This is a genomic window from Streptomyces sp. NPDC060002, assembly GCF_042737245.1.
Taxonomy (GTDB): domain Bacteria; phylum Actinomycetota; class Actinomycetes; order Streptomycetales; family Streptomycetaceae; genus Streptomyces.
Genome location: NZ_JBHWUW010000046.1, coordinates 1 through 54,603 on the forward strand (window position 1 = coordinate 1; position 54,603 = coordinate 54,603).

57 protein-coding genes, 1 tRNA gene and 1 pseudogene (1 of these 59 only partly in view) are annotated in these 54,603 nt (G+C 68.8%); 31 read left to right on the forward strand and 28 right to left on the reverse strand.

All coding sequences use genetic code 11. From position 1 onward, the window contains the following. Positions 1-38: 38 nt before the first annotated feature. Positions 39-401 carry a hypothetical protein gene (locus tag ACFWBD_RS31035; RefSeq protein WP_385673991.1) on the reverse strand — a complete coding sequence of 121 codons (363 nt, stop codon included), beginning with the start codon at positions 399-401 and terminating at the stop codon, positions 39-41. 368 nt (positions 402-769) lie between these two features. On the opposite strand from ACFWBD_RS31035, the gene ACFWBD_RS31040 reads away from it, so the two are divergent. Together ACFWBD_RS31040 and ACFWBD_RS31045 are read left to right on the forward strand one after the other, a co-directional pair. Continuing rightward, on the forward strand, positions 770-3,118 hold the full coding sequence (locus ACFWBD_RS31040) for an immune inhibitor A domain-containing protein (RefSeq protein WP_385673994.1): 2,349 nt from the start codon (positions 770-772) through the stop codon (positions 3,116-3,118). Between the two features lie 168 nt (positions 3,119-3,286). Further along, on the forward strand, positions 3,287-3,640 hold the full coding sequence (locus tag ACFWBD_RS31045; RefSeq protein ID WP_385673997.1) for a hypothetical protein: 354 nt from the start codon (positions 3,287-3,289) through the stop codon (positions 3,638-3,640). Between the two features lie 102 nt (positions 3,641-3,742). On the opposite strand, the gene ACFWBD_RS31050 is transcribed toward ACFWBD_RS31045, so the two are convergent. From ACFWBD_RS31050 to clpS, 4 genes are all read right to left on the reverse strand, one after another. Then, positions 3,743-4,165, reverse strand: coding sequence for a M67 family metallopeptidase (locus ACFWBD_RS31050; protein ID WP_351764361.1), 423 nt, complete (start codon positions 4,163-4,165; stop codon positions 3,743-3,745). A gap of 144 nt (positions 4,166-4,309) precedes the next feature. Continuing rightward, positions 4,310-5,743, reverse strand: a complete 1,434-nt coding sequence (locus ACFWBD_RS31055) for an amino acid permease (protein ID WP_385674000.1) — start codon at positions 5,741-5,743, stop codon at positions 4,310-4,312. 360 nt (positions 5,744-6,103) lie between these two features. Next, positions 6,104-6,712, reverse strand: a complete 609-nt coding sequence (locus tag ACFWBD_RS31060) for a DUF2017 domain-containing protein (RefSeq protein WP_351764363.1) — start codon at positions 6,710-6,712, stop codon at positions 6,104-6,106. A gap of 11 nt (positions 6,713-6,723) precedes the next feature. Further along, on the reverse strand, positions 6,724-7,041 hold the full coding sequence (clpS, locus tag ACFWBD_RS31065) for an ATP-dependent Clp protease adapter ClpS (RefSeq protein WP_351764433.1): 318 nt from the start codon (positions 7,039-7,041) through the stop codon (positions 6,724-6,726). Between the two features lie 57 nt (positions 7,042-7,098). On the opposite strand from clpS, the gene ACFWBD_RS31070 reads away from it, so the two are divergent. The 6 genes from ACFWBD_RS31070 (at position 7,099) to ACFWBD_RS31095 (ending at position 11,906) form a co-directional block, all read left to right on the forward strand. After that, positions 7,099-8,496: a nicotinate phosphoribosyltransferase gene (locus tag ACFWBD_RS31070; protein WP_385674004.1), complete on the forward strand. Its 1,398-nt coding sequence runs from the start codon at positions 7,099-7,101 to the stop codon at positions 8,494-8,496. 97 nt (positions 8,497-8,593) lie between these two features. Continuing rightward, the gene (locus ACFWBD_RS31075; RefSeq protein ID WP_385674007.1) at positions 8,594-9,178 is read left to right on the forward strand and encodes a nicotinamidase; all 585 of its coding nucleotides are present in this window, start codon (positions 8,594-8,596) and stop codon (positions 9,176-9,178) included. Positions 9,179-9,259: 81 nt separating this feature from the next. Further along, positions 9,260-10,348 (forward strand): LacI family DNA-binding transcriptional regulator, encoded by a 1,089-nt coding sequence (locus tag ACFWBD_RS31080; protein ID WP_385674010.1) that lies wholly within the window; start codon positions 9,260-9,262, stop codon positions 10,346-10,348. 92 nt (positions 10,349-10,440) lie between these two features. Further along, positions 10,441-10,536: a putative leader peptide gene (locus ACFWBD_RS31085; RefSeq protein ID WP_385674013.1), complete on the forward strand. Its 96-nt coding sequence runs from the start codon at positions 10,441-10,443 to the stop codon at positions 10,534-10,536. 124 nt (positions 10,537-10,660) lie between these two features. Next, positions 10,661-10,939, forward strand: a complete 279-nt coding sequence (locus tag ACFWBD_RS31090; protein WP_351764367.1) for a MoaD/ThiS family protein — start codon at positions 10,661-10,663, stop codon at positions 10,937-10,939. Between the two features lie 16 nt (positions 10,940-10,955). After that, on the forward strand, positions 10,956-11,906 hold the full coding sequence (locus ACFWBD_RS31095; RefSeq protein WP_385674016.1) for a PLP-dependent cysteine synthase family protein: 951 nt from the start codon (positions 10,956-10,958) through the stop codon (positions 11,904-11,906). A gap of 4 nt (positions 11,907-11,910) precedes the next feature. Here ACFWBD_RS31095 and ACFWBD_RS31100 read toward each other — a convergent pair whose 3' ends face one another. Further along, positions 11,911-12,417, reverse strand: coding sequence for a type II toxin-antitoxin system PemK/MazF family toxin (locus tag ACFWBD_RS31100; RefSeq protein ID WP_385674019.1), 507 nt, complete (start codon positions 12,415-12,417; stop codon positions 11,911-11,913). Between the two features lie 260 nt (positions 12,418-12,677). Between ACFWBD_RS31100 and ACFWBD_RS31105 the strand changes: the two genes are divergently transcribed. Further along, positions 12,678-13,430, forward strand: a complete 753-nt coding sequence (locus ACFWBD_RS31105) for an MBL fold metallo-hydrolase (RefSeq protein WP_385674022.1) — start codon at positions 12,678-12,680, stop codon at positions 13,428-13,430. Positions 13,431-13,530: 100 nt separating this feature from the next. Here the strand turns inward: ACFWBD_RS31105 and ACFWBD_RS31110 are convergent, their stop codons facing one another. Both ACFWBD_RS31110 and ACFWBD_RS31115 read right to left on the reverse strand, forming a co-directional pair. After that, entirely contained in the window at positions 13,531-14,784 is a 1,254-nt protein-coding gene (locus ACFWBD_RS31110) for a PTS transporter subunit EIIC (protein ID WP_385674025.1), read from the reverse strand. A gap of 169 nt (positions 14,785-14,953) precedes the next feature. Beyond that, positions 14,954-16,252: a PTS transporter subunit EIIC gene (locus tag ACFWBD_RS31115; protein ID WP_385674028.1), complete on the reverse strand. Its 1,299-nt coding sequence runs from the start codon at positions 16,250-16,252 to the stop codon at positions 14,954-14,956. 185 nt (positions 16,253-16,437) lie between these two features. On the opposite strand from ACFWBD_RS31115, the gene ACFWBD_RS31120 reads away from it, so the two are divergent. From ACFWBD_RS31120 to rdgB, 4 genes are all read left to right on the forward strand, one after another. Further along, complete coding sequence (locus tag ACFWBD_RS31120) at positions 16,438-16,671, forward strand: glucose PTS transporter subunit EIIB (RefSeq protein ID WP_020132213.1); 234 nt, start codon at positions 16,438-16,440, stop codon at positions 16,669-16,671. Between the two features lie 120 nt (positions 16,672-16,791). After that, a complete protein-coding gene (gene rph / locus ACFWBD_RS31125) occupies positions 16,792-17,529 on the forward strand; it encodes a ribonuclease PH (protein ID WP_385674031.1) in 738 nt (245 codons plus the stop codon). A gap of 111 nt (positions 17,530-17,640) precedes the next feature. After that, entirely contained in the window at positions 17,641-18,057 is a 417-nt protein-coding gene (locus tag ACFWBD_RS31130) for a hypothetical protein (protein WP_385674034.1), read from the forward strand. Between the two features lie 43 nt (positions 18,058-18,100). Next, positions 18,101-18,703, forward strand: coding sequence for an RdgB/HAM1 family non-canonical purine NTP pyrophosphatase (gene rdgB / locus ACFWBD_RS31135; protein ID WP_385674037.1), 603 nt, complete (start codon positions 18,101-18,103; stop codon positions 18,701-18,703). A 65-nt stretch (positions 18,704-18,768) separates the two neighbouring features. Here rdgB and ACFWBD_RS31140 read toward each other — a convergent pair. Together ACFWBD_RS31140 and bcp are read right to left on the reverse strand one after the other, a co-directional pair. Continuing rightward, positions 18,769-18,851, reverse strand: a tRNA-Leu gene (locus ACFWBD_RS31140). A 445-nt stretch (positions 18,852-19,296) separates the two neighbouring features. Then, positions 19,297-19,764, reverse strand: a complete 468-nt coding sequence (gene bcp / locus ACFWBD_RS31145; RefSeq protein ID WP_385674040.1) for a thioredoxin-dependent thiol peroxidase — start codon at positions 19,762-19,764, stop codon at positions 19,297-19,299. A 94-nt stretch (positions 19,765-19,858) separates the two neighbouring features. Between bcp and ACFWBD_RS31150 the strand changes: the two genes are divergently transcribed. From ACFWBD_RS31150 to ACFWBD_RS31160, 3 genes are all read left to right on the forward strand, one after another. Beyond that, positions 19,859-20,188, forward strand: coding sequence for a DUF3618 domain-containing protein (locus ACFWBD_RS31150; RefSeq protein WP_385674043.1), 330 nt, complete (start codon positions 19,859-19,861; stop codon positions 20,186-20,188). Between the two features lie 129 nt (positions 20,189-20,317). Further along, positions 20,318-20,620 carry a GroES family chaperonin gene (locus ACFWBD_RS31155; protein ID WP_384123671.1) on the forward strand — a complete coding sequence of 101 codons (303 nt, stop codon included), beginning with the start codon at positions 20,318-20,320 and terminating at the stop codon, positions 20,618-20,620. A 239-nt stretch (positions 20,621-20,859) separates the two neighbouring features. Beyond that, the gene (locus ACFWBD_RS31160) at positions 20,860-21,180 is read left to right on the forward strand and encodes a multidrug efflux SMR transporter (protein ID WP_020132220.1); all 321 of its coding nucleotides are present in this window, start codon (positions 20,860-20,862) and stop codon (positions 21,178-21,180) included. 16 nt (positions 21,181-21,196) lie between these two features. Here the strand turns inward: ACFWBD_RS31160 and ACFWBD_RS31165 are convergent, their stop codons facing one another. Then, positions 21,197-23,623 (reverse strand): transglycosylase domain-containing protein, encoded by a 2,427-nt coding sequence (locus ACFWBD_RS31165; protein ID WP_385674046.1) that lies wholly within the window; start codon positions 23,621-23,623, stop codon positions 21,197-21,199. A gap of 243 nt (positions 23,624-23,866) precedes the next feature. Here ACFWBD_RS31165 and ACFWBD_RS31170 point away from each other — a divergent pair, with 243 nt between their 5' ends. From ACFWBD_RS31170 to ACFWBD_RS31185, 4 genes are read left to right on the forward strand one after another with little or no spacing between them, the layout of a single operon-like run. Further along, positions 23,867-24,667 carry an ABC transporter permease gene (locus tag ACFWBD_RS31170; protein WP_385674049.1) on the forward strand — a complete coding sequence of 267 codons (801 nt, stop codon included), beginning with the start codon at positions 23,867-23,869 and terminating at the stop codon, positions 24,665-24,667. A gap of 49 nt (positions 24,668-24,716) precedes the next feature. Further along, on the forward strand, positions 24,717-25,481 hold the full coding sequence (locus ACFWBD_RS31175) for an ABC transporter permease (RefSeq protein ID WP_385674165.1): 765 nt from the start codon (positions 24,717-24,719) through the stop codon (positions 25,479-25,481). 20 nt (positions 25,482-25,501) lie between these two features. Further along, on the forward strand, positions 25,502-26,542 hold the full coding sequence (locus ACFWBD_RS31180) for an ATP-binding cassette domain-containing protein (protein WP_385674168.1): 1,041 nt from the start codon (positions 25,502-25,504) through the stop codon (positions 26,540-26,542). A 9-nt stretch (positions 26,543-26,551) separates the two neighbouring features. Next, a complete protein-coding gene (locus tag ACFWBD_RS31185) occupies positions 26,552-27,409 on the forward strand; it encodes a DUF1707 domain-containing protein (protein ID WP_385674052.1) in 858 nt (285 codons plus the stop codon). Between the two features lie 457 nt (positions 27,410-27,866). On the opposite strand, the gene ACFWBD_RS31190 is transcribed toward ACFWBD_RS31185, so the two are convergent. Further along, on the reverse strand, positions 27,867-28,802 hold the full coding sequence (locus tag ACFWBD_RS31190) for an alpha/beta fold hydrolase (RefSeq protein WP_385674055.1): 936 nt from the start codon (positions 28,800-28,802) through the stop codon (positions 27,867-27,869). A gap of 515 nt (positions 28,803-29,317) precedes the next feature. Here ACFWBD_RS31190 and ACFWBD_RS31195 point away from each other — a divergent pair. Then, the gene (locus tag ACFWBD_RS31195; RefSeq protein WP_385674058.1) at positions 29,318-29,875 is read left to right on the forward strand and encodes a recombinase family protein; all 558 of its coding nucleotides are present in this window, start codon (positions 29,318-29,320) and stop codon (positions 29,873-29,875) included. A gap of 217 nt (positions 29,876-30,092) precedes the next feature. Here ACFWBD_RS31195 and ACFWBD_RS31200 read toward each other — a convergent pair whose 3' ends face one another. Beyond that, positions 30,093-31,454, reverse strand: coding sequence for an SGNH/GDSL hydrolase family protein (locus ACFWBD_RS31200; protein ID WP_385674061.1), 1,362 nt, complete (start codon positions 31,452-31,454; stop codon positions 30,093-30,095). A gap of 214 nt (positions 31,455-31,668) precedes the next feature. On the opposite strand from ACFWBD_RS31200, the gene ACFWBD_RS31205 reads away from it, so the two are divergent. Both ACFWBD_RS31205 and ACFWBD_RS31210 read left to right on the forward strand, forming a co-directional pair. Continuing rightward, positions 31,669-32,991 carry a DUF445 domain-containing protein gene (locus ACFWBD_RS31205; RefSeq protein ID WP_385674171.1) on the forward strand — a complete coding sequence of 441 codons (1,323 nt, stop codon included), beginning with the start codon at positions 31,669-31,671 and terminating at the stop codon, positions 32,989-32,991. Positions 32,992-33,056: 65 nt separating this feature from the next. Continuing rightward, positions 33,057-34,574, forward strand: a complete 1,518-nt coding sequence (locus tag ACFWBD_RS31210; protein ID WP_385674064.1) for an MFS transporter — start codon at positions 33,057-33,059, stop codon at positions 34,572-34,574. 40 nt (positions 34,575-34,614) lie between these two features. Here ACFWBD_RS31210 and ACFWBD_RS31215 read toward each other — a convergent pair whose 3' ends face one another. After that, complete coding sequence (locus ACFWBD_RS31215; RefSeq protein WP_385674174.1) at positions 34,615-36,102, reverse strand: alginate lyase family protein; 1,488 nt, start codon at positions 36,100-36,102, stop codon at positions 34,615-34,617. 200 nt (positions 36,103-36,302) lie between these two features. Beyond that, complete coding sequence (locus tag ACFWBD_RS31220; RefSeq protein WP_385674067.1) at positions 36,303-36,782, reverse strand: hypothetical protein; 480 nt, start codon at positions 36,780-36,782, stop codon at positions 36,303-36,305. Positions 36,783-37,037: 255 nt separating this feature from the next. Here ACFWBD_RS31220 and ACFWBD_RS31225 point away from each other — a divergent pair, with 255 nt between their 5' ends. Together ACFWBD_RS31225 and ACFWBD_RS31230 are read left to right on the forward strand one after the other, a co-directional pair. After that, positions 37,038-38,081, forward strand: a complete 1,044-nt coding sequence (locus ACFWBD_RS31225; RefSeq protein ID WP_385674070.1) for a GlxA family transcriptional regulator — start codon at positions 37,038-37,040, stop codon at positions 38,079-38,081. A gap of 62 nt (positions 38,082-38,143) precedes the next feature. Continuing rightward, on the forward strand, positions 38,144-39,052 hold the full coding sequence (locus tag ACFWBD_RS31230) for a hypothetical protein (protein ID WP_385674073.1): 909 nt from the start codon (positions 38,144-38,146) through the stop codon (positions 39,050-39,052). A 13-nt stretch (positions 39,053-39,065) separates the two neighbouring features. On the opposite strand, the gene ACFWBD_RS31235 is transcribed toward ACFWBD_RS31230, so the two are convergent. Further along, positions 39,066-39,368: a hypothetical protein gene (locus tag ACFWBD_RS31235; protein WP_385674075.1), complete on the reverse strand. Its 303-nt coding sequence runs from the start codon at positions 39,366-39,368 to the stop codon at positions 39,066-39,068. A 151-nt stretch (positions 39,369-39,519) separates the two neighbouring features. On the opposite strand from ACFWBD_RS31235, the gene ACFWBD_RS31240 reads away from it, so the two are divergent. Continuing rightward, positions 39,520-39,966, forward strand: coding sequence for an Hsp20/alpha crystallin family protein (locus ACFWBD_RS31240; protein ID WP_385674177.1), 447 nt, complete (start codon positions 39,520-39,522; stop codon positions 39,964-39,966). A gap of 182 nt (positions 39,967-40,148) precedes the next feature. Here ACFWBD_RS31240 and ACFWBD_RS31245 read toward each other — a convergent pair whose 3' ends face one another. The 7 genes and pseudogenes from ACFWBD_RS31245 to ACFWBD_RS31275 form a co-directional block, all read right to left on the reverse strand. Next, complete coding sequence (locus tag ACFWBD_RS31245; RefSeq protein WP_385674078.1) at positions 40,149-41,300, reverse strand: CU044_5270 family protein; 1,152 nt, start codon at positions 41,298-41,300, stop codon at positions 40,149-40,151. Continuing rightward, positions 41,297-42,001 carry an RNA polymerase sigma factor gene (locus ACFWBD_RS31250; protein WP_385674180.1) on the reverse strand — a complete coding sequence of 235 codons (705 nt, stop codon included), beginning with the start codon at positions 41,999-42,001 and terminating at the stop codon, positions 41,297-41,299. The genes ACFWBD_RS31245 and ACFWBD_RS31250 overlap by 4 nt, the downstream gene beginning before the upstream one ends. A gap of 144 nt (positions 42,002-42,145) precedes the next feature. Continuing rightward, positions 42,146-42,322, reverse strand: a pseudogene (locus tag ACFWBD_RS31255) (short-chain dehydrogenase); the annotation flags it as partial. Positions 42,323-42,347: 25 nt separating this feature from the next. Continuing rightward, positions 42,348-42,944 carry a hypothetical protein gene (locus ACFWBD_RS31260; protein ID WP_385674081.1) on the reverse strand — a complete coding sequence of 199 codons (597 nt, stop codon included), beginning with the start codon at positions 42,942-42,944 and terminating at the stop codon, positions 42,348-42,350. A gap of 31 nt (positions 42,945-42,975) precedes the next feature. Then, entirely contained in the window at positions 42,976-43,380 is a 405-nt protein-coding gene (locus ACFWBD_RS31265; RefSeq protein ID WP_385674084.1) for a hypothetical protein, read from the reverse strand. A 79-nt stretch (positions 43,381-43,459) separates the two neighbouring features. After that, complete coding sequence (locus ACFWBD_RS31270; RefSeq protein WP_385674087.1) at positions 43,460-43,900, reverse strand: hypothetical protein; 441 nt, start codon at positions 43,898-43,900, stop codon at positions 43,460-43,462. 31 nt (positions 43,901-43,931) lie between these two features. Beyond that, a complete protein-coding gene (locus tag ACFWBD_RS31275; RefSeq protein ID WP_385674090.1) occupies positions 43,932-44,426 on the reverse strand; it encodes a hypothetical protein in 495 nt (164 codons plus the stop codon). 246 nt (positions 44,427-44,672) lie between these two features. Here ACFWBD_RS31275 and ACFWBD_RS31280 point away from each other — a divergent pair, with 246 nt between their 5' ends. The 3 genes from ACFWBD_RS31280 to ACFWBD_RS31290 are packed head-to-tail and all read left to right on the forward strand — an operon-like array spanning position 44,673 to position 46,313. Then, positions 44,673-44,930, forward strand: coding sequence for a hypothetical protein (locus ACFWBD_RS31280; RefSeq protein ID WP_385674093.1), 258 nt, complete (start codon positions 44,673-44,675; stop codon positions 44,928-44,930). Continuing rightward, positions 44,905-45,438: a DUF6879 family protein gene (locus ACFWBD_RS31285; protein WP_385674096.1), complete on the forward strand. Its 534-nt coding sequence runs from the start codon at positions 44,905-44,907 to the stop codon at positions 45,436-45,438. The genes ACFWBD_RS31280 and ACFWBD_RS31285 overlap by 26 nt, the downstream gene beginning before the upstream one ends. Before the next feature lie 23 nt (positions 45,439-45,461). Further along, the gene (locus ACFWBD_RS31290) at positions 45,462-46,313 is read left to right on the forward strand and encodes a helix-turn-helix domain-containing protein (RefSeq protein ID WP_385674098.1); all 852 of its coding nucleotides are present in this window, start codon (positions 45,462-45,464) and stop codon (positions 46,311-46,313) included. A gap of 29 nt (positions 46,314-46,342) precedes the next feature. On the opposite strand, the gene ACFWBD_RS31295 is transcribed toward ACFWBD_RS31290, so the two are convergent. After that, the gene (locus ACFWBD_RS31295) at positions 46,343-46,555 is read right to left on the reverse strand and encodes a DUF397 domain-containing protein (RefSeq protein ID WP_385674101.1); all 213 of its coding nucleotides are present in this window, start codon (positions 46,553-46,555) and stop codon (positions 46,343-46,345) included. Next, a complete protein-coding gene (locus ACFWBD_RS31300) occupies positions 46,552-47,400 on the reverse strand; it encodes a helix-turn-helix domain-containing protein (RefSeq protein ID WP_385674104.1) in 849 nt (282 codons plus the stop codon). The genes ACFWBD_RS31295 and ACFWBD_RS31300 overlap by 4 nt, the downstream gene beginning before the upstream one ends. 215 nt (positions 47,401-47,615) lie before the next feature. Here ACFWBD_RS31300 and ACFWBD_RS31305 point away from each other — a divergent pair, with 215 nt between their 5' ends. Further along, complete coding sequence (locus tag ACFWBD_RS31305; RefSeq protein WP_385674107.1) at positions 47,616-48,260, forward strand: ATP-binding protein; 645 nt, start codon at positions 47,616-47,618, stop codon at positions 48,258-48,260. A 4-nt stretch (positions 48,261-48,264) separates the two neighbouring features. Here ACFWBD_RS31305 and ACFWBD_RS31310 read toward each other — a convergent pair whose 3' ends face one another. Then, positions 48,265-51,291 (reverse strand): DUF3427 domain-containing protein, encoded by a 3,027-nt coding sequence (locus ACFWBD_RS31310; RefSeq protein ID WP_385674183.1) that lies wholly within the window; start codon positions 51,289-51,291, stop codon positions 48,265-48,267. A 297-nt stretch (positions 51,292-51,588) separates the two neighbouring features. Between ACFWBD_RS31310 and ACFWBD_RS31315 the strand changes: the two genes are divergently transcribed. Beyond that, the gene (locus ACFWBD_RS31315) at positions 51,589-52,704 is read left to right on the forward strand and encodes a YDG/SRA domain-containing protein (RefSeq protein WP_385674110.1); all 1,116 of its coding nucleotides are present in this window, start codon (positions 51,589-51,591) and stop codon (positions 52,702-52,704) included. Positions 52,705-52,809: 105 nt separating this feature from the next. On the opposite strand, the gene ACFWBD_RS31320 is transcribed toward ACFWBD_RS31315, so the two are convergent. Then, positions 52,810-53,838 carry an SEC-C domain-containing protein gene (locus ACFWBD_RS31320; RefSeq protein ID WP_385674113.1) on the reverse strand — a complete coding sequence of 343 codons (1,029 nt, stop codon included), beginning with the start codon at positions 53,836-53,838 and terminating at the stop codon, positions 52,810-52,812. 133 nt (positions 53,839-53,971) lie between these two features. Next, positions 53,972-54,603, reverse strand: the final stretch of a protein-coding gene (locus tag ACFWBD_RS31325) for a beta-1,6-galactanase (protein WP_385674116.1). 844 nt of this gene lie beyond the right edge of the window; only the last 632 of its 1,476 coding nucleotides appear in the window; its start codon lies off the right edge, out of view; it ends in the stop codon at positions 53,972-53,974.

A 54,603-nucleotide genomic window follows, 5' to 3' on the forward strand; every position in this document is an offset into this window, starting at 1 on the left:
GGCCACGAGGCGTGGGCCCTCCGTCCTGCGCGTGTGTGTCAGGGGGCCGTGGGCTCCCGGACGGGTTCGGGTGCCGAGGCGACCGAAGCCGGGACCGTCGCGTGCAGGGGGGCGCGTGCGGCGGGCACGGTGACGGGCATGGGCCGGCTCGCGGGCACGCTCACCGTGGAGCGGGCCGCGGGGCGGATCACGGAACGGGGCGTGGAGCGGGCCACGGGGGCACGCGACGGCTTCGGTACCGGCACCGTCATGGCGACGAGCACGCCGAGCGCGACCGCGGCGACGACGACGACCGCGATGCCGGGGCCCGAACTCGTCTGTGACAGCAGCAGCATGGCGAGCGTCGAGCAGATGACGGTGCAGGAACCGTACGTGAGCTGTGCGACAGTCGGACGAGGCATGGCAATCGGTGTCCTCGGAAGCGGGGGCGGTCTCGACTCTATTCGCCTGCATGCCCGAGCGGGACCAGCGGTAAGCGTGACCTAACCCACGGTGCCGGTGCACAGGGGGCGCACGGAGTCATGACGTCCATCAAGTGGACTGTCCCGCGCGCCTGTCACGGCCTCCGCCACGTTACAGTCACATGTCCGCAATGCGAACACGCGCTCCCAATAATGCAGTTGACTTGTCCAAGTCAAGGTCTGTCTTTTCTCGTAAACCAGTAGTCAAATAGCGTCACTTGACTACACGCGTATAACAGCGCGCGGACCTTCCTTGACAGGGATCCCCCCTTTCCGCGCGTCCGGACGCGTGCGTGGGAGGACTTCAAGTGACCAGTAGATCCTGGACGTTCAGGACGGCCGCCACGGTCGTCGCCCTTGCGGCGGCCTCGGCGACCTTCTCGACGTTCGCCGTGGCACAGGCCGCCGACAACACCTCGGCGAAGGCCCCGGCGGTGGACCGGCAGGACCCGCAGCCGGCCAAGGCCAAGGAGCACGACTTCGACGGCCCGCTCAGCAAGACCCAGGAGGCGCAGCGCGAGGAGGCTCTCAAGCAGGTCATATCCGGCGAGGCGTCGGTCAAGGACCGGGACGGCTCGAAGGTCGTCCAGCTCAAGAGCCGTAAGGGCGACAGCAAGTACGTCGAGCTCGGCCGCGAGAAGACCGACAAGATCTTCACGATCCTCGTCGAGTTCGGTGACCAGGTCGACAGCCGCTACGGCGGCACGGCCGGCCCGCTGCACAACCAGATAGCCGCGCCGGACCGCAGCAAGGACAACTCCACCGCCTGGCAGGCGGACTACAACCAGAAGCACTTCCAGGAGCTGTACTTCGGCACCGGCAAGAACACCGAGTCGCTGAAGAAGTACTACGAGAAGCAGTCCTCGGGCCGCTACTCGGTCGAGGGCGAGGTGACCGACTGGGTCAAGGTCCCCTACAACGAGGCCCGGTACGGCTCCAACAACGCCTCCACCGGCGCCTGGTACGCGGTCCAGGACGGCGTGAACGCGTGGGTCGCCGAGCGTGCGGCGGCCGGCGCCACCGCCGCCGAGATCAAGGCGGAGCTGGCCGGGTTCGACCAGTGGGACCGCTACGACTACGACGGCGACGGCGACTTCAACGAGTCCGACGGCTACATCGACCACTTCCAGATCGTGCACGCCGGCGAGGACGAGTCCGCGGGCGGCGGCGCCCAGGGCGCGGACGCCATCTGGGCCCACCGCTGGTACGCCTTCGGCACCGACGCAGGCTCCACCGGCCCGGACACCAACAAGCTCGGCGGCACCCAGGTCGGCGACACCGGCATCTGGATCGGCGACTACACCATCCAGCCGGAGAACGGCGGACTCGGCGTCTACGCGCACGAGTACGGCCACGACCTCGGTCTGCCGGACGAGTACGACACCTCCGGCGGGGGCGAGAACTCCACCGGCTTCTGGACCCTGATGTCCTCCGGTTCCTGGCTCGGCACCGGCAAGGAGGCCATCGGCAACCTTCCCGGCGACATGAACGCCTGGGACAAGCTCCAGCTGGGCTGGCTGGACTACGACGTCGCCAAGGCGGGCGTGAAGTCCACCCACACACTCGGCGTCGCGGAGTACAACACCAAGAACGCCCAGGCCCTCGTGGTCCAGTTGCCGGAGAAGGAGGTCACCACAGAGGTGGTCGCCCCGGCCGAGGGCGCCACGCAGTGGTGGAGCGGCAGCGGTGACGACCTGCGCAACACCCTGACCCGCGCGGTCGACCTGACCGGCAGGACGTCGGCCTCGCTGTCCCTGGACGGCTGGTGGGACATCGAGCAGGACTACGACTACCTGTACACCGAGGTCTCCACCGACGGCGCCAACTGGACGCCGGTCGACGGCACTCTGGCCGACGGCAGCGCCGTCCCGCGCGACGGCAGCGGCAAGCCCGCCCTCACCGGCACGGTCGACGCCTACCAGAAGCTGACCTTCCCGCTGAACGCCTACGCGGGCCAGAAGATCAGCGTCCGCTTCCGCTACGCCACCGACGGCGGCGTGGCCCAGAAGGGCTTCGCGGCCGACGAGATCACGGTCACGGCGGACGGCGCCACGCTCTTCGCCGACAACGCGGAGACCGCGGACGCGGCTTGGACGGCGACCGGCTTCTCCCGCATCGGCGCGTCCATCACGGACGACTACGCCCAGTACTACATCGCCGAGAACCGCCAGTACGTGTCGTACGACAAGACCCTCAAGGTCGGCCCGTACAACTTCGGCTTCTCGACGACCCGTCCGGACTGGGTGGAGCACTACGCGTACCAGAACGGTCTGCTGATCTGGAAGTGGGACACCTCGCAGGCGGACGACAACACCAGCCAGCACCCGGGTGAGGGCCTGATCCTCCCGGTCGACTCGCACCCGACCGCGCTGAAGTGGGCCGACGGCTCCGTGATGAACGCCCGTCTGCAGAGCTTCGACTCGCCCTTCAGCCAGTACCGCACCGACGCGATCACGCTGCACAGGGCGGACGTCGCGGTCAAGATCAAGTCGCGTCCGGGTGTCCCGGTCTTCGACGACGGCAAGTCGACGTACTACGACGCGGCGACCCCGCTCGCGGGCGTCAAGGTCACTGACACCAACACCTCGATCAAGATCGTCAACGAGCCCCTCAGCGGCTCGACGATCAAGGTGAAGATCGGCCCGTCGACCAAGTAGTCGACGTTTCGGCAGGTCAGACGCGTATCGGCGGCAACCCCTGGCGGGTTGTCGCCGATCGTGTTTAGGTGCCTCCTGTGCCCTTCTTATTGACACCGACAGTGACGCCGACCTCGAGAGCGACCTCGGCGACGACCTCTATACCGACTCGCACGGGGGTGTGACCGCATGGCCGCAGGAGGCTTCTGCAAGCTGCCCGACGGCATGGTGGTGGTGGCGCTGAACCTGCCCAGCCCCACCGCCCGGGAGGGCCTGCCGGGCCCCTCCGCGGACGTCCGCGTGCTGGTCCACGCCCACAACCGGGCACGGGCCCTGACCAGGCTCCGCAATCTCGGCCTGCGCGCGGTCTACCTGCGCGGCAACGCGGCACCGCCCACCCCGGACGAGGTCACGGCGGTGCTCCACCACCCGGAAGGCCTGATCTGGCGCACGGCCCCTGACAACGGTGTCCCGATCGGCGTCGTGGTCGTACCGGAGCTGTGGCGCCCCATCCGGTCGCTGCTGCGGGGCGCGGCGGCGTAGGCGGAGCGCGGCGCGCGGCGGGGCGGCGGCGGCCCGACGGCGGCTGGGCGTGGGCGTGGGCGTAGGCGTGCGCGCGCCGGTCGTGTGGGCGCGGACGGCGCCTCAGTACGCCTCGACCACCCGCACGTCCTCCTCCGTGACCACCGCGTCCACGATGCGGAACGAGCGGAACTGGAACTCGCCCCCGCCGTCCGTGTCCGCCGTCGACACCAGCACGTAGTGCGCGCCGGGCTCGTTCGCGTACGAGATGTCCGTGCGGGACGGGTACGCCTCCGTGGCCGTGTGGGAGTGGTAGATGATCACCGGATCCTCGTCGCGGTCGTCCAGCTCGCGGTAGAGCTTGAACAGGTCGCCCGAGTCGAACTCGTAGAACGTGGGTGACATGGCCGCGTTCAGCATCGGGATGAAGCGCTCCGGGCGGTCCGAGCCCGCCGGGCCCGCGACCACGCCGCACGCCTCGTCGGGGTGGTCCTTGCGCGCGTGGGCGACGATCTGGTCGTGCAGGGCCTGGGTGATGGTCAGCATGGTCGCCAGGATAAGCAAAGGGGCCGCCCCGTACCGGTGGGTGGTACGGAACGGCCCACATCGCGGACGTCCTGAGCGGCTGCCGCAGGGGGCGCCACGAGTGCTCCCTGCGGCCGGACGTCCCGGGGATGGTCGACGGGTCGGTCAGCCGACCTTCTCGAACTCCGGCTCGCGCCGGGCGGTGATCTCCGGGTTGCGGCCCTTCAGGACCGCCCAGCCGATGCCGAGCGCGACCGCCCAGCCCGCCATCACGTACAGGCAGACCCGGGAGTCGGCGTCGTACGCGATCAGGCCGGTGACGAAGAGCAGGAAGACGATGGCCACCCAGCTGAACGCCGAGCCGCCCGGGGCCGGGAAGGACGAGGCGGGCAGCCGGCCCGCGACGACCGCGCGGCGGTAGAGGACGTGACTGATCAGGATCATCAGCCAGGTCCAGATGCCGGCCGCGGTGGCCACCGAGGTGACGTAGCCGAAGGCCTTCTCCGGGACGACGTAGTTCAGGATCACGCCGATGCCCATGAAGAGGACCGAGACCGTGATGCCGAAGGCGGGGGTCTTGGTCGACGACAGCTTCCGGAAGACCGCGGGGGCCTCGCCGCTGTCGGCCAGGTTCCGCAGCATGCGGCCCGTGGAGTACATGCCCGAGTTGCAGGAGGACAGGGCCGCCGTCAGCACGACGAAGTTCACGATGCCGGCGCCCGCCGGGATGCCGATCTTCGCGAACGCCTCGACGAACGGGCTCACGCCCGGCGCGAACTCCGTCCACTTCACGACGCAGAGGATGACCGTGAGCGCGCCGACGTAGAACAGCGCGATGCGCCACGGCAGGGTGTTGATCGCCTTCGGGAGCGTCTTCTCCGGGTCCTGCGACTCGCCCGCCGTGACGCCGACCAGCTCGACCGCGAGGTAGGCGAACATGACGCCCTGGAGGGTCATCAGGGACGAGCCGACGCCCTTGGGGAAGAAGCCGTCGAAGGCCCACAGGTTGGAGACCGCGGCTGTGTCGCCGGCGCTGCTGAAGCCGAACGTGAGGACGCCGAGGCCGATGACGATCATGCCGATGAGCGCGGTGACCTTCACCATCGAGAACCAGAACTCCAGCTCACCGAAGAGCTTCACGGAGATCAGGTTGACCCCGAAGAGGATCACCAGGAAGACCAGTGCGGTCACCCACTGGGGGACGGCCGGGAACCAGTAGTTGACGTAGATCGCGGCGGCCGTGAGCTCGGCCATACCGGTGACGACCCACATCAGCCAGTACGTCCAGCCGGTGAAGTAGCCGAAGAACGGGCCGAGGAACTCGCGCGAGTACTCCGCGAAGGAGCCCGAGACCGGGCGGTAGAGCAGCAGCTCGCCCAGCGCCCGCATGATGAAGAAGATGATCCCGCCCGCGACGGCGTACATCAGGATGAGACTGGGACCGGCCTTGGCGATGTTCGCCCCGGCGCCCAGGAAGAGCCCGACGCCGATGGCGCCGCCGATCGCGATCATCTGGACCTGGCGGCTGCCGAGTCCGCGCTCGTACCCCTCTTCGGGAGTGTCAGTGACAGTGGTGTCAGTGACCTTCTCAGAGGTCATGTGTGGTGCGCCTTTCTCCATGCCGAACCGGGCCTCTCGTCGGCCTCGGATCGGGTTTCGATCCCCCCGGATTGATGGAGCGATGCCTGGCCGGCGATCAACCGGCTCGGTGGCGCACCCGGCCGAACATTCGGGTGGTGTTCGCCGGGCGGTCGTGAAGATTTATCACGCCCGCAATATTGATCAGCCGAGCGGTCTGTGGCGCACGACACAAGAAGAAGCGGATGAACGAGACACAAAGAGGACACTCCCGGCCGTCGCGTTGATGCGATCGTTATCCGGATTTGAGCGTCCTCTGAGCGAACAAGAATGCGCACGAACCACCGCATAAGAGCTATGCGGAAGGGCTGCGTGGAAGGGCTACGGCAGAAGAGTCGTCACGAGCGTCTCCTGGAGGCCGCCCAGCCACAGGTACGCCATCACCATCGGCTTGCGCGGGTCCTCGTCCGGCAGCCGGTAGAGGAGGTCGGTGTCGTCCTCGTCGGTGATCTCCAGGCGGGAGCCGATCGCGAGCCGCAGGTCGTTCAGCGCGCGGAGCCACTGCTGGGACTCCTGCGGCGTCAGCTTCAGCACCGCCCCGCCCGCACCGGCCGCCTCGGAGGCCAGCGCGTCCAGCGAGCGGACCACCGCGAGGGCGTTCTCGCGCTTGCCGGCCCGCAGGTCGTTCTCGGTGTAGCGGCGGAACTCGGCGGAGTGCGCCTTCTGCTCGTCCGCCCGCGCGGGCCCCGGGGTGCCCTCCGGGTCGGTGTAGGCGTCCGGGAAGAGGCGGCGCAGCACCGGGTCGGCGGGGGGCTCGCTCGGTCCCTCGGCGAAGAGTTCGGCGAGCGGGTCGTCGGGGGCGTCCTCGGCGGGGCCGGGGCCGATGAGCTCCAGGAGCTGCACGGCCAGCGACCGGATGATGGAGATCTCGACGTCGTCGAGTGCGACGGCCGCGCCGCCGCCGGGGAGCGGTTCGAAGTGTCCAGGCATAGGAGGGCAGGCTACTTCCGGTCCTGCTGGAGGGTGGCCCACAGGCCGTAACCGTGCATGGCCTGCACGTCGCGTTCCATCTCCTCGCGCGAGCCGCTGGAGACGACCGCCCGGCCCTTGTGGTGGACGTCCATCATGAGCTTGGTGGCCTTGTCCTTGGTGTACCCGAAGTACGACTGGAAGACGTACGTCACGTAGCTCATGAGGTTGACCGGGTCGTTGTGGACGATCGTGACCCACGGGACGTCCGGCTCGGGTACGGCGAAGACCTCCTCCGCCGACTCGGTGCGTTCGATCTCAAGGGGAGCGGGTGACGTCACAAGCCCAATGCTGCCACGCATCCGGGAAATCGTCACACCGACGAAAAGGGAGTACGATCCATTGCCATGAACACAGCGGACCTTGGGCTGCCGGAAGAAGAAGGGCGCGAAGCGCATCGTCAGGAGGGTGGTGGTGGGCGCCGGGTGGGCGTCCCGTCGACGGCGCTCTTCACGGACCAGTACGAACTGACGATGCTCCAGGCCGCCCTGAAAGCGGGCACGGCCGAACGGCGCAGCGTGTTCGAGGTCTTCACCCGGCGGTTGCCGGACGGCCGGCGCTACGGCGTCGTCGCGGGCACCGGGCGGGTCCTGGACGCCGTCGAGAACCTCCGCTTCGACGCCGACGTCCTCGGCTTCCTCCGGGAGCGGAACATCGTCGACGAGGAGACCCTCGACCGGCTCGCCGGATACCGCTTCTCGGGTGACATCTGGGGCTACCCGGAGGGCGAGGTCTACTTCCCGGGCTCGCCGATCATGCGGGTCGAGGGCTCCTTCGCCGAGTGCGTGCTCCTCGAGACCGTGATCCTCTCCATCCTCAACCACGACTCCGCGATCGCGGCCGCCGCCTCCCGGATGTCCTCCGCCGCGGGTGAGCGCCCCCTGATCGAGATGGGCGCCCGCCGCACCCACGAACTGGCCGCGGTCGCCGCCGCCCGCGCCGCCTACGTCGGCGGCTTCGCCACCACCTCCGACCTGGCCGCCGGCTTCCGCTACGGCATCCCCACGGTGGGCACCAGCGCCCACGCCTTCACCCTCCTCCACGACAGCGAGCGCGACGCCTTCCAGGCCCAGGTCGACTCGCTCGGCCGGGGCACCACCCTGCTCGTGGACACGTACGACGTCGCCGAGGCCGTCCGGACGGCCGTCGAGGTCGCCGGCCCCGAGCTCGGCGCGGTCCGCATCGACTCAGGCGACCTGCTCCTCGTGGCCCACCGGGTGCGCCAGCAGCTCGACGAGCTCGGCGCGACGAACACCCGGATCGTCGTCACCTCCGACCTCGACGAGTACGCCATCGCCTCGCTGGCCGCGGCCCCCGTCGACGCGTACGGCGTCGGCACCCAGCTGGTGACCGGTTCCGGGCACCCGACCTGCTCGATGGTCTACAAACTGGTCGCCCGCGCGGGATCCGCCGACCCGCAGGATCCCTTGGTGCCGGTGGCGAAGAAGTCCTCCGGCGGCAAGACCTCCATCGGCGGCCGCAAATGGGCGGCGCGCCGGCCCGACGCGTACGGGGTGGCCGAGGCCGAGGTCGTCGGCACCGGGGCCGTCCCCGCCGGACTGGCCGACCACCAGCTGCTCGTCCAGCTGGTCAAGGGCGGCGAGGTCCTCGGCCGCGAGCCCCTGGACACCGCCCGCGACCGCCACGCCGCGGCCCGCGCCGGCCTGCCCCTCTCCGCGAACCAGCTGTCGCGCGGGGAACCCGTCATTCCCACGGAGTATGTACAGGGCCTGTCGGGTAACTAGGGCGTGTGCCCGGCGCATACCGGGCGACGCCCCCTCCCGCGGGGCCGACAAAGTCTCTAGGCTCAATTACTTCACCCTCAGTCGAAGGACACCGACCATGCGCCGCGCCTTGATCGTCGTAGACGTGCAGAACGACTTCTGCGAGGGAGGCAGCCTCGCGGTGACCGGTGGCGCCGATGTGGCCGCCGCCATCACCGAGCTGATCGGGCAGGCGCCCGCCGGATACCGGCATGTGGTGGCCACCCGCGACCACCACATCGCGCCCGGCGGTCACTTCGCCGACAACCCCGACTACGTGCACTCCTGGCCCGCGCACTGCGTGGCGGGCACGGAGGGCGTCGGCTTCCACCCCAACTTCGCGCCCGCCGTCGCCTCCGGCGCCATCGACGCCGTCTTCGACAAGGGCGCCTACGCGGCCGCGTACAGCGGCTTCGAGGGCGCCGACGAGAACGGCGCCGGCCTGGGCGACTGGCTGCGGGACCGCCAGATCGACGAGGTGGACGTCGTCGGCATCGCGACCGACCACTGCGTACGCGCCACCGCCCTGGACGCCGCCCGCGAGGGCTTCCGCACCCAGGTCCTGCTGGACCTCACCGCCGGCGTGGCCAAGGAGAGCACCGACCGGGCTCTGGAGGAACTGCGCGCGGCTGGCGTGGAACTGACAGGGAAGCCGGTCGTGTAGGACAGGCCCCGGTCCCGGCGCCACCCGCCGCCCGCCGGTTACCGTTTCCGTAAGGTGTACGCACAACTCGCCCCAACGGAGATGGTGTTGACGCAACGCTCGCACGTACGGCGGCCCACGCTCGAAGACGTCGCCCGGCAGTCGGGAGTCTCGAAGTCGACCGTGTCCCGGGTGATCAACGGGGAGGCCCGGGTACGGGCTGAGGTCGTCGACCGGGTCCGTCAGGTGATCTCCGAGCTGGGGTACGTCCCCAACCAGGGGGCCCGGCAACTCGTCACCCACCGCACCGACGCCGTCGCCGTGGTCGCCGCCCAGCCCGAGAACCGGCTCTTCATCGACCCCTTCTTCGACCTCCTCCTGCGCGGCATCCGCCGCGAACTCGCGCTCCACGGCGCCCAGGCCGTCCTGCTGTTCCTGGAGGAGCCCGACGACTACACGCGCGTGGCCGACTACCTCGGCGGCGGCCACGTCGACGGCGCGATCCTGTTCTCCCTGCGCCCCGGCGACCGGCTGGCCGAGATCATCGACCGGCTCGGCCTCCCGGCCGTGTTCGGCGGCCGCCCGCTGCTGCGCGACGGCGACCCCGTACGGCCCGGCCAGGCCCATGTCGACGGCGACAACCGGGGCGGCGCCCGGCTGGCCGTCCAGCACCTGGTCTCCCTCGGGCGCCGGCGGATCGCGACCGTCGCCGGGCCCTACGACCAGGAGAACTCCGCCGCGGACCGGCTCGCCGGGTACCGGGACGTCCTGCGTGACCCCGTGACGCCGCACCTCGTCGAGCGGGCCGACTACACCCGGCAGGGCGGCGCCGACGGCATGGCCGCGCTGCTGGACCGCCACCCCGACCTCGACGCCGTGTTCGTCGCCTCCGACCTCATGGCGTCCGGCGCCCTCCAGACCCTGCGGGAGCGCGGCCGCAGGGTCCCCGAGGACGTGGCCGTCGTCGGCTTCGACGACCTCACCTCCATCGCCGAGACGACCGACCCGCCGCTCACCACCGTCCACCAGGACATCGAGGAGATGGGCCGGCTGATGGCTCGGCTGCTGCTCGCCCGGGAAGACGCGCCGGACATGTCACCGGACGGCAGACCGGACGACTCATCGGACGGCTCACCGGACGGACCCTCCGTGATCGTCCCCACCCGCCTGGTACGCCGCGCGTCGGCCTGACGGAGCGGCGAGATCTCACTCCCCGGCCCCATACCGTCCGCGATGTGGGATCACATTCCAGAAGCCGGACCGGGAATCGATACGATGAGCCCATGGTTCTGAACGACGTGAGCGAGAGGACGCCGGGCGCACTGCTCGTGGCGCGGCTGCACGTCGACCTGTGCAGGCTCGCCAGCGCCATCTGTTGACGCACACCCGCCGCCGTACGGCCGTGAGCCGATGGGGGTACCACCCGCGCGAGCGCAGCCGAGCGTGGGGGAGCCACACGCACGAACCCGCGCTGCCCACACCTTCCGACAGGAGCCCTGAGCCATGGCCATCGAGGTCCGCATCCCCACCATCCTCCGCCAGTACACCGACGGTCAGAAGGCGGTGGAGGGCACCGGTGACACCCTCGCCGGCCTGTTCACCGACCTCGAGACCCGGCACGCGGGCATCCACGCCCGCATCGTGGACGACGGAAAGCTGCGCCGCTTCGTCAACGTGTACCTGAACGACGAGGACGTCCGCTTCGTCGATGGCATCGACACCAAGCTGACCGACGGCGACACCGTGACCATCCTGCCGGCCGTGGCCGGCGGCATGGCCTGATCGGCCGCCGACCCCCATGCGTTACGACTCCCCGCTGGCCGCGGTGGGCAACACCCCTCTGGTGCGCCTGCCGCGGCTCTCGCCGTCCGCCGACGTCCGCATCTGGGCGAAGCTCGAGGACCGCAACCCCACCGGCTCGGTCAAGGACCGCCCCGCCCTGCACATGGTCGAGCAGGCGGAGAAGGACGGCCGCCTCACCCCCGGCTGCACCATCCTGGAACCGACGAGCGGCAACACCGGCATCTCCCTCGCCATGGCGGCCAGGCTCAAGGGCTACCGCATGGTCTGCGTGATGCCCGAGAACACCTCGCAGGAGCGCCGGGAACTGCTCGCCATGTGGGGCGCCGAGATCGTCCCCTCCCCGGCCGCGGGCGGCTCCAACACCGCGGTCCGCGTCGCCAAGGAGCTCGCCGCCGAGCACCCCGACTGGGTGATGCTCTACCAGTACGGCAACCCCGACAACGCCGGCGCCCACTACGCCACCACCGGCCCCGAGATCCTCGCGGACCTCCCGTCCATCACCCACTTCGTCGCCGGTCTCGGCACGACGGGCACGCTGATGGGCGTCGGCCGGTTCCTCCGCGAGAACAAGCCGGACGTGAAGATCGTCGCCGCCGAGCCGCGCTACGACGACCTGGTCTACGGCCTGCGCAACCTGGACGAGGGCTTCGTACCCGAGCTGTACGACGCCTCCGTCCTCACCACCCGCTTCTCGGTCGGCTCGGCGGACGCCGTGACCCGCACCCGGGAACTCCTCCAGCAGGAGGGCATCTTCGCGGGCGTCTCCACCGGAGCCGCCCTGCACGCGGCGATCGGCGTCGGCAACAAGGCGCTGAAGGCGGGGGAGAGCGCCGACATCGCGTTCGTCGTGGCGGACGGCGGCTGGAAGTACCTGTCGACGGGCGTCTACACCGCGGCCACCACGGAGGAAGCGATCGAGACCCTCCAGGGCCAGCTCTGGGCGTAGGGTTTCAGGTAGCCAGGTGACGGACCTGGTCCCACAGGACCGGGTCCACCACACCCACCCTGCGCCGGAAGTCGCTCATCCGGATCTGGCGCAACTCGTCCGTCTCCAGGAAACTCGGCCGCCCCTGCGCGTCCCCCACGGCACCCGGCGGCAGCGGGATCACGCCGGCCCGCTCGTCGTGGTACTTGCTGGTGATCTTCGCGACGGTGGCGCGGTCACCGCGCACCATGAGCACCAGACACGGCCGGTCCTTCGCTCCAGGGCCGTCCTCGAAGGGCACGTCCGCCCACCAGATCTCCGCGGGCTGGGGACGGTCGGCGATGCCGCGGCCCCGGGTCGACCGGCCCGAAGGCCGGCCCGTCTGCCGACCGGTCTTCCGGCCCGTCGCCCGGCCCGGCGGCCGGGTTCCGCGCCGCTGGGGCCGTCGCCCCCGCCCCCAGCCGTCCACGAGCGTCGCGACCAGCGCGAGCAGTATCACCGCCGCGAGCGCGAGCCACCAGGACGTGTCCATACGACGACGTTACCGGCGCGTGCACGCCCCCGCGCGCCCCATCCCCACTTCACTTGCCCCCGGTCCAGCCGAACCGGTGACACCACAGGTGAGTTCGCCCACAACGGCCCCTGGCGGAGGAGCGACCCGGGGTTTTGCGCCTTACGCTCGACGCACCGCACGACCCCCGTCGCCCCATTTAACGATCATTCGTTCCACGATCCGTCCCCCGGACCTCACCCGGTACTTCTCGGTTTCCCGCCAGCGGAGGTTTCGCCTTCATGAAGCTCACCGTCGTCGGCTGCTCGGGGTCGTTCCCGTCCGCGGAATCGGCCTGCTCGAGCTACCTCCTCGAGGCCGACGGCTTCCGGCTGCTTCTCGACATGGGCAACGGCGCCCTGGGCGAGCTGCAGCGCCACTGCGGTCTCTACGACCTCGACGCGATCTTCCTGAGTCATCTGCACGCCGACCACTGCATCGACATGTGCGCCTACTTCGTCGCGCGCTACTACCGGCACGACGGCGGCCGCTGCGACCCCATCCCGGTCTACGGCCCGGAGGGCACGGAGCACCGCCTGACCACGGCCTACGCCGACACCCCGTCGGCCTCCTCGATGAGCGAGGTCTTCGACTTCCACACGGTCAAGCCGTCCACCTTCGACATCGGCCCGTTCACCGTGCACACCGAACGAGTGGCGCACCCGGTGGAGGCGTACGGCATCCGCGTCGAACACGGCGGCAGGTCGCTGACCTACTCCGGCGACACCGGCATCAGCCCCGCGCTGGACGAACTCGCCCGCGACACCGACCTCTTCCTGTGCGAGGCCGCTTTCACGCACGGCAAGGAGAGCATCCCCGACCTGCACCTCAACGGCCGCGAAGCCGGCGAGACGGCGAGCAGGGCGGGCGCGAGGAAGCTCGTGCTGACCCACATCCCGCCGTGGACGGACCCCCGGGTCAACCTGGCGGACGCCCGCGCGGTGTTCGACGGCCCGGTGGAACTGGCCGCGCCGAGGCTGACGTACGAGATCTAGACCCCGTGCGACGCAGAAGGCGCAGAAGGCCCCCGGAGCGGTTCAGGGCGGTTCAGGGCTCCGGGGGCCTTCGCATGTCCTGCACGGGCGTGCTGCGTGCCTACGCCTTGGTGAGGTCCTCGACCTCCTCCTCGGGCTCACGGCCCGGGGTGGGGAGGTTCCACCTGATGATGGCGAAGCGGAACGTGGCGTAGTAGATCGCGGCGAAGACCAGGCCGATGGGGATGATCAGCCAGGGCTTGGTGGCGAGGTTCCAGTTGAGGGCGTAGTCGATGAAGCCCGCGGAGAAGTTGAAGCCGTCGTGGACTCCCAGCCCCCATGTGACCGCCATGGAGACGGCGGTCAGCACCGCGTGGATCACGTAGAGCAGCGGGGCGATGAACATGAACGAGAACTCGATCGGCTCGGTCACGCCGGTCACGAACGAGGTCAGGGCGAGCGAGACCATCATGCCCATCACGGCCTTGCGGCGCTCGGGGCGAGCGGTGTGTGCGATGGCCAGGGCGGCGGCCGGGAGGCCGAACATCATGATCGGGAAGAAGCCGGACATGAACATTCCGGCGGTCGGGTCCCCGTGCAGGAAGCGGTTGTAGTCACCGGTGAAGACCTGACCCGCCGCGTCCTTGAACTCACCGAGCTGGAACCAGGCCACCGTGTTCACGAACTGGTGCATGCCGACGGGGATCAGCGCACGGTTGATGAGACCGAAGAGGGCGGCACCGAAGGAACCCAGGCCGGTCATCCACTCGCCGAAGTTTCCGATGCCCTCGCCGATGGGCTCCCAGACCAGCCCGAAGAAGACACCGACGACGATGCCGACGAAGGCCATGATGATCGGAACGAGCCGGCGGCCGTTGAAGAAGCCCAGCCAGTCGACCAGCTTCGTACGGTGGAACTTCTGCCAGAAGACCGCGGCGAGCAGACCCATGATGATGCCGCCGAGCACCCCGGGGTTGTTGTAACTCGCGGCTATGTCCGCGCCTTCGGTCACCTTGGCCTCGGTCACCGGGAAGGACTCAAGGACCTTGCTGTAGACCAGGAAGCCCACCAGCGCGGCGAGGGCGGTCGATCCGTCGGACTTCTTGGCAAAGCCGATGGCCACACCGATGCAGAAGAGCATCGGCAGGTTGCCGGTGATGGCGCCGCCCGCGTTGCTGAAGACAGAGGCGACCTTGTCCCAGCCCAGGCCGTCTGCCCCGAAGACGTCGGGTTGACCGAGTCGGACTATGAGGCCCGCCGCCGGCAGCACGGCGATCGGGAGCTGAAGGCTGCGGCCGACCTTCTGGAGACCCTGCAACAGGCCGGACCCCCGCTTCTTCGCGGGGGCCGCCGGGGGCGCGGTGGCGGTGCTCATGGACTTCCTCCATCGGTGGTGGTCTACACCACTCAGTGGTGTAGACCATGTTGTAGCACGATGAAGGTGGCGTAAGGAACCCACGATTCCCGTAATCGTGGTATTACGCTCAGCTACGTCCGGCTGTCGCCCGACAACCGCCCCGGCAACCGCCTCGGCAACCGCCCCACTACGCCTTCGTGACGTCCTCCCGCTCCTCCTCCGGCTCGCGCCCGGGGGTCTTCAGATCGAACTTCGTGATCGCGAAACGGAAGATCGCGTAGTAGAGGACGGCGAAGCACAGGCCGATCGGGACGATCGCCCACGGCCGCGTCGCCAGGTTCCAGTTGATGACGTAGTCGATGAGCCCGGCCGAGAAACTGAAACCGTCGTGCACGCCCAGCCCCCACGTCACCGCCATCGACGCCCCCGTCAGCACCGCGTGCACCGCGTACAGCAGGGGTGCGACGAACAGGAACGAGTACTCGATCGGCTCGGTGATACCCGTGACGAACGAGGTCAGCGCCACGGAGAGCATCAGACCGCCGACCTCCTTGCGGCGGGACGGCCTCGCGCAGTGCGTGATGGCGAGCGCCGCCGCGGGCAGCGCGAACATCATGATCGGGAAGAAACCCGAGGTGAACTGACCCGCGTCCGGGTCGCCCGCCAGGAACATGTTGATGTCACCGTGCACCACCGTGCCGTCCGGCTTCGTGAAACTGCCGAACTGGAACCAGATGGGCACGTTCAGGAACTGATGCAGACCGATCACCAGCAACGCCCGGTTCGCGACACCGAAGATGCCCGCACCCCACGCGTCCAGCCCGTCGAGCCAGTCGCTGAAGCTCTCCAGGGCGTCGCCGATCGGCGGCCAGACCCACAGACACAACGCTGCGAACGCGATCGCGACGAACGCCATGATGATCGGCACCAGCCGCCGCCCGTTGAAGAAGCCCAGCCAGTCCACCAGCTTCGTGCGGTGGTACCGCTGCCAGAAGAACGCCGTCAGCAACCCGATGACGATCCCGCCGAACACCCCCGGATTCTGGTATGCGAACGCCCCCACCGTGTTGTCCGTCGCCTGGCACCCGATGTTCGGGATCACCTTCGAACCCGGCCCGCAGTCCTCCGGGAACTGCCGCAACACGTTGTAGTAGACGAGGAATCCCGCCACCGCCGCCAGCGCCGTGGAACCGTCCGACTTCTTCGCCATGCCGATGGCCACACCGATGCAGAACAGCAGCGGCAGTCCGAGGGAACCGTCGAGCAGCGCCGCGCCCGCGCCCGCCATCACCTTCGCCACGTTCGTCCAGCCGAGCCCGTCGTCCCCGAACACATCAGGCTGGCCGAGCCTGTTGAGGATGCCCGCGGCCGGCAGCACCGCGATCGGCAGCTGAAGACTGCGCCCCATCTTCTGGAGGCCCTGGAACGCGGTGTGCCAGCGCCGGCGTGCGGGGCTGATCTTTGTCTCGGCGCTCTCGGCACTCATCGTTTGGCGACCGCCTGTCAGGTGGTGTAGACCAGCTACGGACGATTGGGTTGCTGCGACGTCATCACTGACGTCATCCTTCGGTACACCCGGCACAATCGCTCGCGAAGTTGGGCCAACTGTGGGTTACTGCGACAAAGCGGTTCACATCGCGGTTCGCATCAGGGAATTCAGGGAGACGGAACATGGCCACCAAGGCTGAGAAGATCGTCGCCGGACTCGGCGGCCTCGACAACATCGAAGAGATCGAAGGCTGCATCACCCGGCTGCGCACCGAGGTCAACGACGCCTCGCTCGTCGACGAAGCCGCCCTGAAGGCCGCCGGCGCCCACGGCGTCGTCAAGATGGGCACCGCCATCCAGGTCGTCATCGGCACCGACGCCGACCCCATCGCCGCGGAGATCGAAGACATGATGTGAGTTGACGCGCTCACTCCCGAGGGCTCACTGCCGAGCGGTTATCCGTGAGCGCTCACTCTTGAGGGCTCCTCCCAGCGCCGTGGGAGGAGCCCTTCCGCAGGTACGGCTAGGCTCAGCGCCATGTCTCGAATCGACGGCCGCACCCCCGAACAGCTCCGCCCCGTCACCATCGAACGCGGCTGGAGCAAGCACGCCGAGGGCTCCGTCCTCGTCTCCTTCGGCGACACGAAGGTCTTCTGCACCGCCTCCGTCACCGAAGGCGTCCCCCGCTGGCGCAAGGGCAGCGGCGAGGGCTGGGTCACCGCGGAGTACTCCATGCTCCCCCGCGCCACCAACACCCGCGGCGACCGCGAGTCCGTCCGCGGCAAGATCGGCGGCCGCACGCACGAGATCTCCCGCCTCATCGGCCGCTCCCTGCGCGCGGTCATCGACTACAAGGCACTGGGCGAGAACACCATCGTCCTCGACTGCGACGTCCTCCAGGCCGACGGCGGCACGCGCACCGCGGCCATCACCGGCGCCTACGTCGCGTTGGCGGACGCCATCACATGGGCCCAGGGCCGCAAGCTCATCAAGGCCGGCCGCCAGCCCCTCACCGGCACGGTGAGCGCGGTCTCGGTCGGCATCGTGGGAGGGGTGCCCCTGCTGGACCTCCGCTACGAGGAAGACGTCCGCGCCGAGACCGACATGAACGTCGTCTGCACCGGCGACGGCCGCTTCGTCGAGGTCCAAGGCACCGCCGAGGCCGAGCCGTTCGCCCGCGAGGAACTCAACTCCCTTCTGGACCTCGCCGTTCTGGGCTGCACGGAACTGACTGTCCTCCAGCGCACGGCACTTGATACGGTCCTCGAAAAGTAAAGGGAACACCAAGAGGAGCGGCGGGCGAGAGCAACCGGTCCGCCCGCCGAGGCGTCTTGGTCAGTACACCAACGGGGGCCTCCTGGGCCTGGCAAGGGGAGGAACACACTTATGTCCACGGCCGCGAGCCGACGCCCACAGAAGCGTCGTCGTACCGTCATAGTCACCGCCGCGGCGGCCGTCGCCCTCACCGTGGGACTGACGGCGACCGGCTGCGACGCAGTCAACAAGGCCCTGGACTGCGTCCAGACCGCCGACTCCATCGCCGACAGCGTCACCGACCTCCAGCAGGCCGTGGAGAACGCCACGAACGACCCCACGCAGACGGAGGAGTCGCTGACCTCCATCGAGAACAACCTCGACAAGATAGGCGACAAGACGGACAACACCGACGTCAACAAGGCGGTCGACGACCTCCAGGCTGCCGTCGCCAACGTCCGCACAGCCGTCGAGAACGGCGACAACACGCCCGACCTCAGCCCGGTCACGGACGCGGCGGGCGAACTGACGAAGGTCTGCACCCCGTAGGACCCGACAGAACCGGGGCGGCGGAACTGGGGATACTGGGCGCATGACCCGCCTGATCCTCGCCACCCGCAACGCCGGAAAGATCACCGAACTGAGGTCGATCCTCGCCGACGCAGGCCTGCCCCACGACCTCGTCGGCGCGGACGCCTACCCCGACATCCCCGACGTCAGGGAAACCGGCGTCACCTTCGCCGAGAACGCCCTGCTGAAGGCCCACGCCCTCGCGCAGGCGACGGGCCTCCCGGCCGTCGCCGACGACTCGGGCCTCTGCGTCGACGTGCTCAACGGCGCCCCGGGCATCTTCTCGGCCCGCTGGTCGGGCAGACACGGCGACGACCGGGCCAACCTGGACCTGCTCCTGGCCCAGCTCTCGGACATCGCCGACGAACACCGGGGCGCCCACTTCGCCTGCGCGGCGGCTCTGGCCCTCCCGGACGGCACGGAACGCGTCGTCGAAGGCCGCCTCACCGGCACCCTGCGCCGCACCCCGGCCGGCACGAACGGGTTCGGCTACGACCCGATCCTCCAGCCGGACGACGAGTCCCGCACCTGCGCGGAACTGACGGCAGCGGAGAAGAACGCAATCAGCCACCGCGGCAAGGCATTCCGGGGGCTGGTGCCGGTGGTACGGGAGTTGCTGGGCTGAGGACTGCCCACCAGCAAGGTCCGGATTGCGGAAGTCGCACGCCGGACCTTGCAAGTGAAGGCAAGTGCGGCCTGAGGGATTCGAACCCTCACGGGATTGCTCCCATCGCGCCCTAAACGCGAGGCGTCTGCCGTTCCGCCAAGGCCGCTGGCCGCCCGTCGTCGAGCGACGGGTGCCTGCAAGTGTACGGGGATCCGCGGCTGTCCGGCGAGCGGCGTCCTGTCTTCCTGTCGACACCACGTCTGCGCCGGCGCATGGCAGTTGGGGCACGGGCCGCGCAGGTTCTCTTCGCGATTGTCCCGCCAGTTGCCGGTGACATGGTCGACCCGCAGGGAGACATGCGGCTCAGCGTCGCCCGGGATCGGCTGTCGTCGGGAACACCCAGGGCTCGTGCCACGCCACTGAGCCGTTCCTTGCCGTATGCGTCCGAGCGTTCGGCTGCGCCCCGCACGTCCAGACCCCATCCGTCACCGACCACCCGTTCGTGGTCTCGTACGGAGTGACGAACCGCTTATCGGACAGTCACGCCCGGAACGTGGAGCGGCCCGTGTCGGGAGGTTCCGACGCGGGCCGCTCGCCGGCAGAAAAGGGGCTCAGATGCCCAGGTCCTTGATGATCTTGGCTACGTGGCCGGTGGCCCGGACGTTGTACAGGGCTTGTTCGACCTTGCCGGACTCGTCGACCACGATCGTGGAGCGGATGACGCCCATGTAGGTCTTGCCGTAGTTCTTCTTCTCGCCGTACGCGGCATAGGCCTCGGTGACGGCCTTCTCGGGGTCGGCCAGGAGGGTGACCTTCAGGGACTCCTTGTCGCGGAACCTGCCCAGCTTCTCGGGGCTGTCGGGGGAGATGCCGATGACGTCGTACCCGGCGCCGGCCAGGAGTTCCAGGTTGTCCGTGAAGTCGCAGGCCTGCTTCGTGCAGCCGGGGGTAAGCGCGGCGGGGTAGAAGTAGACGATGACCTTGCGGCCCTTGTGGTCCGACAAGGACACCTGGTTGCCGTCGGCGTCGGGGAGGGTGAAGGCGGGGGCCACGTCCCCGGGCTGGAGTCGCTCGCTCATCGGGCCAGCGTAACCGGGGGTCCTGACAGTGCGGCGGCGGGCAGAGCTGACAGACTGTCCAGAACAGGAAACAGCTGACTTCGGAGGCCTTACCGTGGCGGAGACGTCGGACACCAGAACCCCGGCGCAGATCGAGGCGGACATCAGGGCCCGCCGCGAGGTGCTGGCGGAGACGCTGGACGAGATCGGGGTGCGGGTGCACCCGAAGACCATCGTCGGGGACGCCAAGGCCAAGGTCGTCGCCAACGTCGATCACACGCTCGGGAGGGCCTACGTCCAGGTCAACCGCGCCGTGAGCGAGGTGCGGGCACAGTTCGTGGACGAGGAGGGCGCGCCCCGGCTGGAGCGGGTCGTGCCGGTGGCGCTCGTGGTCGTCGGCGTCGTGGGGCTGCTCGCGTTCAGCGGGCTGCGCCGCAAGCGCTGACCGCCGTGCCTGCCCGGGTGCTCCCCGGGGCCCCACTCGCGTACGGATCTGCTTCGGGCAGGTAGGTTCAGTGGTGTGAGCGCCAAGAGAGACGACCTGAGTACCACGCACGACAAGCTGCCCATCCGGATGCTGCACGACCGTGTGCTCGTGAAGCAGGAGACCGGCGAGGGTGAGCGGCGTTCGGGTGGTGGCATTCTGATTCCCGCCACCGCGGCCGTCGGTCGTCGGCTGGCCTGGGCGGCGGTCGTCGCCGTGGGGCAGAACGTGCGGACCGTGGAGCCGGGGGACCGGGTGCTGTACGACCCCGAGGACCGTGCGGAGGTCGAGGTGCGGGGTGTCGCGTATGTGCTGATGCGGGAGCGCGATCTGCACGCCGTGGCGGCCGACCGGTTCGAGGGCTCGGAGGACTCGACCGGTCTGTATCTCTGATCGGCCGGTATCTCCGACCGGTCCGTGTCTCCGACCGGTCGGTACCTCTGATGTAGTCGGCACAAAGGGCTGGTGACCATGGTCACCAGCCTTTTTGTCGCTTCTTTGCTACGTTTGGAAGGAGCCCGACGAGACGCGCCGTACCGGGATGCCGCAGGCAGGGATGCCCGTGGAACGCAGGAAAAGACGACGCATCGCTGTGTCAGTGCGTTCGCGTTCGCGTCTCGGAGGTGTCCCTCATGGCCTGGGTTCTGCTCGTCGTCGCCGGTCTGCTGGAAGTCGGCTGGTCGATCGGGATGAAGTACACGGACGGGTTCACCCGCCTCGTCCCGAGTCTGTTCACGGGCGCCGGCATCGTCGCCAGCATGCTGCTGCTGTCGTACGCCGCCCGTTCCCTCCCCATCGGTACCGCCTACGGCGTGTGGGTCGGGATCGGGGCGGCCGGGGCCGCGGTGGTCGGCATGGTGGTGCTGGGGGAGCCGGCGACCGCCGCCCGGATCTTCTTCGTGTGTCTGCTGCTGGTCGCCGTGGTGGGGCTCAAGGCGACCAGCGGTCACTGAGGGACGTCAGGACACGTCAGTCCCAGCCGGTGGTTGTCAGCTGGGGGCCGGTCGTCGTGCCGGCCGTGTTGCCGGTGTCTCCGGTGGCGCCGTCGGTCGTGCCGGTGGACGTGTTGCCGCCGGTGGTGCCCGAGCTGGTGCCCGAGGTCGTTCCGTTGGTCGTCGTCCCGCCGTCGGTGGTGCCGGTGGACGTGCTGCCGTCGGTGGTGCCGCCGTCGGTGGTACTGCCGGAGGTGGTGCCGGTCGACGTGTTGCCGGTGGTCGTGCCGCCGTTCGTCTGCCCCTGGGTCTGGCCCTGCGTCTGGCCCTTGGTGGCGTCGGAGCTGGGCGAGCTGCCGTCGGTCTCGTCGTCGGTGGGCTCGTCCTCGGAGGGCGGGGCCGAGGGGTAGGCGGACTGCTCGCCGCCCTCCTGGATCTGGAGGTTGAAGTCCGTGGCCGGTTCGCCCTTCAGGGCGTTCTTGGTGAACTGGGCCCAGATCTCGGTGGGTGCGCCGCCGCCGTTGATGCGGGGCAGGCCCATCGCGCCCTTGAGGGACTTGTGGGCGGCGGTCTGCGGGTCCTGGCCCATGACCGCGACCACGGTGGCGAGGTCGGGGGTGTAGCCGGCGAACCAGGCCGCGGTGTCCTCCTCGGCGGTGCCGGTCTTGCCCGCGGCGGGCCGGTCGGCGGCGAGGGCCGCGGTGGCGGTGCCGTTCTGGACGACGCTGCGCAGGACCGAGGTGGTGGTGTCGGCGGCCTCGCGGCTGACGACCTGGGAGGACTTCTGCTCGGGCAGGTCCACGACGTCGGAGCCGTCCTTGGTGACCTTCTCGATCAGGCTGTACGTGCCGTGCTTGCCGTGGTTGGCGAGGGTGGCGTAGGCCTCCGCCATGTCCAGGACGCTGGCGTTGGCCGTGCCGAGGGCGATGGAGGGGTAGGGCTGGAGGTCGGGGGTGTCGGTGGGCAGGCCGAGTTCGACGGCGGTCTGCTTGACCTTCGCGGGGCCGACGTCGACGGCCATCTGCGCGTACACGGAGTTCACCGACTTGTCGGTGGCGGTGCGCACGTCGATGTTGCCGTAGTTGACGTAGTCCTCGTTCTCGGGGGCGTAGGTGCCGCCGCTCCAGCCCTGGATGGGCCGCTTGTTGGTGCCGTCGTAGATCGTGTTGGGGGTGATCTGGCGGCCGTCCTGGGTCTCGGAGCCGTTCTCGACGGCCGAGGTGAAGACGAACGGCTTGAAGGTGGAGCCGACCTGGAAGTCCTGGCGGGTGGCGTTGTTGGTGTACTGCTTGACGTAGTCGATGCCGCCGTACAGGGCGAGGACCTTGCCGGTCTTGGGTTCGACGGCGGCGCCGCCCGCGCGGACGTAGGTGTCGATCTTGCGGTTCTTCGTGTCGAGCTTCTTCATCAGCTTGTCGTTGACGGCGTCGACGAAGGCGTTCTGCTTCTTCTTGTCGATGGTCGTGGTGATGCGGTAGCCGCCGGCGTCGAGTTCGTCCTGGGTGACGATCTTGTTCTCGCGCAGGTAGTCCTTGATCGCGTTGACGAGGTAGCCGCGCTGTCCGGACATGCCGGTGTCGGCGCCCGAAGTCTCCTTGGGCGTGGGGAACTTCATGCCCGTGCGCTTGGACTCGCTGAGCCAGCCCTTGGTGACCATGCCGTCGAGGACGTAGTTCCAGCGGGCCTCGGCGGCGGCCTTGTTCTCGGGGCGGGCGATGATGTCGTACTCGCTGGGCGCGTTGACGAGGGCGGCGAGGTAGGCGCCCTGGGCGGGGGTGAGCTCGGCGGCGTCGATGCCGTAGTAGGCCTTGGCGGCGGCCTGCATGCCGTAGGCGTTGCGGCCGAAGTAGCTGGTGTTGAGGTAGCCCTCGAGGATCTCGTCCTTGGAGGTCTCGCGGTCCAGCTTGATCGAGATGAAGAACTCCTTCACCTTGCGGGTCACGGTCTGGGTCTGCGCGAGGTAGTAGTTCTTCACGTACTGCTGGGTGATCGTGGAGCCGGACTGCTTGCCCTTGCCGGTGGCGGTGTTCCAGCCCGCCCGGAGCATCGCCTTGGGGTCGATGGCGGACTCGGTGTAGAAGTCGCGGTCCTCGGCGGCGAGGACGGCGTGCTGGGCGTCCTTGGAGATCTGGGAGAGGTCGACGTTCTCGCGGTTGACGGTGCCGTCGCGGGCGATCTCGGTGCCGTCGGCGTAGAGGTAGACGTTGGACTGCTTGGTGGCGAGCGCGTTGGCCGGCGGGATCTCGACCATGGAGTAGCCGAGGAAGAAGAGTCCGGCGAGCACCAGGACGCCGAGGACGAACGTGCCGAGCACCATCCGCCAGGTGGGCAGGAGCCGGCGCAGGCCGGTGCGCTTGGGTCGCTTCATCTTCTTGCCTTCCTTGCCACTTCCTCCGTCACCCGCCTCGGGCGCTCCGGGTGCCGAGCCCTCGGTGGGCTGCTGCGGCTGTGGCTCGTCACTCATGTGTTGCTGGACTCCTGTTTCGCGTTGTACGTTCCCGTACGCCTCGTAAGCCTCGTACGCCATGTGCGTCCCCTGTTGAAGACTCTCGCACCAAGCGTTCCGTTCCCGACAATCGGCGCGCGTTCGGTCACACGTCGTGCCCGGAAAACGCGTGGCACGCGACGGGAGCGGCGCACTAGGCTCCTGCGCTTCGGTGTCGAAGCGGGCACCAAGGGTGACTAGCGGGCGAGGAGGACGGTTGCCTTGGGATCGGCACGTTTGTACGCGGCCGTCGCGGCGGGGGGTTTCAGAAGGTACGCGACCTATCGGGTGGCCACGGCCGCGGGGGTGTTCACCAATACCGTTTTCGGCCTGATCCTCGTCTACACATATCTGGCGTTGTGGGACGAGCGGCCGCACCTCGGGGGCTATGACCAGGCGCAGGCGGTCACCTATGTGTGGCTGGGGCAGGCGCTGTTCGCGACGCTCGCGATCCAGGGCGGCGGTTTCGAGACCGAGTTGATGGAGCGGATCCGCACGGGTGAGGTCGCCATCGATCTGTACCGGCCGGCCGATCTCCAGGCGTGGTGGCTGGCGGGTGACCTGGGGCGGGCGTTGTTCCAGCTGCTGGGCCGTGGGGTGCTGCCCTTCGTCTTCGGGGCGTTGTTCTTTCCCACCGCGTTGCCGCACGATCCGGTGATCTGGCTGGCCTTCGCGGTGACGATCGCGCTGGCGATGGTGGTCAGTTACGGGATCCGGTTCCTGGTGGCGCTGAGCGGGTTCTGGCTGATGGACGGCACGGGAGCGGTGCAGGTGCTGATGGTCACCGGGATGTTCTTCTCGGGGATGGCGCTGCCGCTCAACGCGTTTCCCGACCCGCTCGGTGACATCGTGACGCTGCTGCCGTGGTCGGCGTTGTTGCAGATGCCCGCCGACGTGCTGATGGGGCGGACCGATCCGCTGCCCGCGTTCGCCTTCCAGGCGGGTTGGGCGGTGGTGCTGCTGGCGGTGGGCCGACTGGTGCAGCGGGCGGCGACGCGGCGGGTGGTGGTGCAGGGTGGGTGAGGGCGGCCGGCTGACGGAGGGGCTGCGGGCCTATCGGCTGATCGCCGGCATGTGGATCCGTTCGACGCTGGCCTACCGGGTGTCGTTCGTGCTGACGGTGGTCGGCGGCCTGCTGGTGACCGGGCTGGACTTTGTCGCGATCTTGCTGATGTTCTCGCGGGTGGACGTGCTCGGCGGTTACACGCTGCCGGAGGTCGCCTTTCTGTACGGGCTGTCGGCGACGTCGTTCGGGCTCGCGGATCTGTCGATCGGCTCGGCGGGCCGGCTGGGCTCGCGGGTGCGGGACGGCACGCTCGACACGCTGCTGGTGCGGCCGGCGCCGGTGCTGGCCCAGGTCGCCGCGGACCGGTTCGCGCTGCGCCGGGTCGCCCGGCTGATCCAGGGCACGCTGGTGCTGGGCTACGCGTGTGCCGCGCTGGATGTCGCCTGGACGCCGGTGAAGGTGGCTCTGGTGCCGGTGATGCTGGTGTGCGGCGGGGTGATCTTCTCGGCGGTGTTCGTGGCGGGCGCGGCGTTCCAGTTCGTGGCGCAGGACGCGTCCGAGGTGCAGGCCGCGTTCACGTACGGCGGTCAGACGCTGTTGCAGTATCCGCCGACGGTGTTCGGCAAGGAACTGGTGCGCGGGGTGACGTTCGTGCTGCCGCTGGCGTTCGTCAACTGGGTTCCGGCGTCCTATGTGTTGGGGCGGCCGTATCCGTTGGGGCTGCCGGACTGGGCGGCGTTCGCTCCGCCGCTGGTGGCGGTGGGGTGCTGTGCGGCGGCGGGGCTGGCGTGGCGGGCGGGGCTGCGGACGTATCGGAGTACGGGGAGTTGAGGGTGACCGTGTCGGAGGGCATGCCGGTGTCGGAGAGTGCGTTCATCGAGGTGGACCGGGTCGAGAAGGTCTTCGACGTGCGGCGCAGGACCGGGTTCCTGAAGCGGGAGCTGCGGCGGGTGCGGGCGGTGGACGCGATCTCCTTCACCGTGGCGCGCGGTGAGATGGTCGGCTACATCGGGCCGAACGGCGCGGGGAAGTCGACGACGATCAAGATGCTGACCGGGATCCTGACGCCGAGCGGGGGCCGGCTGCGGGTCGCCGGGATCGACCCGTCCCGTGAGCGGATGCGGCTGGCGCATCGCATAGGGGTGGTGTTCGGGCAGCGTACGACGCTGTGGTGGGACCTTCCGCTGATCGACTCCTACCGGCTGATGCACCGCATGTACCGGATCCCGGACGTCCGTTACCGGCAGAACCTCGACCGGCTGGTCGAACTCCTCGACCTCTCCCCCCTGTTGGAGGTGCCGGTGCGTCAGCTGTCGCTCGGTCAGCGGATGCGCGGGGACATCGTGGCGGCCCTGCTGCACGACCCCGAGGTGCTCTACCTGGACGAGCCGACGATCGGGCTGGACGTGGTCTCCAAGGCGCGGGTGCGGGAGTTCCTGCGCGAGCTGAACGCCGAGCGCGGCACGACGGTCCTGCTCACCACGCACGACCTCCAGGACATCGAACAGCTCTGCTCCCGGGTGATGGTCATCGATCACGGTCGTCTGGTCTACGACGGCGCGCTCGCCGGGCTGCACGAGGCGGGGGAGAGCGAGCGGACGCTGGTGGTGGACCTGGAGCGGGAGCTGCCGCCGGTCGAGGTGGGGGAGGCGGCGCGGGTGGTGAAGGTGGACGGGCCGAGGCAGTGGCTGGCGTTCCCGGCGTCGGAGTCGGCGGCTCCGCTCGTCGCCCGGATCGCGGCGGAGTACCCGCTGGTGGACCTGTCGGTGCGCGAGCCGGACATCGAGGCCGTGATCGCGAAGATGCTGTATTCGATGGCGGACGCCCCCGCACCCCCGCCGGACCGGGAGCCGGCGCGGGAGACCGTAGTGCCGGGGCCCGGGAACTCGTAGGCTGCTGATATGACCGACGACGCAGCCCCGGGCCTGCCGGATCTCCGTGCCTCCGACGCCGATCGTGAGAGGGTCGTGGAGGTCCTGCGGGACGCCCTCGCGGAGGGCCGGCTCGACATGACGGAGTTCGAGGAGCGGCTGGAGGAGACGTACAAGGCGCGCACGTACGGGGAGTTGGCCCCGATCACCCGTGATCTGCCGGTCGCCGGCGTCCCGCTCCCGCCTGTCGTGTCGCTGCACAAGGAGCCGCTGGAGGACGGGAGTTGGGCCGGGCGGATCGTGGGCGGCGAGGGTTCGTCGACCTGGGCGGTGGCCGTGCTGTCCGGCTTCCAGCGCAGGGGCCGCTGGACGGCCCCCCGGCGGTTCAACTGCTTCGCCTTCTGGGGCGGCGGCGAGATCGACCTGCGGGAGGCGAACTTCGCCGCCGGTGAGATCGAGATCAACTGTGTCGCGATCATGGGCGGGTTGCAGATCACGGTGCCGCCGGGGGTCGAGGTCGTGGTCCGCGGGATCGGTGTCATGGGCGGCTTCGACCAGCGGGAGACCGGTGTTCCCGGTGAGCCGGGCGCGCCGCGGGTGATCGTCGGCGGGTTCGCCTTCTGGGGCGGGGTCGGCATCGAGCGCAAGAAGACGCGGGCCGCCCGGCGGCAGGAGAAGCTGGACCGCAAGGCGGCGAAGCGCGAGCTGCGTTCGTCGTCCCGGGACGACGAGGGGGAGGCCCACCGGCGGGTGCTGGAGGGCCACCAGGACATCGGGCACGGGCACGGGCTCGGCCAGGGCCACGGCGCGGGGAGCGGGTCCCGGGAGGAACAACGGGAGCGCCGCTACGACGGCCCTGGGGACCAGTGGAGCAGTCGGTATCGGTGAGAACGATCATGGTCATTTCGCGGTGATCTACTAGCACAAGCGATCTGTTCTGCATGGGTGTTCGCTGAAAGATCCCTGGTCGTTTGGGGGTCGGTGGTTACGTCCGTTGCATGCCAGTGGAGTTCTTGACCGATGAGCAGGCCGAGGCGTAGGGCCACGAGATCCGCGACGAGGACATTGCCCGCCTCTCCCCGCTCAAGCACAAGAATCTGAACGTCCTGGGCCGCTACGGCTTCACCGCCTCCACCCCGGCCGCCGGCGCTCTGCGCCCGCTGCGCGATCCGGAGGCACCGGAACTCGACGACGACGAGGACGGCACCGTCTGAAACGCTGTCCGGCCTTCCGGTCCGTCAGGGCAGGGCTGTTCGACCGTGGGAAGAAGCAGGGGCCTGGGCCGGGAAGCCCGGCCCAGGCGAGGGCACCGAGCAGGACCCCAAGACCGCCGGCGCCCTTGGGGTCAGTGCTGTGCGGCAAACCTGTCTTCGATCGCCTTGAGTACGAGGTCGGGGCGTTCCGTCGGCACCTCGTGGGAGGTGCCCTTGGCGGTGACGAGCGTCCGGTTGGGCGCTTCCTTGACGAATGAGGCGGCCGCATCACGCCAGTGCTGGGCGTCCGGGGGAGAGCCTGCGAACGGGGTCTTCTCCGAGACCATGACCGTTGCGGGTACCGAGGCGGGCCACACCACCTTGTGGAAGACCTGGTGCGCTTCGGCGAAGCCCTCCGCGGTGGAGATGAGCTGGCGGTTGGCCGGCTTCTCGGGGTCCTTCTTCGCCGCGTCGACGTCCGGCCGGGTCGCGGCGACGAGGCGGGGAATTTCCTCGTCGGTGAAGAACTGAGGGAGATTGGCGTCGACCAGGACCGCGCCGGAGAGCATCTCCGGATCGTCCTGGGCAAGGTTGTTCGCGATCTCGCCGGCCTGGGAGTGGGCCACCAGGGTGACGTCCTTGGTGATGCCCAACTGCTTGAGGCCCGCCTTGAGGTCACTGACGGCGCTCTGGACCTTCCACGCGCCGGGCACCACGTCGCTCTTGCCGAGGCCGGCCCGGTCGTAGGTGATGACGGTGGCGCCCGTGGCCGCATGAACCTTGGGGGCGATGTCCTTCCACTGCGAGGAGTCCTCGCCGCCGCCCGAGTCCAGGACGATGGTGGAACCGCTGCCTTGTATGGCGTAGAAGGCCAGGCGGTGACCGTCGTTGTTGACCATGTGCAGCTTCGCCTTGGCCGCCTTGCCGGTCCCCGCAGAGGCGGACGCGATGGCGGACGTAGAGGCCGAGGAACTGGACGAGGAGTCGTTGCTGCTGCACGCCGTGGCGGCGCCCGCAGCCAGGGTCAGCACGGCGAGAGACGACAGCACGCGGTACGTGGACCGGTGCCTGCGGGGGGTGCGGGACATGAGTGATCCTTCGAGAGCAGAGGGTGCGCCGTGTCTGCCCAATCCTTCGAGATCCCGGCTGCACGCACGATCCGGCTGGCATGTCTATTGGTGGTGGCGCTGGGACCAGCGAGCGCGGTGGGGTTATCCCCCGCGAGCGGCCGCTGAGGCTGTGGATCATGTGGGCCTGCTGGTCACGGGGCTCACGCGCGCGCTTTCACGAGGATGGGCAGGTGGACGGCTCTCCTGGCAGCGACCGAGGGCGGCGGCACCGTTATACGCGACCCACCGCAACCTCAAGTTCGGCTGCGGCGCGGCCTCCTCGGCACCGGAAGCGGGCGTCGTACTGATGAAACGCTCACGGCGATGCCCGCCCCGGTGAGCAGGAGGCGTTCATCAATCGACCGTTTACCGAACGTGCGCCGCTGGGTCGCTCTGCGCCCCGACTCCCCGCGAGAACCGTTCATTTTCCCGTTCATCAACTGCTGGCGTTCAGATCGCCACCTGAAGACGTTTGATGAACAGGAAGGGCCCCTGTGGCGCTCATCGGACTGGTCCGCGTCAGCACGGACAAGCAGAAGACCCGGCGCCAGCACGACGCCCTCGGCCCGATCTGCCTCAAAGTCTTCGAGGAGAAGATCAGCGGCAAGCTCGCCGTCGACGAACGGCCCGGCCTGACCGCCGCCCTCGACTACCTCCGCGACGGCGACATGCTCACCGTCCAGGAAGTCGACCGTCTCGGCCGCAACCTCCTCGAAGGGCTGATCGTCCTCGACGACCTCTTCCAGCGCGGCATCGCCGTCAAGGTGCTGGACGGCATCGCCGCCGGCGAGCACACCGAACGCTCACTCATCCTCGACCTGGCCCTCGCCCTCGCCGAAGACCGGCGCCGCGACATCGTGAAGAAGACGAAGAACGGCCTCGACTCCGCCCGCGCACGCGGTCGCGTCGGCGGCCGACGCCCCGTCGTGGACGACGACAAGCGGCGCGTGATCCTCGCCCGCCGCGCCGAGGGCCAGTCAATCCGCGAGATCGCCGCAGCCGTCAAGGTGTCCGTCGGCGTCGTGCACAAGACCCTCAACCCCACCCCGTAGAGCCCACTCCTTACCGGCGGGTTACTTGTTCCCCGGTGTCTGGGCGGTGTCCTCGGGGCCTTCACGACGCGCCCGAGGGCACCGCCAGGCCGCCATCACCGATCATGATCGTTCTCACCGATACTGACTGCTCCACTGGTCCCCATGGCCGTACGAGGACTGAGGGCGTGACGACGGCTGGGGCTGAGGCTGGGGCCGTCACGCGGCTCGGCGGCTGTCACAGGCGGGCGGGTGCCGGGCCTTCCAGGTCCGCCAGGTCGATCGTCTCCGCCATCTTGCGGTAGCCCCGGTCGCTGGGGTGCAGACGGTCGCCGGAGTCGTACTCCGAGCGCAGGCTGCGGGGGTCGTACGGGTCGCGCAGCGCCCGGTCGAAGTCGACGACGGCGTCGAACACCCCGTCCGCCCGGATCGCCTGGTTGATTTGCTGCCGTACGTCCTCGCGGCCGTCGCTGTAGCCGCGGTGGCCGCGGAACGGCGTGAGGGTGGTGCCGACGACCCTGATGCCGTGGGCGTGGGCGCGTTCGACGAGGGTGCGCAGGCCGTTCACGACCGCCTGCGGGTCGGCGAGCCCCGGGTCGCGCAGGATGTCGTTGACGCCGAGGTCGATGACGACGACCTTGACGTTCGTACGGCCGAGGACGTCCCGTTCGAAGCGGTTGAGGCCGGCGGCGCCGCGCCGGGAGTCGTCGGCGAGGACCTGGTTGCCGCTGATGCCCTCGTTGACGACGCCGTAGCGGGGCGCGTCGCCGTCGGCGGCGACGCTCGCCCGCAGCCGGTCGGCGAGGACGTCGGGCCAGCGGCGGTTCGCGCCCGCCGTGGAGGTGATGCCGTCGGTGATGGAGTCGCCGAGGGCGACGACGGTGCCGTCGGCCTCGTTGCTGAGCACGTCGAGGGCGGTCAGGTAGCGCCAGAACTCGCCGGCCCCGGTGAACGCGGTGCCGGTGACGTCCTCGGTGGACTCGCCCTCGGCGACGTAGTTGGTCTGCCGGGCGTGCGGGTGGTAGGTGACCGGCCCGGCGGAGGTGGGCGAGTAGGTGCTGACCAGGACGTCGGAGTCGTGCGGGACGGCGACGGTCACGGCGTCGCTGACCGTCTGCCCCCCGGCCGCGACGACGACGGTGGTGGCGCCGCCGAAGGTGAGCCGGCGCAGCGTGTCGGGGACGGCGGCCGCGCTCCCGCCGTCGGACGCGACGGCGAGGGTGGCGTGCGTCACGGTGAGCGGGCCGGTGCCGTAGAGGTTGGACAGCGTGACGCGGGCACTCGTCCCGCCGACGCTGGTGTGCACGACGTTGCGGACCGTGCGGCCCGCCATGCCGTCGGTCGCGGTGCCCGGTTCGCCGGTGACCGGGGCGGCCGCCCAGGTGCCGACCCAGACGCCCGTCGAGATGGGGGCGGCGCTGCCGGGGCCGGGGGCCGCGGCGCGGGTGACCGCGCGGGGGTCGGGCCCGGGGCCGTGATCGGAGGCGACGGAGACGTATATGGCGGCGGACAGGCCCACCACCAGGGCGATGATCGCCGACAGGAGGGCGCCGTGTCTTGTGGGGGACACCCCCACACCCCGAACGTGAGGCCTGGTCATGCGGGGGTTCTCCTCGGTGAGGGGAGCGGCGCGGCTCCGGGGCCCGCAGTCCTGCGGTCCTGTGTTTACGCGTTCATGCGTTCGTGCAGGAGTTCACCGTTGAGCTCCGCCACCTGACAGACGCCGGGAACTCTTGTTCCGTTCCAGGAGTCGGTCAAGTAGGGACAATATCTGCGTGCGGGACACGGGTGGCACGGTGCGTCGACCGGAACGGATGGAGCGGATGGATCGTACGGAAGCGGAGCGGCCGGCCGGCACGAGGGCGGCACGCACGATGACCGTCTTCAGCGAGGCCGACGAGGAGAAGCGGCGCGGGGTGCGCCGGATGAAGCTGACCGCGGCCGGGCTGCTGCTGTTCGTGGCCGTGGTGTACGTGCTCGCCGAGTGGGCCTCCCATCGGGGCGCCGGCCCCTGGGCGGGCTATGTGGCGGCCGCCGCGGAGGCGGGCATGGTCGGTGCGCTCGCCGACTGGTTCGCGGTCACGGCGCTCTTCCGCCACCCGCTCGGCCTGCCCATCCCGCACACCGCGATCATCCCGAGCAAGAAGGACCAACTGGGTGTTTCGCTGGGTGAGTTCGTCGGGGAGAACTTCCTCTCCGAGGACGTCGTACGGCAGCGGCTGCGCGCGGTCGGCATCGGCACCCGGCTGGGCGCCTGGCTGGCCGATCCGGAGCACGCCGACCGGGTGACGGCCGAGCTGGCGACGGCGCTGCGGGGCGCGCTCACGGTGCTGCGCGACTCGGACGTGCAGGCGGTGGTGGGGGAGGCGATCACGCGTCGCGCGGACGCTCAGGAGATCGCGCCGGGCATCGGGAAGATGCTGGAGAAGGTCGTCGCGGACGGCGGCCACCGGCGGGCCGTGGACCTGGTGGTGACCCGGGCGTACGACTGGCTGGTGCTGCACGGCGACTCGGTGATGGGCGCGGTGGAGGGCGGTGCGCCCGGCTGGACGCCCCGGTTCGTCGACAAGCGGATCGGTGAGCGCGTCTACAAGGAGCTGCTGCGGTTCTGCGCGGAGATGCGGGACATGCCGTCCCACCCGGCCCGGGGCGCCCTCGACCGTTTCCTCACCGACTTCGCCTGCGACCTCCAGTCCGACACGGACACCCGGGCGCGGGTGGAGCGGCTCAAGGGCGAGGTGCTGGGCCGGGGCGAGGTACAGGATCTGATCGCGTCCGCCTGGACGGCCGTCCGCTCCATGATCGTCGCGGCGGCGGAGGACGAGCGCAGTGAGCTGCGGCTGCGGGTGCGGGCCTCCCTCCTGTCCCTGGGGGCCCGGATGGCCACCGAGCGCAAGGTCCAGGAGAAGGTGGACAACTGGGTCGAGGGCGCGGCGGTGCACGTGGTGACGACGTACCGGAAGGAGATCACCTCCCTGATCACCGACACGGTCGCGGGCTGGGACGCGGAGCACACGACCCGCAAGATCGAGGCCAACATCGGCCGCGACCTCCAGTTCATCCGGATCAACGGCACGGTGGTGGGTTCGCTGGCCGGGTTGCTGATCTACACGGTGGCGCGGGGGCTGGGGGCTTAGAGGCGCTGGTCGCGGGAACACGATCCGCGCTCCGCTCGATGAGGAGCGTGCCGAGGAGGGAGCCCATGACCAGCGCCGAAGCTGCTGTGCCGGCCGAGAAGGACCGCACGATCACCACTGACATCCCTGCCCGCCTCGACCGGCTGCCCTGGTCGCGCTGGCACTGGACCATCGTCTTCGGACTCGGCACCGTGTGGATCCTGGACGGCCTCGAGGTCACGGTCGTCGGGAACATCGCGAGCCGGCTTTCGGAGCCGGGCAGCGGCCTGCCGATCACCTCCGGGCAGGTCACCGGCCTAGCGGCCGCGCTGTATGTGGCGGGCGCCTGTGTCGGCGCCCTGTTCTGGGGCCGGCTGACCGACAAGTGGGGCCGCAAGAAGCTGTTCATGATCACCCTCGCGGTGTATCTGGCGGCCACCGCCCTGACCGCGGTCTCCTTCGACACCTGGTGGTTCCTGCTTCTCCGGTTCCTCACCGGCTTCGGCATCGGTGGCGAGTACGCGGCCATCAACTCCGCGATCGACGAGCTGATCCCCGCGCAGTACCGGGGCCGGGTCGACCTGATCATCAACGGCAGCTTCTGGCTGGGCGCGGTCGCCGGTTCGCTGCTGTCGATCGTCGCGCTGAACACGGACATCTTCGCGGCGGACGTGGGCTGGCGGCTGACGTTCGCGCTGGGCGCCGTCCTCGCCCTGGTGATCCTGCTCGTACGACGGCACGTCCCGGAGAGCCCGCGCTGGCTGCTGATCCACGGCCGGGACCGGGAGGCCGAGGAGATCGTCACCTCGATCGAACGGCAGATCGAGGAGGAGAAGGGGGAGCGGCTGCCCCGGGCCGACAGCGAGCTCACCATCCACCAGCGCCGCAGTGTCTCCTTCGCCGAGATCGCCCGCACGGTGTTCTCCGACTACCGGCGCCGCTCGATCCTCGGCTTCTCCCTCTTCATCGGGCAGGCGTTCCTCTACAACGCGATCACCTTCGGCTTCGGCGCGATCCTCACCAAGTTCTTCGACGTGCCGAGCGGCAACACCGGCTACTACTTCGCCGTCATCGCCATCGGCAACTTCTGCGGTCCGCTGCTGCTGGGCAAGCTGTTCGACACGGTCGGCCGACGGGTGATGATCTCCTCGACGTATCTGCTCTCCGGTGTGCTGCTGTTCGGCACGGCCTGGCTGTTCGACCAGGGCTCACTGACCGCGACGACGATGACGGCCTGCTGGTGCGCGGTGCTGTTCTTCGCGTCGGCGGGCGCGTCGAGCGCCTATCTGACGGTGTCCGAGGTCTTCCCGATGGAGACCCGCGCGATGTCCATCGCCTTCTTCTACGCCCTCGGCACCGCCGCCGGCGGTATCAGCGGCCCCCTGCTGTTCGCCGAGCTCACCGACACGGGCAAGGTCGGCGACACGGTCCTCGCCTTCTGCATCGGCGCGGCCCTGATGTGCGCGGCGGGTCTGGTGGCGGTGTTCCTGGCGGTCAACGCCGAGCGACGCTCCCTGGAGGACATCGCCCAACCGCTGACGGCGGCGGCGCCGAAGGCACACGAGGCGGCGACGCCGGGCGGGCCGAGCGAGGCCACCGCCTGAGGGCACGCGGTCGCCTCACCCGGGTGCCCCTCGGCGCCTCCTACTCGGCCTCGCCCCCGGCCCGTCCCCGCCGGCGCAGCAACAGCAGGCCGCCGGCCAGGGCGGTGAGGCCGGTGGCCGTGGTCCACGCGACGAGGTCGGTGGAGCCGGTGGACGCGAGGCCGCCGCTGTTCGCGGCGGCGGCCTCCGCCCCGGCCGTCCCCGCCGAGACGGAGGCCGCCGCCGACCCGCCCGACGCCACGGCACCGGAAGCGGACGAGGACGGCGACGGGGCCCGGGAAGCGGGCACGGACGGGGACGGCGACACAGCGGTCGAGGAGCCGCCCGCGGTCGACGCCGACCTGTCCCGGGTGAACGCCAGTGTCCCGAAGCCGAGTTGGTCGTAGCCGCCGCTGTTGGGCCCGTAGTCCCCGCCGCCGCCCTCGGGTGCCGCCTTGGCGGCGATGCGGGTGAGGTACGGCGCCGACAGCCCCCGGCGCTTGGTGTAGTGGCTGGCGATCATCGCCCAGATCGGCCGGGTCATCGCCGGGTCGACGCCGGCCGCGCCGGAGGCGGTCTCGCTGCCCGACCAGCCGCCCACGGCACCCTTCGCCCGGGTGTTGGCCGTGTAGGCGACCTCCCCGCCGAGGCTCCACTTGGCCACGTACTGGGCGCCCTTGAGGAAACGGCTGTCGTCGTGGCCGTACAGGTCGATGCCCTGGTTCCAGGCCATCTCGCAGAAGGTGCCCATGAGGCCGACGCCGAGCAGCGCGTGCCCCTGGTCCCGGCCCGCCTCCAGCCACTCGGCGAGACCGTCGTCGTGCACCACGGGGATGGCCTTCTTGACGGCGCCGAGCCCGGAGCCGTTCTTGAAGTACTCGACGGCCTGTTCCACCCTGGCGCCGTCGTCGCAGAAGATGCCGGTGGCGAGGACGCAGGCCATGGCGGTGAGATCCCAGTTGGGCCAGTAGTTGGTGACCACGGCGTTGTTGTGGTCGGTCAGGAAGCTCTCGCTGAGCGGCGAGAAGACCGTGCTCAGCATCCTCTGGAAGCGTTCCAGCTCGAAGTCGGGCCGGTCGCGCACGAGTTCGGCGGCGTTGGCGGCCTGGTAGCCGTAGAGCCCGGCCGCGAGAAACCGGTCGGCCGAGCCCGCGAGCGAGGTGAGCTTCGCCGACCAGGCGTTGAGGATCGCGACGGCGGTGTCGGCGTGGGCGCTCTCGCCGCTGACGTGGAACCGCAGGCCGTTCTGGTAGGCGGCGTGGAGGTCGTTGTAGAGGATCGCGTAGTTCTGCGGCGAGCCCGAACCCCGGTACACGGTCGCCTGCGGGTTGGCCGTCCAGCCGCTCTGCGCATGCCGGTTGGCGGTGAGCCTGGCGTATCCGGCCGTGTAGGGCGCGGCGCCGGCCTTCACCTTGGCGGCCATGCGGGCCAGATCGGCGCCGGTGTGCAGCAGGCCCGGGTGCGCGTATCCGACGGCGGCGGCGGGGGCCGCGGGGAGGGCGGCGGCCACACCGACGGCTCCGGCCGCCGCGCCCGCTGCCTTCAGCAGGCCCCGGCGGCTGATCTGTCGCGGGCCGGTCTGGCGGGGGCTGGTCTGGCGGGGGCTGGTCTCGCGGGGACTGGCCTCACGGGGACTGGCCTCACGGCGGCTGAGCTGTCCGGGCCGGGTCGGGTGCGGTTGCAGATGCATGCCGGGGAGACGGACGAGAGGCCGGGCCGATAACGAAAACCTGGCCGGCCGGTCGGTGGTCAGGCCCCCGTCGTCGACCCCGGGCGGACGATCATCAGGATCGTCACGGTCGCCCACAGCAGATTGAACACACCCGTGAACATGGCGAGTTGAACCGTCGTCTGCCGCGTGGCCACGCCCGTGCCCGTGCCTTCGCCCTCGCCACCACCCTCGACGAGCACCTCCTGTCGGGGCAGCACGAGGACCAGCAGCACACCCGCGGCCAGCACGGTCAGCACGATCGACGTGATCAGCCAGGGGTCACCCATCACACCCATCGCGCCCGCCGTGGCGAACCTGAAGACGGGGACGGCGAGGCCGACGGCCGCGTACACCCGGCAGATGCGGTGCAGCAGCCGTACGGTCTCGCTCGCGCGGGCGTCGTCGGGCGCGGCCAGGGCGCGGCGCGCGGCGGGCGGGAACATGCTGGCGGCGACGGTGACGGGCCCGATCGCGACGATCGCGGCGAGGACGTGCACGGCGAGGAGAAACTTGGTCACGCACCGACGCTAGGCGGCACGGGCCAACCGCAGAAGCGGCGGAAATGCCAGAGGCCGACGGATTCTCGCCAGAGGGATGGGCGTGGGCGTGGGCGTGGGCGGGGGCTTGGGTGGGGGTGCGGGCGTGAGTGGGGGTGCGGAGTGGGTGCCGGGCGGGGTCAGGGCGAGGGCGGGCGGGGGCGGGGCAGGGCCGGTGGTCGTCGGTGACCAGGAGGCCAGGGTGGCCGTGATCCGTCGTATGCCTACCCTCTTGCCATGCACACCGTCGCCGTACTGGCCCTGGACGGGGTCGTCCCGTTCGACCTGTCCGCCCCGATCGACGCCTTCGGCTGGCCGCGGCTGCCCGACGGGCGCCCGGCGTACCGGGTCAGGGTCTGCTCGCCGTCCCCCTCCGGGGAGGTGAGCGCGGGGGCGTTCACCTTGCGCGCGCCGTACGGGCTCGAGGCGCTGGCCGAGGCGGACACGATCATCCTGCCCGGGGTCGCGAACCCGCCGGACGAGCTGCCGGTCGGCGTCGCGGAGGCCCTGCGGGACGCGGCGGCGGGCGGCACCCGGATCGCCTCGGTCTGCGTGGGCGCGTTCCTGTTCGCCGCGACGGGCCTGCTGGACGGACTGCGCGCGACGACGCACTGGATCGCGGCGCGCGAACTGGCCGAGCGCTACCCGAAGGTGACGGTCGACCCGAACGTCCTCTACGTCGACAACGGCCAGTTCCTCACCTCGGCGGGCGCCGCCGCGGCCCTCGACATGTGCCTGCACATGATCCGCGGCGACTACGGCTCGGCGGTCGCCGCGCAGGCGGCCCGGATGTCGGTCATGCCGCTCGAACGGGAGGGCGGACAGGCCCAGTTCATCGTCCATGACCTGCCGCCCGCGCCCGCCGGGGCGACCCTCGAACCCGTGCTGGCCTGGCTGGAGGACAACTGCGGCCGGGAGGTGACGCTGGAGCAGATCGCCGGGCGGGCCGGCATGAGCGCCCGCACCCTCAACCGCCGCTTCCGCGAACAGACCGGTACGACACCGCTGCGCTGGCTGCACCGGGCGCGGGTGCGACGCGCGCAGTACCTGCTGGAGTCGACGGCGTACCCGGTGGACCGCATCGCCACCCAGGCGGGCTTCGGCTCCCCGACAGCCTTCCGCGAACGCTTCCGCAAGGTGGTCGGCACAAGCCCCCAGGGGTATCGGCGGGCGTTCCGGTCGGGGGAGGGACCAGGGGGACAGGCCAGGGGACGGAACCAGGGGACAGGACCAGGGGACAGGACCAGCGACAGGGGGCGGGAACCGATCCCGGGGGAGTAAAGATCGTATAAGGTGATCCGCCGAACGTCTTGGTCAACAGCGACGGCAGGGATCTCAACGGCATGTTCCGTACTGTTCGCGAGTTCCTCGAGATCGGCGCCGGGGCCGCCGACCCGCGCCCGGGTCAGATCCAGGACCCCGTCATCAAGCGGCTCCAGTCCGGCCGTACGGTGGCAGGGCTCGCTGCGACGGGATGGATGCTGGTGTCCTACCCGCTCGCCGAAGGGCGCGCGGAGTTCGTCCTGGGCAAGCTGGTGGACCTGGTGGCCGGCTTCGGAATCCTCTGCGTGGCCGGTCTGGTCGCCGTGGCGGTCTTCATCACCGCGACCCGTCCCCCGCTGCGTCGTGTCTACGTCAGCCGTCTCAAGGCGCCGGGAGAGACGCTTCGCGCTCTGCTGATCGGCGCGATCTTGGCCGGTGGCGGGGGCACGCTGCTGGCCAAGTTGCTGCGGGGAGAGATCATCCCGTGGAGCGAGATCCACTCCCACGGCATTCTCGCAACGGTTGCGGCGTTCGTGCCGTTCCTCGTCCTCGTCCTGCCCCTCTGCCTCGTCGTCGTGGTCATGGGGGGATTCTCGGTGCTGAGCTGCGTCTGGTACTCCTTCAACTCCTGCTTCCGCCTCGGTGACGTGCACGAGCTGCTGCCCGCGCTGATCTCCCCGGTCCTCGTTTGGTCCCTGTTCGTCCTGAGCTGCCTCGACGGCCCCGAAGTGGCCGCCCCGCCGCTCGTCCTCTACCCGTTCCTGATGGGCGGCCCCCTGTCGGTGGCTCTTCTGTCGGTGTGGGAGATACGACGGCTGAACCAGCGGTACGGGATGACGTTCACGTCGGCGATGGGACGAGGGCCGGAGTGGACGCCGGAGCCGGAGTGGGAGCCGACGCTGCCGGTAGCGGGCCAGGACCCCGGTCACGGGGCATCGCCGTATACGGCGCCCTCGGCCCCCTACCCTCCTTACCCGCCGTCCCCCTGAGATCGGCCTCCGGTCAGGCGTGCCGGTCGGCGACCGCCCACGACGCGAGTGCGACCGCGCCGGCCACGCCGAACACGGACGGCCAGGCGCCGACCTTCTTCGCCAGCGGATGCGACCCCGCGAAGGCGGCGACGTACGCGACGGTCAACGCCCCCGCCGCCTTCCCGCCCGCCTGCTGCCGCCACTGCCGCGCGGCCGCGGCCCCCGCGACGGCGAGGACGGCCCCGCCCAGCGGCCGCTTCCTCGTCCACCGGGCCACGCCGTACCCGCCGACCAGCCCGCCCGCGGCGATCACCGCACTGGGAACCTTCGCCATGTCTGCCCGCCTCTCATCGGTCGCCCCGAGGCTAACGCGCGGGCCCGCCGACACCACGAACATGAGCCGAGGCTTGTCAACTTTCCTCTCGCGAGCTATATAAGAAGGCGTAGGGCATCGCACCCAACACCTAGGAAAGGAGTGACCCGTGATGCTCATGCGGACCGACCCGTTCCGTGAATTCGACCGACTCGCCCAGCAGTTCTTCGGCCCCGGCACGGGAACAGGCACCGACCACCACCCCGCGGCGATGGCGATGGACGCCTACCGGTCGGGCGACGAGTTCCTCGTCCACTTCGACCTCCCCGGCATCGACCCGGAGACGATCGAACTCGACGTCGAACGCAACGTCCTCAACGTGCGCGCCGAGCGCCGTTCCCCCGCCCCCGAGGGAGCGGAGCTGATCGTCGCCGAGCGTCCGACCGGCACCTTCACCCGCCAGCTCTTCCTGGGCGAGACCCTCGACACGGACCGCATCGACGCGTCCTACGAGGCCGGCGTCCTGACCCTCCGCATCCCGGTGGCCGAACGGGCGAAGCCGCGCCGTATCCAGATCACGGGCGGCGCGAGCGGCGACCGTAAGCAGCTGAGCGGATGACGGGTGCCTGACGGGGCTCGGGGGAGCGCCGAGGCACCCACATCCCGACGCGCCCCTGAGCCCCTGAGCACCCGCACCACCGGGCCCCGAGCCGCCGCACGAGGAAGTCCCCTGCCGAGCACGGGGCCCGAGCCGCCATACGAGGAAGTCCTCGCCGTGCCCGCGCCGCCCGGCGTCTTGGGCTAGCCGCGCCCGGCCCGACGCCGCTGGCCCGGCTCCTGCCCGCTCCTGTCCACGACGGCCCGCTCCAGCACCGCACTGGTGTCGTAGACCGTCCCCGCCTCGGCCCGCTCGGTGTCCCGGCTGAAGACGGTGCGTACGCCGAGGTAGTCGAGCGTGCCGGGATCGAAGATCCACTCGGTGCGGGTGCCGTGCCGGGTGTCCTCCCGGGCGATGGCGATGCCGTGCCGGCCGGCGGCGTCCACCGCGTCGGCCACCTCGGTCACACCGGGGATCCGGGCGGTGGCCTTGTAGAACGCGGCAGCGGTCGCGGACGGCATGATCTGCTCGCCGACGAGATCGCCGATCCGTCCGAAGACCTCCTGGTCCTTGTCCTCCCCCTCCTCGACGGGGGTGTCGGCGTAGAGCAGTTTCAGCAGGGCACCGGGATCGGTGGGCAGCGAGGCGAGCCAGGCATAGGTGGGCCGGTCGAAGCCGGCCGGCACCGCGGAGTCCTTGGGATCCGTACCGTCCGGCACGCCGACCTCGATCGGCCAGTCCTGTCCGTACTCACGGATCAGCCCGACATCGGTCACGGGCCCCTGCCGCTGCGAGAACCACACCTGCCGCTCGTGCATCTTCCCGAGCTCGACGGGTCCGTCGAAGACACCCTCGTTCCCGGCACCCTTGCTGCGCACGTACACGAACTGACCGTCGTCCACGGGCTCGACGTCCGTCCGCAGAGCGACGGCGGCGATACGGTCGAGGGTCACGACGGCGCCACGGCTCCCGCCCGCCGTACCGCTCGCACCGGGCCGGGCCGCCGTACCACCCCCGTCGTCCCGCCCCCCACCGATCCCGACGGTGAGCCCGGCGGCCAACGCGACGACGACGACGGCGACGGATCCGGCGACGAGAGCGGACCGCGACAGCCGAGCGGCCCGAGGCCGGACCGGATCCCCGCCCCCGACGCTGACGACGACGCGACCGCCGTCCCTGTCCCTGGCGCTGTCTCGGTCTCGGTCTCTGTCGATGAGCTGCATCAGAACGTCCTTGTGATGGGAGCGACGCCCGGGGGACAGCACCTGCTCGACGGGACCGGCCGGCAACAGCCGTCCCAGTTCCTTGAGTTCCGCGCGCTCCTCCTGCTCGTTCCCGGCGGGAGTGGCGTTCATCGGGCTTCCTCCTGAATGGGCAGGACCGCGAACGCGGTCTCACTCTCTACCTCTCCGCGACGGGAGCGGGGTTCCGTACGACGTTCCGCACGCCGCTCCGGTCGTCGTTCCGTACGCCGCTCCGGTCGTCGTTCCGCACGCCCGGACTGCGCCGTCTCCCGCTCGACGATCTCCCGGAGCCGGGCACGAGCCCGGGACAACCGCGACCGAACGGTCCCGACGGGCACCCCGAGCGCCTCCGCGGCCTGTGCGTAGCCGAGCCCGCCCCACACGCACAGGGCGATGACCTCCCGCTCGTGCCGCCGCAACCGCCCGAGCACCCGCCGTACTTCGGCGAGCCGACGGGCGTCGTCGATCCGCCCGGCGACGTCCTCGGCGAAGTCACCGACGGCCTCGTCACCTCCGGCGCCGGCTCCGGCACCGGCCCGCCGGGCGAGAAAGGCGAGCCGCCGCCGAAGACTCCGGTCGGCGTTGCGCGCCTTGTTGGTGGCGATCCCGAACAGCCAGGGCCGCAACGACCCGCCCTCGACCTCCACGGCCCCGCGCCCCCGCCAGGCGGCGAGGAACGTCTCCGACATGACCTCCTCGGCGACGGACCAGTCACCGGTCAGCCGGAGGGCATGGTTGTACACGGCCGCCGCGTACAACTCGTAGAGCTCGGCGAACGCCGCCCGCTCCCCGCCCCGCACCCGCGCGCGCAGCCGCCCGTCGCCGTCACCTTCAACGTCATCACCATCGCCACCGCCACCTCCACCGTCATCGTCATCGTTGGAACTCACACCTCTACCTCTCCGGGCGGGGGAAGCAGTTCCAGTGCCGTGGATCACACCCCTCCGAGTCTCGGGCTACCAGGGCAGTGTCCTCGCCGCGTCGAGGTACCCGCCGGTCGGACCGTCGGGGCCCACCCGCGCCATCCGGACGATGATCTCGGCGCCCTCCTCGACGCTCTGGACGCCGGTGTTCCCGTTGAGGTCGGTCCGCGTGAAGCCCGGCTCCACGGCGTTGATCCGCATGGCCGGGAACCCGGGCCCCCGGAGAAGCCGTCTCCTACGGCTCTGGTGACGCGTCGGGGGCCTGGGGAAAGCCCAACTCGTCCAGCAGGACGCTGAAGAGGTCCTCGACGAAGGTCTCGTGGGAGCGCAGCAGTTCCTCGATCCGGGGCTGCTCCGCTCCGGCCGGGACGCAGGCCGCCGCAGCCCACGCAAGAGCACCTCGGGCGTCGGCCGGAACGTTCATCTCCAGCTCCGCGCGCTTGCGGCGCACGGCGTCGTCGAACTCGGGCGAGACCGCCCACAGGCTGGTGTCGTCCACATCCTCGGGCTCCTCCACGAGGAGCGGCGCCGCCAGGTCCAGGTTGAGCCACGCCTGCCAGCGTTGCCCATCGGTTCCCGACCCGGTCACCAGGGCGATGTCACTGTCGGAGACCTCGGCGACGCAGGCCGGCGCTCCGGTCGACTCGACCAGGGCGCTCAAGTCGTTGTCCTCCCACAGGCCGTGATCGAGCTGAAGGGTCTGCCAACCGCCAGGCCTGGACGGCCACGCATGCACGGCGCCCTTCACCTCCTCATCGACACCGTTGAACACCGGCGCTTCCAGCAGCGAACGCTCACCACGAGCGAAGACCAAGTGCCCCGAGAACCCCACGGAACCTCCTCCTCCGAGACGTTCGTGCACCTTATGGGCTGCCATTGACATCCCGGGCTCGGGCGCCTGCCGCTCGCATGGTGATCCGGCCGGTCATCAAGGATTCGTGATTGGCGAAGAGCATCCCGAGCTCGACGTGCCGACGGATGTACGCCGTCCACGAGATGTCCGGCAGGTCCGTGTACGCCATGACGACCCGGGCGCGACTTGCCTGGGTGAGGATCCATCGGGCCTGGTCGCCACCGTTGAGGCGACCGCCCAGGCTGCGCGCCAGGTGCCACAGTTCGTCGCCGTCACCCTGCTCGTCGACGACCGTGACGAGCCCGATGTCGCCGAGACCGCGGGCGTCGCCGGAGTGGGTGGTGTAAGCGACGCTGAGGCCTTCCAGGGGGAAGACGGTGACGCGGCCGGTAGCGGTCAGCACGGTAAGGGACACGGGCAGGAGTCCGTTCTGACACGGCGAAGGGCGGGCCGGCCGTGGAGACGACCGACCCGCATGAGAGGGGAGGCGGTGTTCAGCAGCAGGGGCCGTCGCCGCAGCAGGCGGGCGGGTTGCACTCGGCGGCCGTACCCCACAGCCGTTCGTCGACGTCGAAGCCCGCGGCCCGGATCCTGCCGACGACGTCGACCATGAGCCCGCGTGTGCGGACCTTGGAGTTCGGCTGGTGGTGCAGGAAGTAGCCGAAGCTGCGCTCGCACCAGTCGGCGTACCACCCGGTGTGCAGAATGAGCGTGTGCCATCCGGGATCCACCTGCTGCGACGGCGCCATGCTCACGCCCTCACCGCTCGACCCCATGACGAAGACGAGCGCGAGTGCCTGGTCGACGACCCGGTCGGCGACACAGCGTTCCAGGCCGTACTCGTCGGCGCAGAACGAGGCGAGAGTCTCGAACTCCACGCCGGTGACGAGGGAGCGGCCGGTGCGGATCCGAGTGGTGACGGTGGTGGGGGCCATGGGGTGAGCTCCTTCGAGTGGGAACTTGCTTTCACTGCTCATCGCCCGTCAGCTGCCTTCCGGCGGCGACGAGCCGAGCGACGTCGAGGGGGCGGCACAGTTCGCCCGCCGAGGGCATGGGCACGGCCCAATAGGATTTCCACGTACCGGGTTCGAGGGACACGGACTGCGGTCTCGGTACGCCGACATAGGAGCCGAGGCCCAGGCATTTCACGCCCAGCGCGCGCCATTCCATGACGGCCATGCGCCACCTGGTGGGCATGCCGGCGGGGACGAGAGCGTAGTACCGAGCCCGATCCCCCTGCGGATCGCAGATGACCGGACCACCGTCCAGGACCTCCTCGAGAAACGAGTCGACGTCTTCGCGCCCATAGCGGTCGGCCACGGCGCGCACGAGGTCCTGCGGCAGCCGTACGGCCGACATGAGGGTGCCGAGGGGCAGCAGCGCGATGCCCCGCTCCGTCCACTCCGTCGCCGCGCTGCCGGGTACGGGGTGAGCCGACAGCAGCCAGTAGGCAGTTGCCAACTCGCGGACGGCGCGGGTGTGGACGGGAATCCCTGTGTCTGGTGGGGCGGGTTGTAGAGCCCGAGTTCTCGTCTCGAAGGTCACCTTGCCGAAGCTAGGACCGAGGCAGGCTGCACGACCACCAATGTGCATAGATGTGCACTCAGTCTCAAATACGATGTCTGGCTGCTTTGTGACCTTGACCGGGCGCCTCGAAGTCGAGAAATGTGGTGCACATCGGCGCACAGGACCGACACGGAGGCAGCCATGCGCTTACGGTTCATCGGGGTCGACCCGGACACGGGAAAGAACGGGTCACCCACAGCGTGGGTTGACCTGGAGACCTCTGACATCGTGATCCAGAGCTACACGGCGGACGAGCCGACGCGAGCCCAGTGCGTGGAGAACCCGGCACCGGGCCACGCCAAGGGCATCCCCGAACACGAGACGGTGGTGCGCATCCCTGCACGCCTGGTGCCGATCCTGCGGGAGGCCTGCGATGTCGCAGAACGTACCCAGCTTTGACGAGCTGATGGAGGCCGCGCAGCACTCCGCCGTACACCTCGAAATGCGTGACCAGTACGCGGTCGGTGATGAAGCGGACGACTACGACAACTGGCTGCGCACCGGCAGGCGGGACGCCGATCCCAGTTCGGAGTACTGGGCGCCCTGGGTGGACCTGATCTCCCGAGCGGTGGCCCGTGGGGTAGTCGTACGACGGGCCCGCATCGTGTCCGAGCCGGTCACCGACTACATCCGCTACGAGCACGCCGGAACCGTCGTCAACGTGCGGGCGGGTGAGCGGGTGCGCTGGCTGCCCCGTCGGCACGCGGCCGACCTGATGCTGCCCGGCGCCGACCTGTGGATCTTCGACGACGCACAAGTGCTCTTCAACCACTTCGCGGGCAACGGCGATTGGAGTGGCACTCCCAACGAACTGCGCACGGATCCGGACCTCGCCAAGCAGTGTTCGGACGCCTTCGAGGCAGTATGGGAGCGCGCCGTCCCGCACGACGACTACGAGATCCACTGACAGAAAGCGTCCTCGGCCAGCTCATGTCCATCTCCCCGTCCTCCTCCGCCCAGGCCGCACGCGAGAACGTGGCGCGACGATTGCGCGACCTGAGGAGAAACGCCGGCCTCACGGTCACCGAGCTGGCCTCGCAGTGCCGTTGGCACCACGCCAAGACGTCCCGGATCGAAAACGCCCGGACGCCCCCGTCCCCGGCGGACATCCGCGCGTGGTGCGGTGCGACCGGCGTCGAGGACCAGGCCGAGGATCTGATCGCGGCCTCGCAGGACGCGGAGTCCCTCTACCGCGAGTGGCGGCAACGTGTGCGTGCGGGACTTCGCAAGCTCCAGGACAGTTACGTAGAGCTGTACCGGGCAACGGACCTACTGCGCACGTACTCCCCGGCCTTGGTGCCCGGGCTGCTGCAGACAGAGGGCTACGCGCGGGCGCTGCTGAGCACCAACGCTCATCTCCTCGGCATCCCGGACGACGCGGCCGAAGCCGCGGCGGCACGACTCCAGCGCTCCCGGATCATCCACGAGCCCGGCCACCGCTTCGTGATGGTCGTCGAAGAGGCCGTGCTGTACTACCGACTCGGCAACGCGGACGCGATGGCGGCGCAACTCGGCTACCTGTTGACCGCCGGGGCGCTCCCGGCGGTGTCCCTCGGCGTCATCCCGATGTCGACCCGCGAACGGACCCTCTGGCCGCAGGAGACCTTTGACGTGCACGACGACACCCTCGTGTCCGTCGAACTGATCTCCGCCGAGGTGAACATCACCCAGCCGTCGGAGATCGCCCTGTACATCAAGGCTTTCGAGCGGTTGCGCAGCATGGCCGTGTACGGCGCGGAAGCCCGAGCGCTGATACTGAAGGCGATCGAGGCGCTCCAGTAACCCGGCAACGGGACTTGCTTCAGGCGCCGTCAGTCCTCGGTGGCGTGCTTCACGGCACGTATGAAGGAGAGCCAGGCCCCGCTTCGTACGGTGATCTCGGGCCCCCCGGCACTCTTCGAGTCGCGCACCAGCGTGCCGTCATCGGTCAGCGCGCACTCGACGCACTCTCCCCCCGCCCCGTTGCTGTACGACGACGTGAACCACGCCGGGCGGCTCTTCCTGTCGGGCACTGCAATGCTCACGTCGCGAATTCCTTCAGGACCGTTTCGATCAGGTGGGTCGAACGCTGAGGGCTCAGGGCCGCGGCCCGCAGACCGTCGAACGCTCGGGTGTACTCACGAACATGATGCTCGCCCTCCAAGTAGACGGCATCGGTGATTCCGTCGCGGTAGACGAGATCGGGGTCTTCCGGCGCGGGGAATCCCAGCATGGTGAAGGAGCCTGTGGCCGGGTAGGTGCCGGAGTCGAAGGGGAGGACCTGAAGTGTGACGGCGGGCAACTGTACGACGTCAAGGACGTGTTCGATCTGCTCGCGCATCAGCGCACGGTCCCCGATGACGTTGCGCAGAGCACCTTCGTTCACGATGAACCAGGCTTCGGGTGCGTCCGACCGTGCGAGCAGGGCTTGACGCTCCATCCGAACGTGTACGGCCCTGTCGATGTCCTCGGCGGACATGTGCGCGCCGGTCCTGTGCAGTTCGGAGGCGTAGGCGTGGATCTGCATGAGGCCCGGCACCAACTCGCACTGGTACTGACGGAAGGTGGAAGCCTCCTGCTCCAGGCCGATGTAGATGTTGAACCACTCCGGAACACCTGCGCCGTGGACCTGCCACCAGCCGCGCATCTTCGCCTGCCGGGCGAGCGACTTGAGGAACTCGCGTAGTTCCTCACTGGTGCCGTAGAACCGGCAGAGGGCGTCGATGTCCGACGGCTGGACCCGGCCGCTGCCCGTCTCCATACGGTTGACCTTGGAACCGCTCCAGTCGAGACCAGTGCCCACCTGGGCACAGGTCAGCGACGACTGTTCCCGGAGCTTCTTCAACTCGATCGAGAGACGGCGACGGCGTGCCGTTGGTGATCCGGCCATATCAACCCCGTTTTAGATAGCGGACGTTCAGTCTCAGGCCAAGAGGCACGCTTGCCAATCACTCGGAAGTGGGATTCTCGCCGTGCACATTGCACGAAGGGATTCGCCGGCTGCACTCTGAGGCGACGCAACTCATCGTGATTCCCTGTGACGCTGTGTGTCCCCATGGGGTGTCACCTGCGACGAAAGGGCCTCTCATGGGTCAGTACGCATGCATGACGCGCAAACCGTGGGACCTCGCCTTCACCGCCGAGCCGAGAGAGGTGGCAGCCCTGCGCCGGATCATGCGGCTGCATCTGGGCATCTGGGGCCTACCGGAAGTCATCGACGACGCCCAGCTCTGCATGAGCGAGCTCGTGTCCAACGTCATCACCCACGTAGGCCCGGGGACGCCGGCCACGCTCGCGGTCTCGATGAGCGGCGTGCATCTGCGCATCGAAGTCCACGACCCCGACGCACGGGCGTTGCCCACCCTCCTCGACGCGAACGCTGAAGCGGAGTCAGGGCGCGGCATGGCACTAGTGGACGCCATCGCCGACCGGTGGGGCGTTCAGCTACATGCTGACAAGAAGGTGACGTGGTGTGAGCTCGCCACTGGCCTGAGTGCAGCAGGCAGCCTCTGCACGAGCCTTCGAGTCGCGAGAGCCGAGAACGTATCTGCCGCGTACGAAATGGCGCCGTGCTCGAGCGCTAACGAGTTGAGTCGGCTTGGGGCGGCGGTGGCGGAATCCATGGTGGTTGATGCCATGGCGGACCTCCTGCACTGGCTCCGAGTGCATGGCCATGACGCGGATGAGGCCCTGGATCGAGCACAGATGCGCTTCGAAGCAGAGTTCGACGTCGTGGACGAATCGCCGTGATGCATCACCCGGTTGCGATTGCTGAGTACGTCCAAACGTCAGCCGGGATTGTCTCCTCTAGTTGCCAAGTGATGGCCATCGGCTTGCTTCCCTTGTGCTCCACGTACTCAGCAGGGCCCAGCAGCATCCAAGGCTGAGCGCTGCCGATGTCTGTGTTCTTGTAGCGGCGTACGAACAGCAGCACGTGGCTGCCACCCGCAGCGTGATGCTGATAGCGCAGACCAGTAGGAGACGTCTCTGATGTCTGGTTCTGTGACTCCCAGTGGAAGAGCGTCTCGCTCAGAGCGTAGTCGTGGTAGCGAGTCTGCGGAGAGAAATCTTTCTCGTCCTTGTCCAGGGTGATCAGCAGAGCATCGGTTTTGATGGACTCGCACCACTTCACCCCCTCGCGAAAGTCTGCCGGCATGAAACCGCCGATAAATGACTGCCCAAGAGCCGGAAGGATTTCCTCGCGAGTGTATGAAGCGTGCACGGTCAGCGGGATCCCTGATTGGCCGCCAATTCCCAAGAGTGGGATCGGTACGTGTTCGGTGTGGGCAAGGTTGTACGCCAGCACTTGCCGCAACTCACTGCACACGGCAGGTTGTGTGCGCAGTGTCGCGAACCCGGCGTCGTAGTGCGCGAACCCTTTCCGTGTCAAGCCGCCGAGTGGCCACAGCTGGAAGAAGAGCATGCGGGCGTAGGCCTGCCCTTGTTCGTCGAGCTCGCTGTAGGAGGGGGCACCGTCCTCCAGCATGCGGCTGTAGGCGGCCACCCTCAGCGGATCATCCACGTGGAGGAAGGAGGAGACACGTTTGAGGAGGGCTGCTTCACCTTCGGCTGCTTCGCCCTTGAGTAGACCCGAGCGGCGGAGCAGTCCTGTCCAGGAGTTTCCGTTTCCTCGATAAAGTTCTTTGAGCTCACGGCCGCTCTCTTCCAGGTAGCGGCTTAGTGCTGACTCTGCATAGTCAGAGACTTCGCGTGCCAAGGCCGTGACATTGACGCCGATCTGCTCCTTGATATTGGCGATGATGGTCTTCTTCGCCTTCTCCTCAAGGATGATCTGGCAGCCGGACGGTAGCTGAGGAAAGTCGTACTCGATGTTGTCCAGCAGGCGTTTGCGGGTCAGGTTCGTGAGCGCTCGAAACTGATTCTCGAAGCGGAATTCCTTGCGGTGTTGCCCGATGAAGTCGAGCACTGTGAGCACGGCCTTGTCCTCAGTGCGACGGAGTCCACGGCCAAGCTGTTGCAGGAATACGGTGGCGCTGGAGGTGGGACGGAGCAGCAGCAGTGTGTCTACGTCCGGAATGTCGAGCCCCTCGTTGAAGAGGTCGACCGAAAAGATCACCTGTAGGGTTCCCGACCTCAGGTCGGCGAGCGCCTGCTTGCGCTCGCCAGCAGGGGTCTCGCCGGACAGCGCGATGGCGTTGAGGCCGGCTGTGCAGAAGGACTCCGCCATGAAGTTGGCGTGTAGCACCGACACGCAGAACCCGAGTGCCCGCATAGTGCCCGGCTCAGCGACCTTCTCTGTGACAGCCTTTACGACAAGCCCTGCGCGCCTCACGTCACTCGATAGCTTGTTGCTCAACGCGCTGGGGTCGTACGCCCCACGCTTCCACTCCACTGTGCTCAGGTCGGTGTTGTCGCTGATCCCAAAGTAGTGGAACGGGCTGAGGAGATCATTCTCGAGTGCCTCCCACAGCCGCATCTCGGCAGCGATACGGCCCTCGAAGAACTCGTCCTGGATGTTCTTGCCATCCATACGCTCTGGTGTAGCGGTGAGACCCAGAAGCTCCAATGGTTCGAAGTGGTCGAGGATCTTTTTATACGTCGGTGAGGTGCCATGGTGAAACTCGTCGATCACGATGACATCGAAGTGATCAGAGGAGAGTCGATCGAGGGCCCGCGCATTCAATGACTGCACGCTGGCGAACACATGATTCCAGCGCTCCGGGAGCTCGCCGCTATGGAAGGACTCACCAAAGTTGGGGTCTACCAGGACGTCCTGGTATGTGCGAAGAGACTGCTGAAGGATCTCTTTGCGGTGAGCGACGAACAGTAGGCGCAGGTCGCGACCACCGTGCTTCTTGCGAAGCTGCTTATAGTCGAGCGCTGCCATGACCGTCTTGCCTGTACCGGTAGCTGCCACGAGCAGATTTCGGTGCCTGCCGTGTACCTCGCGCTCGACCTCTAGTCGCTCCAACATGTCGCGCTGGTGCGGATATGGCCGTACTTCAAGGCCGGACAGCGTGATCCCGCGGTCGGCGGCGACGGTCGAAGATGTGCCGCCTGCGATCGCCAACGCCTCTTGGAGACGGGCGCCGTCAGCTTGAGGGTCGTATGACTCGAAAGACGGATCACTCCAGTAAGCCTCAAAGGTGGCCTCGAACTTGCGCAGCACGTCAGGCGTGGCGACAGACGACAGTCGTACATTCCACTCCAGGCCGTCGAGTAGCGCTGCCTTCGACAGGTTCGAGCTGCCGACATAGGCCGTGTCGTAGCCGCTTGCGCGGCGGAAGAGCCAAGCCTTGGCATGTAGTCGCGTCGATCGAGTCTCGTAGTTGACCTTGACCTCGGCGTTGAAGTCCTTCACCAGCCGATCCAGAGCACGTTGCTCGGTTGCGCCGATGTAGGTGGTCGTGATGACCCGTATCGGCACGTCTCGTTCGCGTGCGGCCCTCAGCGACTGCTCGAGGATACGCAAGCCATGCCACTTGACGAAGGCACAGAGTAGGTCGACGTGGTCAGCGGTGGCGAGTTCGGCGCGCAGCTCAAAGCCGAGGCTCGGATCCTCAGGGGAGTTGGTGATGAGCGCAGTGTCGGAGAGTGGGATGCCTGGCCGCACGGCAAAGACGCCCGGGGCTTCTTGCCTAGTGATTGCGAGGAGTTGGCGAGGGCCGTCGGCTACGAGGTCCACCCACTCTTGTGCTCCATCCAGCGTGCTGATGGACTCAAGGATGTGGTTCGCGGCGTAGACACGCTCCTCTGCCGGAAGGTTCTGGAGGACCTTACGGACCGTTTCTGCCACATGCCGTGACAAAACATGAGGCATCGATCCTGGCCCCACTGCCTCACTCACGGGATGCCAACCGAGGCTGGTGAGCTCCTTCAACTGCCGTTCGAACCGCAGTGTGATGAGCTCCTCGTACAGGCCTGCGGAGGGCCCCGAAGGTTCTTCTGGCTTGATCACGTCGGCTTCCCCCGCTCACTTGGACAGCTGCCCTATGTGTAACAGAGGGCACTGACACGGACAGATACGGGGGCGGGTACGGCGCGATCGCATGCCCCAACTTTGCTGATTTGATTATTTAGTTGGCTGGATCGATCGAGGTCGGTCCAGTATGGGCTCGTGGAAATCAAACGGGTGATCGGGAACGTTGAGGGTGTCGTTGTGGGCGACCACTTCGGAAGCCGACGCGAGGTGATGGGCGCCAAGCTCCATCAAACCAACCAAAGGGGCATCTCCTGGCTCAAGGATGACCAGGATGGCTTACCAGTCGCCGATGCGATCGTTCTCAACGGTGGGTACGTGGATGATGACGACCGTTGGACGACCATGAAGTACACGGGCGCGTCGAAGGGTAGGGATCGTGATCCCGATACCGGCAAGCTGCTTTGCAGCCAATCGTGGTCGTATGTGGATAACGCCGCCCTCAAGCGCAGCTATGAGCGCAAATATCCGATTCGCGTCATACGTGGCTATGAGGGCGATGAGCGCTACTCGCCGCCTAAAGGTTATCGGTATGACGGTATATTCGAGATTACGGCCATTCGTACAGGCGTCTCGAAGTGGCCTGCTCTCGATGGTTCCGAGATCAAGATCTGCCAGTTTGACCTGGAGCGACTGCCTAATTTGCACCAAGCGCTCACGCCAGTAGAACGGCGTGTTGCCGAGATGCTTGACAAGGTGGAGGAGCTCCAAGCCGAAGAGGCTGAGGAGATCTTTCCGGAAGTGCGGACCGTATCGGTTAAGCGCTACATGCGCAGTGTCGCAACATCTCGGCGAGTGAAGAACCTCTATCGCGGAGAGTGTCAGCTCTGTGGGCTTCACTTGCTTGGGCCGGATGGTGAGCCTCACAGCCAGGGTGCGCATGTCAGGCCCCTGGGAGATCCTCACAACGGGCCTGACGTTGAGCCGAATATTCTTTGCGTCTGCCCCAACTGTCATGTGCGACTGGATGTTGGTGCGGTGGTTGTAGACGAGGATTGGTCAATCGTCGTGCGTGCGGCGATGTTCGGGGCGCCGATGTTGCCGAAGCTCAAGACCAAGGGCTGGCATCGGGTGCATCCGGACTACATTCGCTATCACAGAGAGTGGTGGGAGAGCCGGGGGATTCGCAGCGTCGGCCTACTCGGTGACCTTCAATCGATCACTCGGGAAGGTACGCCCTTCGCGCGCTCCCCGAGCCCCGATCCACAGGTCATGAGCATTGCTCGCCGGGGGAACCCAGACCAGCGTTTCTAACGCTATTCCCGCCGGGCGGCCGCCAGTGGGGTGCAGGTTTGGCGGCCGCAGAGGGCGGGTCGAATCATCGTGGCTGTCCCGGACTGTGAGACAGGGCGCCCTCGTCTACGCCTCCGCCCCGTGGCACGCCGAGTACGTGTTCCCCGACCCGCACCAGCACCGCGCCCCCCGCTCCGGAGGCCACCTCACGGCCCGTCCCCGGGCTGCCAGTGTCGTCGCGTACTGCGGTAGCAGGTCCGTGTCGGTCGGGGACGTGGCTTCCGAGGCTGCGAAGGCCTCGTAGGACGGGACTGTGCCGGTCACGATGCCGAGGTTGGCCGTGCCCGAGGCGGACAGTTCGCGCAGGGACGCCTCTATGCCGGTCAAGTGCTCCTCGTGGGAGGGGTACTCCTCCGCCAGGGACGGGTATGCGGCGATCAGTTCCGCCAGTTCGCTCGCCGGCCAGTGCAGGACGGCCACCGGGAACGGGCGGGACAGCTCCTCGCGGAACGCGCCCAGCTCGGCGCGGAGGCGGGAGATCTCCGCCTCCAGTTCCGCGGGGTTGTCCGAGCCCAGGGACCAGACGCGCTTGGGGTCGTGGAGCTCGTCCAGGGAGACGGGGGAGGAGTGGAGGGTGTCGGCCAGGACGTCCCAGTCGTCGTGGGCCGCGCCCAGCATCCGGCGTACCCGATGGCGGCCGAAGAGCAGCGGGTGGGAGGCGTGCGGCGGGGGCTCGGGGACGTCCGCCAGGAGCAGGGTCACGCCCTCCGTGAACGTCTTCTGCGCCGCCTCCAGCTCGTCGTGGGCTTCCAGCGACTCCGCGATGATCACCCAGGGGGCCGGGTCGCGGGGGGCCGCGGCCCGGATGCCGTCGATGATGGCTCGGGCCTCGGCCTCGTGGCCGTACTCCCACAGGTTGGCGGCCTTCAGGGCGCGGACCAGGTGGGGGCTGTCCAGGTTTTCCGGACCCTCCGCGGAGGACAGGAGGCGGTCGTACAAGGTCGTCGCGGCGGGGCGGTCGCCGGCCAGTTCCAGGTGGGCCGCGGCCTGCAACAGCAGGGCTTCCGCGTCCTCGGGATAGAGGCCGGCGGTCCGCTCCAGGCGTGCCGCTTCGGCGGTGTGGTCGACGTTCTCGGCAGGCGTGTCGGGGCGCATGGTTGACACCGTAGCGCCGCCCGGTGACGAAAGAGAGATATCTGCTGGCCAGAGGCGCAGATCAGCTCCCCGAGTTGGTCAGGGGCCGGACGGCGTTGTCGATCAGGCAGCATCAGGCCGTGCCCGGCGGTACCTAGATCGTCACCCCGTCCACCTGGAGCGTCTGTACCGCGCCCGCCGCGAACGGCACGCTGATCGTCTTGCCGCTCAGGTAGGTGTCCGAGCGGGCCGTGTAGAGGTCGCCCGATCCGCTCGTCACGGTGTTCCAGCGGGGGACCAGGCCGGACGAGCCACCCGTCACCGTCGTGAAACGGGAGAGATCGAAGGTCAGGGTCTGGGCCGAGGTGGAGGTGTTCGCGGCCACGATCACCAGCCGCTTCGCCGTCTTGTCGATCGCCGCCACCGCGTAGCTCACGCCCGTGTCGAGGATCGTCATGCCGGGGCGGATGTGCCGGCTGAACTGAGCCATCACGTAGTACTTCGTGGTGACCGCGCCCGCCGCCAGCGTGCTCGCGTCGTACGCGATCATCGCCCAGTTCGTCGACGGGTCCATGACCTGCCAGTAGACCCAGGCCGTCGGGTGCAGCCAGCGGAAGTCGTAGAGCAGGTTGCTCGCCATCGACAGGCCGGTGCCGTCGTTGTCGCCCGTCTCCGAGTTCCACAACGCCTTGCCGGCCGTCGTCACGACGTCGGTGTAGAGCAGGTCGCGGCGGCCGCCCGAGCCCTGGTAGCCGTGGACGTTGACCCGGTTCACGTACCCCTTCG

Excerpts from the sequence above, each read along its gene's own strand:
- ACFWBD_RS31180 (WP_385674168.1), top strand. The coding sequence starts at position 25,502 with ATGCCGGTGTCGGAGAGTGCGTTCATCGAGGTGGACCGGGTCGAGAAG.
- ACFWBD_RS31045 (WP_385673997.1), top strand. The coding sequence starts at position 3,287 with ATGGCCGCAGGAGGCTTCTGCAAGCTGCCCGACGGCATGGTGGTGGTG.
- ACFWBD_RS31320 (WP_385674113.1), bottom strand. The coding sequence starts at position 53,838 with ATGCGCCCCGACACGCCTGCCGAGAACGTCGACCACACCGCCGAAGCG.
- ACFWBD_RS31235 (WP_385674075.1), bottom strand. The coding sequence starts at position 39,368 with ATGGCGAAGGTTCCCAGTGCGGTGATCGCCGCGGGCGGGCTGGTCGGC.
- bcp (WP_385674040.1), bottom strand. The coding sequence starts at position 19,764 with ATGAGCGAGCGACTCCAGCCCGGGGACGTGGCCCCCGCCTTCACCCTC.
- ACFWBD_RS31280 (WP_385674093.1), top strand. The coding sequence starts at position 44,673 with ATGCGCTTACGGTTCATCGGGGTCGACCCGGACACGGGAAAGAACGGG.
- ACFWBD_RS31110 (WP_385674025.1), bottom strand. The coding sequence starts at position 14,784 with ATGAGCACCGCCACCGCGCCCCCGGCGGCCCCCGCGAAGAAGCGGGGG.
- ACFWBD_RS31305 (WP_385674107.1), top strand. The coding sequence starts at position 47,616 with ATGACGCGCAAACCGTGGGACCTCGCCTTCACCGCCGAGCCGAGAGAG.
- ACFWBD_RS31090 (WP_351764367.1), top strand. The coding sequence starts at position 10,661 with ATGGCCATCGAGGTCCGCATCCCCACCATCCTCCGCCAGTACACCGAC.
- ACFWBD_RS31055 (WP_385674000.1), bottom strand. The coding sequence starts at position 5,743 with ATGACCTCTGAGAAGGTCACTGACACCACTGTCACTGACACTCCCGAA.
- ACFWBD_RS31245 (WP_385674078.1), bottom strand. The coding sequence starts at position 41,300 with ATGAACGCCACTCCCGCCGGGAACGAGCAGGAGGAGCGCGCGGAACTC.
- ACFWBD_RS31155 (WP_384123671.1), top strand. The coding sequence starts at position 20,318 with ATGCTGCACGACCGTGTGCTCGTGAAGCAGGAGACCGGCGAGGGTGAG.
- ACFWBD_RS31190 (WP_385674055.1), bottom strand. The coding sequence starts at position 28,802 with ATGTCCCGCACCCCCCGCAGGCACCGGTCCACGTACCGCGTGCTGTCG.
- ACFWBD_RS31300 (WP_385674104.1), bottom strand. The coding sequence starts at position 47,400 with ATGGCCGGATCACCAACGGCACGCCGTCGCCGTCTCTCGATCGAGTTG.
- ACFWBD_RS31115 (WP_385674028.1), bottom strand. The coding sequence starts at position 16,252 with ATGAGTGCCGAGAGCGCCGAGACAAAGATCAGCCCCGCACGCCGGCGC.
- ACFWBD_RS31100 (WP_385674019.1), bottom strand. The coding sequence starts at position 12,417 with ATGGACACGTCCTGGTGGCTCGCGCTCGCGGCGGTGATACTGCTCGCG.
- ACFWBD_RS31060 (WP_351764363.1), bottom strand. The coding sequence starts at position 6,712 with ATGCCTGGACACTTCGAACCGCTCCCCGGCGGCGGCGCGGCCGTCGCA.
- ACFWBD_RS31230 (WP_385674073.1), top strand. The coding sequence starts at position 38,144 with ATGTTCCGTACTGTTCGCGAGTTCCTCGAGATCGGCGCCGGGGCCGCC.
- rdgB (WP_385674037.1), top strand. The coding sequence starts at position 18,101 with ATGACCCGCCTGATCCTCGCCACCCGCAACGCCGGAAAGATCACCGAA.
- ACFWBD_RS31200 (WP_385674061.1), bottom strand. The coding sequence starts at position 31,454 with ATGACCAGGCCTCACGTTCGGGGTGTGGGGGTGTCCCCCACAAGACAC.
- ACFWBD_RS31165 (WP_385674046.1), bottom strand. The coding sequence starts at position 23,623 with ATGAGTGACGAGCCACAGCCGCAGCAGCCCACCGAGGGCTCGGCACCC.
- ACFWBD_RS31075 (WP_385674007.1), top strand. The coding sequence starts at position 8,594 with ATGCGCCGCGCCTTGATCGTCGTAGACGTGCAGAACGACTTCTGCGAG.
- rph (WP_385674031.1), top strand. The coding sequence starts at position 16,792 with ATGTCTCGAATCGACGGCCGCACCCCCGAACAGCTCCGCCCCGTCACC.
- ACFWBD_RS31285 (WP_385674096.1), top strand. The coding sequence starts at position 44,905 with ATGTCGCAGAACGTACCCAGCTTTGACGAGCTGATGGAGGCCGCGCAG.
- ACFWBD_RS31130 (WP_385674034.1), top strand. The coding sequence starts at position 17,641 with ATGTCCACGGCCGCGAGCCGACGCCCACAGAAGCGTCGTCGTACCGTC.
- ACFWBD_RS31210 (WP_385674064.1), top strand. The coding sequence starts at position 33,057 with ATGACCAGCGCCGAAGCTGCTGTGCCGGCCGAGAAGGACCGCACGATC.
- ACFWBD_RS31240 (WP_385674177.1), top strand. The coding sequence starts at position 39,520 with ATGCTCATGCGGACCGACCCGTTCCGTGAATTCGACCGACTCGCCCAG.
- ACFWBD_RS31310 (WP_385674183.1), bottom strand. The coding sequence starts at position 51,291 with ATGCCTCATGTTTTGTCACGGCATGTGGCAGAAACGGTCCGTAAGGTC.
- ACFWBD_RS31070 (WP_385674004.1), top strand. The coding sequence starts at position 7,099 with ATGAACACAGCGGACCTTGGGCTGCCGGAAGAAGAAGGGCGCGAAGCG.
- ACFWBD_RS31120 (WP_020132213.1), top strand. The coding sequence starts at position 16,438 with ATGGCCACCAAGGCTGAGAAGATCGTCGCCGGACTCGGCGGCCTCGAC.
- ACFWBD_RS31050 (WP_351764361.1), bottom strand. The coding sequence starts at position 4,165 with ATGCTGACCATCACCCAGGCCCTGCACGACCAGATCGTCGCCCACGCG.
- ACFWBD_RS31185 (WP_385674052.1), top strand. The coding sequence starts at position 26,552 with ATGACCGACGACGCAGCCCCGGGCCTGCCGGATCTCCGTGCCTCCGAC.
- ACFWBD_RS31290 (WP_385674098.1), top strand. The coding sequence starts at position 45,462 with ATGTCCATCTCCCCGTCCTCCTCCGCCCAGGCCGCACGCGAGAACGTG.
- ACFWBD_RS31205 (WP_385674171.1), top strand. The coding sequence starts at position 31,669 with ATGGAGCGGATGGATCGTACGGAAGCGGAGCGGCCGGCCGGCACGAGG.
- ACFWBD_RS31080 (WP_385674010.1), top strand. The coding sequence starts at position 9,260 with ATGGTGTTGACGCAACGCTCGCACGTACGGCGGCCCACGCTCGAAGAC.
- ACFWBD_RS31225 (WP_385674070.1), top strand. The coding sequence starts at position 37,038 with ATGCACACCGTCGCCGTACTGGCCCTGGACGGGGTCGTCCCGTTCGAC.
- ACFWBD_RS31175 (WP_385674165.1), top strand. The coding sequence starts at position 24,717 with ATGTGGATCCGTTCGACGCTGGCCTACCGGGTGTCGTTCGTGCTGACG.
- ACFWBD_RS31105 (WP_385674022.1), top strand. The coding sequence starts at position 12,678 with ATGAAGCTCACCGTCGTCGGCTGCTCGGGGTCGTTCCCGTCCGCGGAA.
- ACFWBD_RS31160 (WP_020132220.1), top strand. The coding sequence starts at position 20,860 with ATGGCCTGGGTTCTGCTCGTCGTCGCCGGTCTGCTGGAAGTCGGCTGG.
- ACFWBD_RS31095 (WP_385674016.1), top strand. The coding sequence starts at position 10,956 with ATGCGTTACGACTCCCCGCTGGCCGCGGTGGGCAACACCCCTCTGGTG.
- ACFWBD_RS31085 (WP_385674013.1), top strand. The coding sequence starts at position 10,441 with ATGGTTCTGAACGACGTGAGCGAGAGGACGCCGGGCGCACTGCTCGTG.
- ACFWBD_RS31035 (WP_385673991.1), bottom strand. The coding sequence starts at position 401 with ATGCCTCGTCCGACTGTCGCACAGCTCACGTACGGTTCCTGCACCGTC.
- ACFWBD_RS31270 (WP_385674087.1), bottom strand. The coding sequence starts at position 43,900 with ATGGCCCCCACCACCGTCACCACTCGGATCCGCACCGGCCGCTCCCTC.